42 protein-coding genes, 2 tRNA genes, 1 pseudogene and 4 CRISPR repeat arrays (2 of these 49 cut by a window edge) are annotated in these 57,671 nt (G+C 42.1%); of the genes and pseudogenes, 21 read left to right on the top strand and 24 right to left on the bottom strand.

Going from position 1 to position 57,671, the window contains the following annotated elements; genetic code table 11:
• Positions 1–866 carry the 5' portion of an amidohydrolase family protein gene (locus tag ACSLBF_RS07430; protein ID WP_440055971.1) on the bottom strand. The gene continues 361 nt to the left of window position 1, outside the view, so only the first 866 of its 1,227 coding nucleotides appear in the window; the start codon lies at positions 864–866; the stop codon falls past the left edge of the window.
• A gap of 12 nt (positions 867–878) precedes the next feature.
• Positions 879–2,261: an amidohydrolase gene (locus ACSLBF_RS07425; RefSeq protein WP_440055970.1), complete on the bottom strand. Its 1,383-nt coding sequence runs from the start codon at positions 2,259–2,261 to the stop codon at positions 879–881.
• A 415-nt stretch (positions 2,262–2,676) separates the two neighbouring features.
• Between ACSLBF_RS07425 and ACSLBF_RS07420 the strand changes: the two genes are divergently transcribed.
• Positions 2,677–3,018: a DUF3718 domain-containing protein gene (locus ACSLBF_RS07420; RefSeq protein WP_440055969.1), complete on the top strand. Its 342-nt coding sequence runs from the start codon at positions 2,677–2,679 to the stop codon at positions 3,016–3,018.
• A 40-nt stretch (positions 3,019–3,058) separates the two neighbouring features.
• Here the strand turns inward: ACSLBF_RS07420 and ACSLBF_RS07415 are convergent, their stop codons facing one another.
• Positions 3,059–3,751: a DUF445 family protein gene (locus ACSLBF_RS07415; protein WP_440055968.1), complete on the bottom strand. Its 693-nt coding sequence runs from the start codon at positions 3,749–3,751 to the stop codon at positions 3,059–3,061.
• A gap of 123 nt (positions 3,752–3,874) precedes the next feature.
• Between ACSLBF_RS07415 and ACSLBF_RS07410 the strand changes: the two genes are divergently transcribed.
• Positions 3,875–4,729 (top strand): fructosamine kinase family protein, encoded by an 855-nt coding sequence (locus tag ACSLBF_RS07410; RefSeq protein WP_440055967.1) that lies wholly within the window; start codon positions 3,875–3,877, stop codon positions 4,727–4,729.
• Between the two features lie 69 nt (positions 4,730–4,798).
• Entirely contained in the window at positions 4,799–5,002 is a 204-nt protein-coding gene (locus ACSLBF_RS07405; protein WP_440055966.1) for a CPXCG motif-containing cysteine-rich protein, read from the top strand.
• Positions 5,003–5,025: 23 nt separating this feature from the next.
• Here ACSLBF_RS07405 and ACSLBF_RS07400 read toward each other — a convergent pair whose 3' ends face one another.
• Positions 5,026–5,661 carry a riboflavin synthase subunit alpha gene (locus ACSLBF_RS07400; protein ID WP_440055965.1) on the bottom strand — a complete coding sequence of 212 codons (636 nt, stop codon included), beginning with the start codon at positions 5,659–5,661 and terminating at the stop codon, positions 5,026–5,028.
• Between the two features lie 166 nt (positions 5,662–5,827).
• Here ACSLBF_RS07400 and ACSLBF_RS07395 point away from each other — a divergent pair, with 166 nt between their 5' ends.
• From ACSLBF_RS07395 to cas2, 12 genes are all read left to right on the top strand, one after another.
• Positions 5,828–7,183, top strand: a complete 1,356-nt coding sequence (locus ACSLBF_RS07395) for an MATE family efflux transporter (protein WP_440055964.1) — start codon at positions 5,828–5,830, stop codon at positions 7,181–7,183.
• Positions 7,155–8,144 (top strand): DUF3080 family protein, encoded by a 990-nt coding sequence (locus ACSLBF_RS07390; protein WP_440055963.1) that lies wholly within the window; start codon positions 7,155–7,157, stop codon positions 8,142–8,144. The genes ACSLBF_RS07395 and ACSLBF_RS07390 overlap by 29 nt, the downstream gene beginning before the upstream one ends.
• 107 nt (positions 8,145–8,251) lie before the next feature.
• Positions 8,252–8,328: transfer RNA gene (locus ACSLBF_RS07385), tRNA-Val, on the top strand.
• A gap of 19 nt (positions 8,329–8,347) precedes the next feature.
• A tRNA-Val gene (locus tag ACSLBF_RS07380) sits at positions 8,348–8,424 on the top strand.
• 539 nt (positions 8,425–8,963) lie between these two features.
• Positions 8,964–10,628 (top strand): Cas10/Cmr2 second palm domain-containing protein, encoded by a 1,665-nt coding sequence (locus tag ACSLBF_RS07375; protein ID WP_440055962.1) that lies wholly within the window; start codon positions 8,964–8,966, stop codon positions 10,626–10,628.
• Positions 10,625–12,643, top strand: a complete 2,019-nt coding sequence (locus tag ACSLBF_RS07370; protein ID WP_440055961.1) for an RAMP superfamily CRISPR-associated protein — start codon at positions 10,625–10,627, stop codon at positions 12,641–12,643. The genes ACSLBF_RS07375 and ACSLBF_RS07370 overlap by 4 nt, the downstream gene beginning before the upstream one ends.
• The gene (locus ACSLBF_RS07365) at positions 12,633–14,027 is read left to right on the top strand and encodes an RAMP superfamily CRISPR-associated protein (protein ID WP_440055960.1); all 1,395 of its coding nucleotides are present in this window, start codon (positions 12,633–12,635) and stop codon (positions 14,025–14,027) included. Before ACSLBF_RS07370 ends, ACSLBF_RS07365 begins: the two co-directional genes overlap by 11 nt.
• Positions 14,020–14,529 (top strand): hypothetical protein, encoded by a 510-nt coding sequence (locus ACSLBF_RS07360; RefSeq protein WP_440055959.1) that lies wholly within the window; start codon positions 14,020–14,022, stop codon positions 14,527–14,529. The genes ACSLBF_RS07365 and ACSLBF_RS07360 overlap by 8 nt, the downstream gene beginning before the upstream one ends.
• A complete protein-coding gene (locus ACSLBF_RS07355; protein WP_440055958.1) occupies positions 14,519–16,708 on the top strand; it encodes a TIGR03986 family type III CRISPR-associated RAMP protein in 2,190 nt (729 codons plus the stop codon). Before ACSLBF_RS07360 ends, ACSLBF_RS07355 begins: the two co-directional genes overlap by 11 nt.
• A gap of 2 nt (positions 16,709–16,710) precedes the next feature.
• Complete coding sequence (locus ACSLBF_RS07350; RefSeq protein WP_440055957.1) at positions 16,711–18,558, top strand: hypothetical protein; 1,848 nt, start codon at positions 16,711–16,713, stop codon at positions 18,556–18,558.
• 3 nt (positions 18,559–18,561) lie between these two features.
• Entirely contained in the window at positions 18,562–21,285 is a 2,724-nt protein-coding gene (gene cas1 / locus ACSLBF_RS07345; RefSeq protein WP_440055956.1) for a CRISPR-associated endonuclease Cas1, read from the top strand.
• Positions 21,282–21,572 carry a CRISPR-associated endonuclease Cas2 gene (gene cas2 / locus ACSLBF_RS07340; RefSeq protein ID WP_440055955.1) on the top strand — a complete coding sequence of 97 codons (291 nt, stop codon included), beginning with the start codon at positions 21,282–21,284 and terminating at the stop codon, positions 21,570–21,572. Before cas1 ends, cas2 begins: the two co-directional genes overlap by 4 nt.
• A gap of 338 nt (positions 21,573–21,910) precedes the next feature.
• Positions 21,911–22,222: direct repeats of the CRISPR family, unit length 35 nt; unit sequence GTTGCACTAACCCCCGCCGTTTAGGCAGTAGAAAC.
• Between the two features lie 454 nt (positions 22,223–22,676).
• Positions 22,677–23,055: a CRISPR direct-repeat array (repeat unit 35 nt).
• Positions 23,056–23,512: 457 nt separating this feature from the next.
• Positions 23,513–23,963: direct repeats of the CRISPR family, unit length 35 nt; unit sequence GTTGCACTAACCCCCGCCGTTTAGGCAGTAGAAAC.
• A 1,715-nt stretch (positions 23,964–25,678) separates the two neighbouring features.
• Positions 25,679–26,129: a CRISPR direct-repeat array (repeat unit 35 nt).
• 785 nt (positions 26,130–26,914) lie between these two features.
• Here cas2 and ACSLBF_RS07335 read toward each other — a convergent pair.
• The 3 genes from ACSLBF_RS07335 to ACSLBF_RS07325 form a co-directional block, all read right to left on the bottom strand.
• The gene (locus tag ACSLBF_RS07335) at positions 26,915–28,939 is read right to left on the bottom strand and encodes a hypothetical protein (RefSeq protein WP_440055954.1); all 2,025 of its coding nucleotides are present in this window, start codon (positions 28,937–28,939) and stop codon (positions 26,915–26,917) included.
• Positions 28,940–29,119: 180 nt separating this feature from the next.
• Positions 29,120–30,115 carry an NAD(P)H-quinone oxidoreductase gene (locus ACSLBF_RS07330; RefSeq protein WP_440055953.1) on the bottom strand — a complete coding sequence of 332 codons (996 nt, stop codon included), beginning with the start codon at positions 30,113–30,115 and terminating at the stop codon, positions 29,120–29,122.
• Positions 30,097–30,489, bottom strand: a complete 393-nt coding sequence (locus ACSLBF_RS07325; RefSeq protein WP_440055952.1) for a hypothetical protein — start codon at positions 30,487–30,489, stop codon at positions 30,097–30,099. The genes ACSLBF_RS07330 and ACSLBF_RS07325 overlap by 19 nt, the downstream gene beginning before the upstream one ends.
• A gap of 207 nt (positions 30,490–30,696) precedes the next feature.
• Here ACSLBF_RS07325 and tsaA point away from each other — a divergent pair, with 207 nt between their 5' ends.
• The 3 genes from tsaA (at position 30,697) to ACSLBF_RS07310 (ending at position 34,147) form a co-directional block, all read left to right on the top strand.
• On the top strand, positions 30,697–31,401 hold the full coding sequence (gene tsaA, locus ACSLBF_RS07320) for a tRNA (N6-threonylcarbamoyladenosine(37)-N6)-methyltransferase TrmO (RefSeq protein WP_440055951.1): 705 nt from the start codon (positions 30,697–30,699) through the stop codon (positions 31,399–31,401).
• A 96-nt stretch (positions 31,402–31,497) separates the two neighbouring features.
• Positions 31,498–33,222, top strand: a complete 1,725-nt coding sequence (locus ACSLBF_RS07315; protein WP_440055950.1) for a proline--tRNA ligase — start codon at positions 31,498–31,500, stop codon at positions 33,220–33,222.
• Positions 33,223–33,346: 124 nt separating this feature from the next.
• The gene (locus ACSLBF_RS07310; protein ID WP_440055949.1) at positions 33,347–34,147 is read left to right on the top strand and encodes a UDP-2,3-diacylglucosamine diphosphatase; all 801 of its coding nucleotides are present in this window, start codon (positions 33,347–33,349) and stop codon (positions 34,145–34,147) included.
• Between the two features lie 58 nt (positions 34,148–34,205).
• Here the strand turns inward: ACSLBF_RS07310 and ACSLBF_RS07305 are convergent, their stop codons facing one another.
• From ACSLBF_RS07305 to ACSLBF_RS07290, 4 genes are all read right to left on the bottom strand, one after another.
• Positions 34,206–34,562, bottom strand: a complete 357-nt coding sequence (locus ACSLBF_RS07305) for a hypothetical protein (protein ID WP_440055948.1) — start codon at positions 34,560–34,562, stop codon at positions 34,206–34,208.
• Between the two features lie 573 nt (positions 34,563–35,135).
• Complete coding sequence (locus tag ACSLBF_RS07300) at positions 35,136–36,344, bottom strand: ABC transporter permease (protein WP_440055947.1); 1,209 nt, start codon at positions 36,342–36,344, stop codon at positions 35,136–35,138.
• A complete protein-coding gene (locus ACSLBF_RS07295) occupies positions 36,337–37,122 on the bottom strand; it encodes an ABC transporter ATP-binding protein (protein WP_440055946.1) in 786 nt (261 codons plus the stop codon). The genes ACSLBF_RS07300 and ACSLBF_RS07295 overlap by 8 nt, the downstream gene beginning before the upstream one ends.
• A gap of 1 nt (position 37,123) precedes the next feature.
• Positions 37,124–37,924: a DUF3025 domain-containing protein gene (locus ACSLBF_RS07290; RefSeq protein ID WP_440055945.1), complete on the bottom strand. Its 801-nt coding sequence runs from the start codon at positions 37,922–37,924 to the stop codon at positions 37,124–37,126.
• 261 nt (positions 37,925–38,185) lie between these two features.
• Between ACSLBF_RS07290 and ACSLBF_RS07285 the strand changes: the two genes are divergently transcribed.
• Positions 38,186–39,811 carry a M28 family metallopeptidase gene (locus ACSLBF_RS07285; protein WP_440055944.1) on the top strand — a complete coding sequence of 542 codons (1,626 nt, stop codon included), beginning with the start codon at positions 38,186–38,188 and terminating at the stop codon, positions 39,809–39,811.
• Between the two features lie 63 nt (positions 39,812–39,874).
• Here the strand turns inward: ACSLBF_RS07285 and ACSLBF_RS07280 are convergent, their stop codons facing one another.
• The 5 genes from ACSLBF_RS07280 to ACSLBF_RS07260 all read right to left on the bottom strand — a co-directional run bounded on the left by ACSLBF_RS07280 (position 39,875) and on the right by ACSLBF_RS07260 (position 46,606).
• Entirely contained in the window at positions 39,875–40,138 is a 264-nt protein-coding gene (locus ACSLBF_RS07280) for a hypothetical protein (protein ID WP_440055943.1), read from the bottom strand.
• Entirely contained in the window at positions 40,119–41,063 is a 945-nt protein-coding gene (locus ACSLBF_RS07275) for an ornithine cyclodeaminase family protein (RefSeq protein WP_440055942.1), read from the bottom strand. The genes ACSLBF_RS07280 and ACSLBF_RS07275 overlap by 20 nt, the downstream gene beginning before the upstream one ends.
• A gap of 11 nt (positions 41,064–41,074) precedes the next feature.
• Positions 41,075–42,169, bottom strand: coding sequence for a M24 family metallopeptidase (locus ACSLBF_RS07270; RefSeq protein WP_440055941.1), 1,095 nt, complete (start codon positions 42,167–42,169; stop codon positions 41,075–41,077).
• 117 nt (positions 42,170–42,286) lie between these two features.
• A complete protein-coding gene (locus tag ACSLBF_RS07265) occupies positions 42,287–45,283 on the bottom strand; it encodes a TonB-dependent receptor (RefSeq protein WP_440055940.1) in 2,997 nt (998 codons plus the stop codon).
• 243 nt (positions 45,284–45,526) lie between these two features.
• Positions 45,527–46,606, bottom strand: coding sequence for an HD-GYP domain-containing protein (locus ACSLBF_RS07260; RefSeq protein WP_440055939.1), 1,080 nt, complete (start codon positions 46,604–46,606; stop codon positions 45,527–45,529).
• Positions 46,607–46,688: 82 nt separating this feature from the next.
• On the opposite strand from ACSLBF_RS07260, the gene ACSLBF_RS07255 reads away from it, so the two are divergent.
• Together ACSLBF_RS07255 and ACSLBF_RS07250 are read left to right on the top strand one after the other, a co-directional pair.
• The gene (locus ACSLBF_RS07255) at positions 46,689–50,663 is read left to right on the top strand and encodes a response regulator (protein ID WP_440055938.1); all 3,975 of its coding nucleotides are present in this window, start codon (positions 46,689–46,691) and stop codon (positions 50,661–50,663) included.
• Positions 50,664–50,930: 267 nt separating this feature from the next.
• The gene (locus ACSLBF_RS07250) at positions 50,931–51,731 is read left to right on the top strand and encodes a response regulator (RefSeq protein WP_440055937.1); all 801 of its coding nucleotides are present in this window, start codon (positions 50,931–50,933) and stop codon (positions 51,729–51,731) included.
• 511 nt (positions 51,732–52,242) lie between these two features.
• On the opposite strand, the pseudogene ACSLBF_RS07245 reads toward ACSLBF_RS07250, so the two are convergent.
• The 8 genes and pseudogenes from ACSLBF_RS07245 to ACSLBF_RS07210 all read right to left on the bottom strand — a co-directional run.
• A pseudogene (locus ACSLBF_RS07245) lies at positions 52,243–52,368 on the bottom strand (transposase); the annotation flags it as partial.
• Between the two features lie 313 nt (positions 52,369–52,681).
• Positions 52,682–53,194, bottom strand: a complete 513-nt coding sequence (locus ACSLBF_RS07240; protein ID WP_440055936.1) for a hypothetical protein — start codon at positions 53,192–53,194, stop codon at positions 52,682–52,684.
• The gene (locus tag ACSLBF_RS07235; RefSeq protein ID WP_440055935.1) at positions 53,191–53,703 is read right to left on the bottom strand and encodes an RHS repeat-associated core domain-containing protein; all 513 of its coding nucleotides are present in this window, start codon (positions 53,701–53,703) and stop codon (positions 53,191–53,193) included. The genes ACSLBF_RS07240 and ACSLBF_RS07235 overlap by 4 nt, the downstream gene beginning before the upstream one ends.
• Before the next feature lie 189 nt (positions 53,704–53,892).
• Positions 53,893–54,345 (bottom strand): hypothetical protein, encoded by a 453-nt coding sequence (locus tag ACSLBF_RS07230; RefSeq protein WP_440055934.1) that lies wholly within the window; start codon positions 54,343–54,345, stop codon positions 53,893–53,895.
• Positions 54,346–54,400: 55 nt separating this feature from the next.
• Positions 54,401–55,276, bottom strand: a complete 876-nt coding sequence (locus tag ACSLBF_RS07225; protein WP_440055933.1) for an RHS repeat-associated core domain-containing protein — start codon at positions 55,274–55,276, stop codon at positions 54,401–54,403.
• A 235-nt stretch (positions 55,277–55,511) separates the two neighbouring features.
• Positions 55,512–55,979: an N-acetyltransferase family protein gene (locus ACSLBF_RS07220; protein WP_440055932.1), complete on the bottom strand. Its 468-nt coding sequence runs from the start codon at positions 55,977–55,979 to the stop codon at positions 55,512–55,514.
• Between the two features lies 1 nt (position 55,980).
• Positions 55,981–56,661: an alpha/beta hydrolase gene (locus ACSLBF_RS07215; RefSeq protein ID WP_440055931.1), complete on the bottom strand. Its 681-nt coding sequence runs from the start codon at positions 56,659–56,661 to the stop codon at positions 55,981–55,983.
• Position 56,662: 1 nt separating this feature from the next.
• On the bottom strand, positions 56,663–57,671 hold the 3' portion of the coding sequence (locus tag ACSLBF_RS07210) for an alanine/glycine:cation symporter family protein (protein ID WP_440055930.1). Its footprint extends 425 nt past the window's final position; 1,009 of the gene's 1,434 nt are visible here — the last part of the coding sequence; its start codon lies off the right edge, out of view — the gene reads right to left on this strand; its stop codon occupies positions 56,663–56,665.

Raw genomic sequence — 57,671 nt, 5'->3', positions numbered from 1 at the left:
AAACTCGCGTGCAAAGAATCAAAGTTACTCGGTAAGTTTGAAACCGCATTCAAGATTACTGAAACTTTTGCCTTAGCAAGCTCCTCAGCGACAAGCACTGCATCTTCAGCGCCCTTGATGAGTAGGTTTAAACCAAACTGTTCCTTTAACTTGATAGCTTGTAAAATATCAGAGGCACGTGAACTAGATACAACCACTGGCATATCACCAGCGAGTACTTTTGTTAATACTAGCTCTTCAGCACTGGGTTCAGCTTTGTCGTCTTTCTTGTCCGCTTTTTTCGTTTTAGCTAAGTGAGCTTCAAACTTATCTTTTACTTTTTTCAAAGACATCGCTCTTGAACCCTTGCTGTTACCACCTAAATGAATAACAAGTGCAGTTTGCTCATCTGTAACACTATCAAATTTACCTGATAAATCAGCCACAAAGCCAAGCCCAGCAAATTCACTTTTACCACCCCATGGCGTGACAACAGTCTGAGTGATACCGCCCTTTCTTGCATAAGGGATTAATGAACTGCGAGGATTAAATGCCGAACTTACCGCAAAGTCGAGCCCAGCATCATCGTCACCAGCATCTCGAGAATTTGCCACGGCACTTACTTCAACCAGTCCAAGCGCGGTGCCCGTTCCTATAAAACCTGGGGTAAGAACACGTCCTTCTGCATCAATTGTAATATCAGCTTCGAACGATGGTGGGTTAACTGCCTTAATATTACCATTTTCAATGACGACTGTGGCATTTTGCAATGTCCCCTGCTCTGAGGCTGTGTGAACCGTTGCATTAGTGATTACTGTGACATCAGCAAATGCTAACGAATGTGCCAGTATTGCCCCTGTGATCATAGTTAGTTTAATCGTTTTCATCACATACCTTCCTTACTTCTGGCCCAACATAAAGTCACTAATAGCCTGATATTTCTCATCATTACGATCAAATACCTTACCACCGTCGATAAATACCTGCTCTGCTTTTGCGTACACGCTGAACGGATTACCATTCCAAATAACTAAATCTGCTTGTTTACCTTGCTCGATAGAGCCCGTCTTATCGTGTACACCTAAAGACTTAGCGGCGTTATAAGTAATCCACTTTATGGCATCTTGTTCTTTAATTTCGAAGCCAGCACGATTTGCGTTATACATTACTTTAGCTGCCTCTTGGTTCAGACGTTGAATTGTTGTGTCTGAATCTGAGTGAACCACTGCACAAGAGTTTTTAACCGCATCAACAATCGCGACATTTTCTTGTACCATGTCATATGCTTCCATCTTGAAACCCCACCAGTCTGGCCACAGCGCTGCACAGTTGCCATTATCAGCTAATAAGTCTGCAACTTTGTAGGCTTCAATACCGTGGTGGAACGTACCTGCGTGATAGCCAAACTCTTTCGAGAGGTCTATCATCATCGCCATTTCCTCTGCTTTATAACAATGATTGTGAATAAGGATTTCACCATCCAACACGCCTCGCAAAGTATCAAACTTAATATCTCTTTGCGGAGCATCGGGATTCAAGCCAGCTTTGTAAGCTTCTTCATATTCTTCCCACGCACGCTTGTATTCTGTTGCCTCTGCCCAAGCTTCACGATATCCAGCCATATTCCCCATGCGTGTGTATGGCGCCACGCCCTTTTGCCCATATACACGTTTCGGGTTTTCACCACACGCCATTTTGAGTCCATAAGGAGCTTCGGGAAATTTCATACCTTGCATAGTGTGTGCAGGCACGTTCTTCAATGTCACGCCTCGACCACCGAATAGATTCGCAGAACCTGGAAGTATTTGTAACGTAGTGATCCCACCTTCACGAGCTCGATTAAAACCCGGGTCCTGAGGCCATACTGAATGCTCTACCCAAACCTGCGAGGTGTTAGGGTTAATCATTTCGTTACCGTCTTGGTGAGACTCAACACCCGGACTTGGATACGCACCTAAGTGAGAGTGAACATCAATAATCCCTGGCGTGATCCATTTTCCTTCTGCATCAACGGTCACATCAGCTTTAACAGCCAAGTCTTTACCAACTTGCTGCACTTTTCCATCAACGATAAATACATCAGCCTGGTCAATTCTTTCACCAGTTCCAGTAAGAACGGTCGCGTTTGTAATCAACGTTGCTTTTGACGGCGTTGGTTTATAAGTACTTGGGTAAGGATTTTTATTAATCTCGACAAATTCTTTTTTGGGGCCGTTATCCTGACAGCCTGCTAGTGCCGCGCCTACCGCAAGCACTACTATTGCTGGAGCAAATTTTTGCATATATGTCATCTCTATTGTTTTTTTATGACTGTAACTGAATCTCATAAAAAATATTGAATTATGAGACTTAAGTCCACGAAAATACGATAAATGTAGGTAAGTATAAACCTAACGATGCAAAAAAACGAAAACTGATACAATTGTGTATTTTTAGACACATTTAAAACGTTGAGCTTTATCAATAGGTAAATGAATGAACGATAATGTTAACTCCATATTGAATAAAAAAAATGTGCAAATTAATTATCTAAAACATTTCATAGAAAAATCTTTATTTTCTTTTTAAGTCAGAAACTTAAACCGTTCTTTTTACATTGTAATACCTGCTTACACTCTGATTTATTTGGTTTACAGCAATATGAGATTATCCAAGCGATACTATAGATGTGTCCACGACAAAACAGAGGAACTAATCATGAAATTATTACTTACAGCTGGTGCTATCGCACTTATGACAATCGGTACCGCATCTGCTAATGAATTTGTTGCTGCTGACAACTCAATTGCTACTAAAATCTGTGTTGCAGTAACGAAAGACCAAAAGCTGACCATTGCAAGTACGTTAAGAGATCATCGTATGCCAAGAAATCATATTACGAGAAAATTGCACTGCAACGATATGCCTGTAGGTAAGTTTGCACAGGTTTATGGATTCAACAAGTCTGCAGAGTTTTTCGGTGTTGAACCAAAAACAGAGACTAGAATTAGAGACATCGCTAAATCTGACCAACCAGTGGTTATCTATGGTTCTAAATAGTCGCTAATGAGTGCTGCTTATCCTCGCAGCACTCTAGTTTTTAAAGCAATGAGGAAAGAAGACCAAATAAGCCACCAAACACACCGCCCCACACGACCAACCAACCCAAATGAGTTTTGATCATATTCTGAATGATTTCTTTAACCATCTGCGGTGTTAACTCATCTAGGCGCTCGTCAACGGCACGCTCAATGGTCTGATGAATTTCATCGCTAGCCAATTTTGTTTTAATTGCGCCTTCTACCGCCTTTTCAAATTCAGGCTGCTGACCGATTTCGATTAGCGCTTCTTTCATCTTCTCAATAAATGGCTCTCGTAGTGGCTGAACTGCTTCGGTGCCACCAAACATAGCGAGCATTGCTCCAAACTGAGAGGCTTCGATCACGCTGAGAAGCTTGTCAAAGGCTGGGTTTAAATCGATTTTTTCAGCCAGCGGTGCTAGCTCAAATTTAGGGTGCTCCTCTTCAACAAACGCTGCAATCCGCTGTTGGTCAAAAAACTCTTGTAAAATCAGCTCTCTGATCGAAGCTTTAAATTCTTTAAACTTGAGCGCAATTATTCCCGAACCATAAAGAAATGGCACTCGCTCAAACAGCATGTGAACAGCGAGCCAGTTTGTAACTGCACCGGACAGTGCAAATAAACCGATGGTGAGCAGCATTGAAACATTGCAAATATAACCTGTTAAAGCTATCCCAAACGCAACACCGTTAGTTACCAAATTTTTGTTCACTTCTACTCCATTATTTTTCGCGACGATTGCGCATTTTATTTTTTTTGTAAATGTTGCTCAAGTATTTGTGATTCTGCAATTTTCAACCATATTTTAGGGTGTCTGCGTAGAGGGGGTGTAATTATGTGGAATCGAGTCAATCAGCAAATATCTGAATCGTTAAATATGCCATTCGAGTTATCAAGCAAACAAGCTTTAAGTAGTTATGGCTCGAAAAAACTATATAAAATTTCTGATAGTAGCCACTCCTTTTTGGTCAAAGTAGCCCCTCTCTCGGCCCTAGAACGCTTTGAATGTGAAGCAGAAAACCGCAGTAAACTTATTCGCGACTCTGACTTTTTGATCGCCGACACTGTAACCGTTGGCACGAGTACGGAGTTCTGCTTCATTGTTTTAGAATGGCTGTGTTTGGAGTCTGGTAACGAGGATTGGAAAACGTGTGGCGAGTTACTCGCTAAACTTCATTTAAGGCACGAGCAACAAATGTTTGGCTTAGATGAAGACAATTATATACATGAATTACCTCAGCCAAATCAATGGCACAAAAAGTGGGAGACATTTTTTGCCGAAGAACGAGTTGGTTGGCAATTACAGCTGCTGGCCGAAAAAGGCGTGCACTTGGTAGATATCGACAATTTTATTGAGCAGTTAAAATCTATGCTACCCCATCACACTTCGCCTTCACTGGTACATGGTAATTTTTGGCGAGGCAATGTTGCCTTCAGTCAGGGCAAGCCAGTGTTGTTTTCACCAGCTTGCTATTACGGTGATAGAGAAATTGACATTGCCACCGCCCAGGCATTCACCGAGCTTCCTAAAGATTTTCTTGAAGGTTATGAATCTGTCTATCCGCTGGCAGAAAACTATCAGGACCGATTTGAAGTGTATCAATTATACCCAGTATTAGTTCAAGCAAACCTATTCGCTGGTAAGTATCTCACTGAAGCAGCAGAGAAAATCAGATCACTATTGAAATAAGTGCAACACCTACAGTTTTATGAACTATATTTAGTGTGTGTTCGGCTTAGCCATTCTATGGGAGGCCCAATGAAACAACTCTATAACCAACGTATCGCCTGTCCTCACTGTGGACATCATATTTATGTCGATCTAGACACCACCTCTGGTGACCAAGATTACTATGAAGATTGTGCAGCATGTTGTAACCCAATACACCTTAGAACACATTTGGATGAACTACGTAACCGAGTAGAATTACACGTGGATAGTGACGATGAGCAGGTCTTCTAGTCCATACACTTCGCCACATTGACTTAACGTTCGATGGCTGTTTTACGCATGTAGTTGTCAACAGTATTGATAATGGTGAACGTTTGCTGGTCTATTTCGATATTAAGTGTTGCACCTTCTCTAATTAGTCCCAAGTTAGTCAGGTTGAGGGTTTCAGGAATAAGGTGAAGCCAAAAACCCGCTTCGTCAATTTCGCCGACTGTCAAACTTGCTCCGTTAACCGCAATAAATCCTTTATACATTACGTACCTCATCCAACCCCGCGGTATCGCTAAGTACATTTTACAGTTATCTTGATAGTGCTCAATTTTTTGAACCATAGCCATTGTTTGAATATGGCCAGAAACAATATGGCCCCCTAACTCGGTACCAAATGTCATTGACCGTTCAAAATTAACCTGCTGACCAGTCTGTAATTCACCTAGATTGGTGAGCCGTAAAGTTTCATCAATTACATCAAAACTCACCTGCCCGACTACATCGTTGGCTGGGGTTTCAAAACTAACAACAGTCAAACAACAGCCGTTTATTGCGATGCTTGCACCAATATTTAAGCGCTGCAAATATTGTTGTTCAACCGAAACAACCAGTTTTAAAATACCATTAATCTTGCCTGTTGAGATCACCGATGCTTTAGTCTGCACTATGCCTGTAAACATAAATTTTTTGCTCTTATAAATACATTCAATATAAAAAGGCACACAACATAGACAGTTGATAATCTTGTTGGTGCAGAGTGAGTTTATCACTAAGATCATCGCAAAGCTTTGCTAAGATGTCATTGCTCTAATAGAATATCATTTTTGTATAAGATGTAGTTTCCTAATGAAGTTTTCCACTTGGGAAGCCCGCAGGTTGTTTCACCTTGCGGTTCCCGTTTTTCTGGCTCAAGTTACCCTCGTTTTAATGACCGTCGTAGATACGATGATGGCGGGCCAAGTTAGCCCCGACGATTTAGCTGCACTTTCTATCGCAACTGGTGTTTGGAACCCGCTAGTATTTACTTTACAAGGAATACTCCTTGCCTTAACTGGCCTTGTTGCCCACTGTTATGGCGCCAACGATACCGCTGGTATGAAGCGTTTTTTTCAGCAAAGCCTTTATCTGTCCGTCCTACTTTTTTTGGTAGGCTTATTTATCGCTCATTTTGCTTCTTATGTGTTTACCAGCCTGAATGTCAGAGCAAAGATTGAATCACTTGCATTGGGTTACGTGAATTATGTCAAATGGGGAATGTTCGGGTTCCTCGTATTCACCGTTTACCGAAACGTGATTGAGGGTATAGGCCAAACTAAACCTGCGTTTTACATTAGCTTGTTCGGTCTTTTCATTAACGTAATTGCCAACTACATCTTTATTTATGGAAAATTTGGAGCTCCAGCTCTTGGTAGTGCAGGATGTGGTTTAGCCACCAGCCTAGTGCTTTGCTGTATGGCCATTGCACAGTTTTCATACAGCTTTATGAGCAAACATATTGATGGAAAAGAACTGCTTACTAAGTTTGAATTGCCCAGTCTTTCAATCATGTTAACTGTTATAAAATTGGGCTTTCCTATTGCGCTGGCTACCTTATTTGAAGTCACTTTATTCGCTTGTATTCCCCTGTTTATAGCAGAGCTAGGTGCAATCGCGGTGTCTGGGCATCAAATCGCAGCAAGCGTTACAACGCTGCTATTTATGATGCCACTTAGCCTTTCTATGGCGATTGCAATTAGAATCGGAAACCTAAATGGTCAAGGTGCACACCAACAGCTTAAAGCTGCGATCAATACCGCTTTTATACTTGCTGTCGCAGTCGCTGCATTGGTTGCGTTTGTCACCTTTATAAGTCGTGATGCTATTGTTTGGTTATATACCAAAGATCCCGCAGTTGCAGCACTGGCATCTAGTATTATTGTCTTAGCCTGTTTTTATCAATTACCGGACGCACTTCAAGTATCCGCAAATGGCGTACTCAGAGGATTGAAATACACTCAGCCTATTTCTTGGATCACATTTGTTTCATATTGGTTGGTCGGGTTTATGCTTGGTTTCGTATTGGCAAAAACAGACTGGATTATAGAACCGATGGGACCAAGAGGCTTTTGGATTGGCATTATTGTTGGGTTAAGCGTCGCCGCGATTCTGTTGGTACAATGTGTGAGGCAAAGACTTGAGAAAATTACTACTGCTAGTGTTTAGTTTGTTCGGGGGAGCTGCATGCTCTCCGGTGCCCAGTGATACTTATTACGATTACAGAAGCCGATTGGCAAATACTTTAGACACAGAAGTAAGTGCGCTAGCACCACTTTCCAATAAAATGCTTCCTCGATTAGATAAACCGACAGCAACGCAAAATATCTCCATTCTCGAATTAGCAAGTTTAAGTCATTGCAAGATAAATCTATTAATAGCTAATCACAACAACCAGTTAGGAAAAACGAGTCCACCAAGTGGAAAATTGGCGTACAGCATACGCTTCATCCAACAAGCCGGAGATTGCATAAATCACCCAGACACCCCTAAGGAGCTTGCGTATAAGTTGCGACTTGCCGCATCGGAGAAACTCCAACAACTTCCTTTGTGGTTTACATATATGCTCTACAATGAGCCAGAACTTGCGATGCTAGGTAAGGCCAGTTTCAAAGAATTACCAGTAGAAAATACCAAGTTAGCACAAGACACCACTGAGGCCATTTCAGCTCTCTCTCAGTTAGCAGTCTCACTAGCTCACCCAGAAAAAATAGACGCCGGAGAAATTAATACAATACTTGAAGGACTGCGTGGTCAATATGTACAAGCGTTATTATCCAGTGCTCAAAAACAGACCAACTTAAACCTTGCCACAACCGAATTATTATCAAATTTTGATATCGAACAGCAACTTTGTCCGCCTAAACAAAATAAAACCAAGGCTCAAATTCTGAGCAATATTTTTAGTAAGTTTTATTTGCAGCAGATTCAACCCTATCAAGCACTACTTAATGGGCAGCTAGAAACATTAATTACACAGTGGCAACCCATATCCGATTTACTCGCACAACAAGGTATTGAACAGCCCATTTCACCCCAGCAGACCTTAACCGCCCTTAAACAATCAGCAAAACATCACGTTCAATGGTGGCAAAAGTTTTATAAAACGTGCAATTTAAGCCCACTATGAGCAAAAAAAAGGCAAACAATCAAAAAATTACATTAAGCGGCTTGATTCAGTGCCACAGTCACTATATATTACAACGCGTTGACAGGGCCTAGCTCTGAAAACTTAGTACGACCGTAGCTCAGTTGGTTAGAGCACTACCTTGACATGGTAGGGGTCGGTGGTTCGAATCCACTCGGTCGTACCAATTTCAAATGCATTTCAATACAACCGTAGCTCAGTTGGTTAGAGCACTACCTTGACATGGTAGGGGTCGGTGGTTCGAATCCACTCGGTTGTACCATTTCTTACTTCTTTATTGTATTATCACGTCAAAACTACTCGCTTTAGGCCCATATTCTAGAGTTTTCACACCATGTTCTAAGTATTTTTCAACCAGTCAAAGTACTAGCTATAGCAATTGAACTCACGAAACTACCTACATTGGATCCACTGCCAATGATCTAAGGCTAATTACACTGTTCACATAATACCCTTTTGTACCAATCCGCTTAACTAAGTGGTCTATTTTGAAGCAAGAAAACCTTGTCGATAGTTCCGCTCTCGCGTCCTGCTACCGCTAAGGTAGCTACATCCGTAGGCAAGGCAAAAATTTCGTTATTTAGTTGTTCTAAATGAGAAACTTTTAACGCAGCTATCGTTAGGTTTAATCTTTCAAAATGATTAAGTGTTATTGCGGATTGGTATTATACCCTATTGATATTTAAATAATCGTTTCCTGTAGTTACGCTCTATTGTTTTCACTCAAAGTAATTGTAAAGCAACATCAATCATGTTAATTATTTGTTTAGGAACAGTGCTAAACAATAAGGAACATACTCCATGTATATCGCACAGCTTGAGTTCAAACGTATCCAAACCTTTCTTTTTTCTTCTTCCCGAATGCGCGATATGGTGGCCGCCAATGCCCTGTTCGGCCACACCATTCGGGTAGAACTCGTAAATTTAGCAATCAACTATGGTGCTTCACAACCTCCCGAAATAGATGTAAGTGATACTGACAATGACGCCGATGTTGCTGTTGAATGCATGACCTCCCAAATGCTGATGGCAAAAGGCATATTAGGAAGAGACGGCGGACATTTTTTTGCTCACTTTGTCGACGATGAAGACAAAGAGCTAAATACCGACGATAAGAAAGAAAAACTCACTGCTCAAGAAAAAGCCAAACAATTCATAACGGCTGCAGTTAAAGTCATTTCGCAAAAACTCCCCGGCATTACCGTACAACATAGAGCCTTTGACAGCAGCACGACAAAACAAGCACTTCAAAAACTACCTTTTAAACATGCTGTTCATACTCAACTGCCTGAACTACCAATATTCGAAAAGTGCCAACAGTCCAATTCAGGGGTTGCCGAACAACTGTCAAACCGTAAAAAAGAAGAGTTGATTAGCGCAAGTACGGCGCTCAAGAACGAGCATTACAACCGAGTTTTTAATGATAAGTCGTTACCCCCGGGTGACTTTGCAAGTGAGATTATGCAAGCGCTTACGCAAGATCAGAAAAACTATTGGACTGACTTTGATACCTTGGTTGGCAGCGACTACCTCGCGGTAATAAGCGCTGACGGAAACAATATGGGTCAGCGATTCAAGCAATACCTAGACCAAAACAAGCAAAACTATAGCTCGTTTGTAGCTGAGCAAATATTAGCAGAGTCGTTTTTTGAAAGCGCTCGAAATACCCTTAAAGAGGCGACTAAAACCGCACTAGTAAATACCTTTAAAAATAAATCTGGCAACCTGCCCTACCAATTACTAATGCTTGGCGGTGACGACCTTTTAATCGTTTGCCAAGCAAAATATGCCTTTAAGTTGATCATCGAGTTAAACCAACAATTAGAATCAAGTGAACTAATAGATAATGCACCTTTAACCCTCGCCTTTGGCGTCGCTATTGCCTCTCATAACCTACCGTTTTATCGACTGCACCAAGCGGCAGAGAAACTCAATGCCAGTGCAAAAATTCTCAGTCGTAGTTGCGCCGACAAAAACTCACCAATACAGCCCAGCACAATTGATTGGCATATCGTGACGCAGGCGTGGTTAGACAACCCCATCGACGCAAGAAAACAGCAAAAAATAAGGCACTATGAAATTAATAATGAAGAGCACACACTGATTTTAAGCGAAAAGCCTTACCTATTAAATGCAACAGAAGGAACAGCCGGTTTTCAGGCAATCAATACATTGGCTGAAAAGCTGGTACGAAATAAGCAGCCGGGACAACCGCAAGAAGATGAAGAAATTATATCCCGCAGTGCACTGTTCAAATTACAGCACACTCTCACTGAAGGTGTTGCGCAAACCGAACTATTTTTGAGCACACTAACTGAAAACTTTAAAAAAGAACTCAAAAAAAATGGTATAGCCAAAAGTGGTTTCAGCGAAACCACAAACAACACATTTACTACCAAGCTTTCTGATGTGATAGAACTCATCGAATTACAGTACTTATCGCGCGACAAGGAAGAAGCAAAATGAGCAAAATTTTAGTCACTTATCATTTAAAGATTACTTTGTTAGACGATATACACACGGGTTCAGGCTTGGGTACTGAATTGATTAACAGTTTACAAGCCCGTGATGGTAAAGGTTACCCCGTGCTCTGGCGGCAACACCTAAAAGGCTTGTTGAAACAAAAACGTCTTGAGCTAGAGGAGTTAGCGCCTAACAACAAGTACACGACGCACTTTCAAAAACTACTTGCTGACAACGGGCAAGACGACTGCATACTGATACCCGGCTCTTGTTTTATGGACCCACAGCAAAAAGAGGTAACCATGTTGTGGTCAAACACAGCCCGAGAGTCAAGTCGCTCTATAAGCCTTGATGAAGTCAGCCTAAACCGCGCCCCTAAAGCCAAAAGCTTACGGACACAAGAATATATAAAAGCTGGCACGACGTTTAACTCAACATGGTACTTATGTGTCAACGAAGACAAGTATCAAGAATATCAAGAAGCTTTTGAAATACTCTTACAAAGGGTTTCTCATCTCGGCGCTAATAAAAACCGCGGTTCAGGTCAAATCCTGCTGAATAAAGACGTCACGATAACTAAGTTAGAAAATACCTCTCAAGACAACGCTGACATTGACACTTTGGATATCACTCTTACCAACTTAGAACCGCTACGCTTGCCCAATACGGATATCCCGGGCAATATCATTCCGACAAACACCCACTTAAGTGGAAGCCAGCTTGCCGCAGCCTTTGCTAACTGGTGCCGTTTACAAAACAATCGTGATTTATTTGAAGCATTTATCACTAAGAAGTTTACTGTCTCGTATGCCTATCCGATGCACCCAGAAAAATGTGAACCTAGTGTGCCCGCGCCTTTGAATTTACAAACTGAAAAGGCTAGTTGTAACAAGGTCGAATTACCTTGGTGGAGTCAAAATCTCGCCCAGAAACAATACATCGACGGCTACAGTAATGATCCAAATAAAAAGGCAAAACGTCTAAAAGGCAGCAATTACATCACCATTGATGAACAAGCGCATACATTATTTAGCCAACCCGTTGCTATTCATATGCGTAATAGCGTTAGAACGAACTTTGACGATGGTAGTGTTGATGACTCCAAGCTTTTTAGTGAAGAGATCATTCCTGAACATACCCAATTTCACTTCACTATCACCGCTGAGGACAATAAGCAACTACAGGCGCTACATAAGCTGTTAGAACAAAGCCCACTGCCACTGTTACTTGGTAGAGGTAAAGCGCCATGTGAGATTAATCCCAATGCCTACAGCAAACAAGCTAATAGAGCACTGACATTTGATAGCGAAAAAACGTTAACTCTGGTGCTTGCCAGTCCACTTCTTTGTTACAACCCACAAACGGTTGAAGCCTACACGCAGCTTAATCATGATGTTTTGAATACGCTTTTTGAGGGGTTGGCCCTGAGCTCTGAGGATTGCCACAGCTTTAGTGAGCCAACCAAGCTAACTGGCTTTAGCCACGAAACAGGTTTGCCTAAACAGCCTATTCCGTGTATTGCAGCAGGTAGCAGTATTCATATTCGCCATCCTGAAAAAGCCACAGAACTGGTGAAAAAGCTCAGTCAGTGCCTCGCACTGGGTGAAAAACAGCATGATGGACTGGGTCAGTATTGGTGGTATCAAGGTGAGCTTGAAATTACTAATCTGCAAGCAAAAAGCCCAGCATTTAAACCAAACAAACAAGAAACCTTGCTCAAGCAGCTCTGTGCACTTATTACGCATACCAATAACTACCCCAGTGTCACACAGTGGCAGCGTTTAAAACACCAATTTAAGCACGCAAAGCTGACCGCTACACAAACCGTTGAAGACATTTTTATCTACCCAACAACACAACAGCGACTGCAAAAGATTGGCTGGAAGGAAGGCACCATCCCAATCGAAAAGCTAATTGAATTTTCACAAAACGACCCAGATCGTGCAATTTTATGTTGCGATTTCATCATCAGTAAGCTTCGTAATGCATCGCAAGGAGGGGATCAAAATGAGCAATAATGCACCATACTGTAACCTATTCTACGTCACGTTAACGCAACTCACTGAGTTTAATACTGCGGGCAATGACACCGATGACATCGACATCACCTTAGCTAAAAATGGTCAAGGTGAGTACATTATTCGCGGCTCAACACTGGCGGGCGCGATTGTACATCAAGCTAAAAAACTTGGCTTTAGCATCCCCAGCAACCTTGCTGGAGATACTTGGGTTGATGATGCCGACGGCAAACAACAACGCATTTCCCAGCCATCCTGTATGCGTGTTTTTAACGCACGGTTAGTTGACCAAGCACAAACGTCCCAGTTCAAACAACATGTGGCAATTAACCCAAAAACAGGCGCTGCATTTGATAACGCCTTATTTGACGTTGAAGTATTGCCTAGAGGTAACGAGTGGCATGTGTTTATCGAAGTGAACGAGTCAAAAACCCAAGAGCAAAGTGATAGTGCCAGTCAAATTATTGCCCATGTTTTAAATTACTGGCAGCAAAACCCGCTCTTTTTAGGTCATCGCCCAGTAGCAGGTTACGGCTGGTTTAACGTAGCCAATGCAGAAGTGGTACAACTTAGCACCACTCACTTGTTTGATTACCCAAATAACAGCAAAAACTATCCACGCGACAAACAAGCACTACTTGATGACTTAAGCATTCAGCCCTATCCAATTAGCGATTTTATTTGTACCAAAAAGCCCACACCCAAAGTCAGTCAGATTGTGTATGACATCACACTGAGCGCAGGCGTTAATGAAGATGAGCACGGTGAACAATGGGGGTTGGATAGCTTTTTTATCGGCGGGCACGAAATCGAAGCGCCGCTGAGCTTCAACAAAGTAGATGAAAATATCCAAAAGAACTTAAAGTCAGGCTCTGCGTACAAATACACCGAGCAAGATATGCCCGACAACTTCTTTGTGGTTGACCATACCAACACGCCTTATATTCCAAGCGCTTCTATTCGAGGGCCACTGCGCCATCAACTTATTCGACAAGGGCATGAAAAGTTGGCTGAACAGCTATTTGGCACTACAGAGCACAGCTCTAACTGCTACATACAACAAGCCTATTTAAGCAGTGAGTCATGGCAAGGCATGATTTTACATAACCACGCAGAGGACGAATTTACTGCGGGCGTTTATGGTTCATCAAAGTTTGTGCGCATGTGCGTAACACAAGGCACATTCTCTACTCGGCTCATTATCGAATACCTAAATGACGAAAATGGCAACATGCCAAAGCACATCCAGCAACAAATTAACGCCCTCGAAGAGGTATTTGAATTAGCCAAGCAAAAGCAACTGGCTATAGGTGCTAAACAATGGGTTGACTCGGGGTGGTTAAAATGGGAAGCCAAAAAAGTACAAGGAGAAAGTCATGAGTAAAGCTCAATTAACTTGCAGCATTATTACCAATAAAACAGTATCTCAGCTACTTAATGAGTTTGTAAACAAAAGCGCAATTGGAGAAATTTCGTTAAACAACCAGCAGCCATTTTTATGTGTTTTAGCGCCCAAAAGTACAGTGACTGAAGAAGTTTGCCCTGTACTTGTTACCACCAATTTCGAACTTAACACATTGCTTGAAAAAGGCATTTTTGAATTTGAATCAGTACAGATTTATTTCTTACACTTGAGTGTCAGTATCCTTTCAACCGAACAAGGCAACCTGATTAAGCAAGTCGATGCAACACAACTCTCTGAGTTCGATTTCACCTTACAACATACACCGTTTGTTAAAGACCTATTCAAAACTAATAGATTTGATGAAAACGTAACAAAGCAAGTTGGACAATGGCTCGATGGTTCTCAACACCATTTTTATCTTGTACCAACACAAGAAAGTACCACCGAATTAGTTTGGGGAGGTAAAAGCAATGAATTATAAGCCCAATAAAAACAACCAAAACTTTAATAAGCGAAGACACAATAGTGACAATGTTGATACAAGCGACACTAAACCAAAAAACCCTAAAACAATCGAAGATTTTACAGGTACAACCAACCAGCCCCCCTATCACTTTGTGCACAATAACGTTAAAAAGAGCAAAGCGGTTGAGCGAGTAGATCACAACACCTATCACCCTGAGCGCTCTGGCGCGCTTAAAATTGAAATGACCACATTGACCGACGCTATTTTTGGTTGTTATCAAAAAACGGTAAAAGAAAAAAGTGATGAACTATTCCCTGCTTTTTTTAATGAGCGCGGCATCATTCAGGGCAGCTCAATACTTGGCATGCTCAGGCATATTGTCGGGGCGCTCTCACAATCTCCTATGCGCCATGTGCAAGAGCAGACCTTTTCGTATCGGCCCAGTGTCGCGAATGCTCCAAAAAAACCACACTTAACCACCTTACCCGCTGAAGTTATTAAGCTAAACCCGTTAACTGTAAGAGTTATCAATGAACGACATGCATGTTTATTCGTCAGTGAGAAAGCTAAACGGCTTATCGACTCAAACTGCGATACAAACTCACCCGCACCTTTTTCAATCCAGCATATTAAAGACCTGAGAATAAAAGAGAAAATCATCAAAAACAGGAACACACAAAGGAAAACAACCATCTCTCGTAGTCTTTATAAATCTGATGAATTAAAGTCATCTGAAAATGTGCGTTGCTTAGCAAAAAGTCAAACAGGCTATCGAAACGCATCGGGTAAATTTTATTTGAGAAAGTATAAAGGCGCCATCGATGAACAGGGTTTGCTTAGTAAAGAGTTTGGTAAAAACGACAACGCTCCCTACTGTGCACTTTTAATTCACCAAAATGCGCTCAAAAACGCAAAGCGCGAAGAAATTCAACACCTAGTTGATCACTACCAACTGACGACCGAGCACCTTCAGGACCAGCGACAAGGACATATATCTAGCCGCCATCCCTTACTACCCGATGGTAAGAATCTTCCACAATTGATAGAAAACAACAGAAAGTATGAGCTTAACCAAATGGTGTTTGTAGAAGCGCTGATAAGTGATGATAATAAAATACAAGAAATCGTCAGCTTTGGTAATAACTACTTATACCGCTGGCGCTATCAAAATAGTATTCACAAACGCCTTGAACTTGATCAGAAACAGGAAAAACTGATACAACGTCAGCAAATTAACCTACATAGCAACTATCAGTCGCTCAACTTGGTCGATAGGCTGTTTGGCTATGTTAATGAAGCATGCGAAGACGAGAATAAAAATGAAAACAACAAACTCGCCGGTTCGCTCAGCATTAACCACGCGCTTGAAGTACCCGACAAACAAGGTCGATTTTATAAACAGCGCCACAATACAGAAAAACTCAAAGTTGCATTGATCCCGCTTGGGCAGCCTAAACCTAGCGCGGGGGAATTCTATTTAAAGCCATTGAAAAACAACAAGCTAGTGCCAAACTATGGTTATTCTAAAAGTGAGAATTTACACTACGAGTTAAATGGGCGTAAGTTTTACTTACACCAAAAGCCTTACACTCCCAAAGATGAAGAAAATAACAACGAAACGAAGCAAAACGCTGACAATAAACTCGCCACGACAGCACAGTATGTAACCCCAGAAAATACCCGTTACCGCATGACGTTGCGCTATAAAAACTTAGCGCCTGAAGAACTAGGCCTAGTGGTACTGGCACTGCAACCCGAAATAATTAAGTCCTGTGACATCCCTCCACAACACCGACAGGCACTCGCACCGTTTAAAAAGTCTCCTTTGCTGTTGGCAAATAAGCTGGGTTACGCCCGCCCGTTAGGCTACGGCAGTGTTGCGTTTGATATTAAAGATACAAATCAACAAATGCTTACTAATGCAGTAACCGCCTTTTTACACACACAAAACAGTGTTGAACACATTAAGCAATGGCTCACAATTTGTTTGTATAGCCTTGATACAAACTACTCTTACCCGGGTCAAACTAACTTTAGGGGAGATAAGATTTACAAGTTCCACTCATGGATTAGAAATACAGAGCTAAGGCGACGTCGTGCGCACTACACGCTGGGGACTAAAGGTGATAGTCCTGAAGAAAACCAAGAGAAATTAGGTGAACAAATATTAAAGCCTCTAAAAGGAATTGAATAACAATGCGTGAAAATACCGTACTCATAATCACGATCGGTAGAACCGATCTAAAAAAAGCCATTATTGACGAGCAAGGTAAGTTTATCGAATTACCTGATACTTTTAGCAGACATTACCTAAGCGGAGAAGGCAACGAAAAAGCCCAATACGCGCCTAAAACGGTAACGTTAGAACACGCCTTAGAATTACAAAAAGCAGCACAAGAGGCAGCGGTATTAGCCAGGAAGAAAAGAGATCCAGCAGCCCTTTGTGAACCAAATGGAGCTAGTAACAAACAGAGTGCTCAATTGCAAAGTGAATACGCCGATAAAGTCATTCCAGTAAAACTTATTGCTCTGCTACAAGAACTAAAGCACCCAGATTATAAGGGCCCTAAGCCCAATACCATCATCATACTCAACACGGATCGAAATGAGTTAGACGAAGAAGATAGAGACAGGAAAAGAGAACCCTATGCTTATGGCCCCATTATTGCTCAATGGTTTGCCGATGAACTAAAGCTACCATATAAAGGCATAATAGACGCAACGATCTCACTTGGCGAGGGAAGCTATGTGCTTAACTACATTAATGGAAAAATGAATTTCTACGGAAGCGGAAAAGATGACCCAGTAAATCGAAAAGCACTTGAGAATATCTGTTGTGTTATTCAACGTTTGGTAGATACCAAACCGAATACTCCGCTTTCCATACTCTATTCACCAGGTGGCGGTGCTGGTAACTACAAGCCACAAATTGAAGCTTTGTGTGATCTGTATGCTGATCATCTTATGACTTGGACAGAGCCAGAAAAACGTGGAGAAAGAACAGGAAAAGGCTCTGCATTTGAACAAGCCAGTCGATACCCTAGCCCCGATACCTCCTTTAGAGCACGCAAACAGATCATTGGCTTGCTTAAAAAAGGCAATTTACAAGGGGCGGCGGCAATCGCCGAAGCGTTCACGCCAGAGTCTGGCAATCGTAACCAGTGTGACCATGCATGGGCAAGGGCCATTCAAGCTGCTAATTTTTGGCTGCAAGGGCAATACACCATTGAGCAACTTAATGAGGCCTTAGCCTGCCCGCTGCCGTTAAAAGATGAAAGAAGTTTACCTAATAGTTTGTGGTGTGCATTTCGCCTAGAAGCCGCATTAAAAATGGGCAATTACCAAGACGCCATTCGTTTAACCTGTGACATTAGCGAAATTATGCTGCAAGACTACTTCGCCAATTGCCTAAGCGAAGTGAATTATGATTTTGCTAACGAGGCATACGCTGATTTGGTAATAAAACTGGGTGATAAACCTCAGTTAATAGACTTGTTTTCAACCGCATACAACGGCATTGCCACAACCAAAAACGGCCAGTTGCAAAAGCCTTTCAGCGATACCCTTGCACATTTAAGCAACAAAAAAGTATCAACGGTGAAAACTTATTTGTTTGAAAACCAAGATGAGCAAAGACGTATAGCTGCGCTAGATATTATTTGCAGCTTACACATTGCCACAACCAGCGGCAAACCGCTGGCATATCAGCCCAATCATCTGTTGAAAAATTACGAGTCAACACTGCGTGGCAACGGCGACCCAACCGACTTAAGTAACCCAAAGGCAATACGCAATACCATTACCCATGGCTACTTAAGTCAGTCAAAACTGCAAGCGGCAATACAAAGTTTTGTTAATGCCGACTTGTGGCATAAAAGTGATACGGGTGAATATAGTTTTCTCGCCCACAAAACCTTCGCCGATCTCTATTCGCAATTAGATGTAAAAGTTAAAGACTCGCCATATCGGCTTTTCACTCAACTCATTGGCGGCCTAATCACCCAGCTTAAACATGCGCCTGTTGATTTTGAGGAACATGCCTAACTTATGAGTTTTTATCCTATTCGAGTGTACAAAGTGACCTTGTGTTTTAACGCGCACGTGTCACTGCCCTTTTTTCACCAACCTTTGGTAAGTAGTTTTTTACGCACCTTGCTCAACATCTCTGAAGCACAGCAAAATCGCATACTCATTCACACACCACAAAGCGGCCAATGTGATTACGAGGCTGGGCAGCATTTTTGTTTTTACTTCATCACGCTGAATCTTGATGAACATTTATTAGCCCACATTGTGGATCAATTCGTTCAGCTCCCCCTTTCAGCAACAGCGGCAAAGTGCCACGGATTACTTGCAGACAACTTACACTTAGTAAATATTGAAGACGGCCTAACTGACGCACCACTTGCCAACCCAATGCACGCGGCCACGCTCGACCACGGTGCGATTTTGTCGGAGGCAGAGCAATGGCAACAGTATGCAGCAGAGCAACAGGAAATAAGCCTGACGTTTTTAAGCCCGGTGCGTTTGTCAAAACCACAGAGCAAAACTCTGTATAACAACGGGAGTGAACTGACCGGCGAGCTAATACTCAACCGTTGTTTTGACGCCTTTGCGTCTTTATGTAGCACCCTAGGTTTAGCACGCCCGACTCGGGTTGACCTACCTGCAACGCCTATTAAAACACACCTGTCTTGGGTTGATTGCAGTTACACCAACCCACATGGCAAACAAAAGCAATTGGGTGGCTTGGTTGGCACCGTAACCCTTAATTGTGGCGCATTAAACTACGACTTATGGGTGTATTTGGTCTTGGGTCAATATATTGGGCTGGGACAAAACCGCAATTTTGGTATGGGCCGTTACAAATTAGTAGGCACACAAGGGCAATCGAGCTTACCACAGATCAAGCGGCCCACGCCCCTGTTGCAAACGGTTTTAAGCTACCAAAACTTGTCATCCGCTTGGCAACATGAGTACAAAAAGCTCAGCAAAGTACAGCAAGCGCAATATGGCCCCGATCAGTTAGAGGCACTGCATCACAGCATTCACACTAGTACCTATCAGCCGGGTTATTTAACCCCGCGCTTGTTACAAAAGCCCGGACAAAAAGAACGCCTGCTTCTGCTCCCTAACTTTATTGATAAAGTAACCCACAAAGCGATAAGCCTATGGCTATCCAATACCCTAGACAAGTTATACAACAAAGCCAGTTATGGGTATCGCACAGGGCATTCACGGCTCAACGCAAAATACCGTATTCAACACCTACTGCACCAAGGATATACCACGGTACTCGATGCCGACATTAAGTCTTTTTTTGCCAGTATTTGTACCCAGCAAGTGATCGATAAGCTGGTGGCTTTATATGGCGACGATCCACTTTGGCCGCTAGTCGCACAAATGCTCAATGCCGAGATTGACCCAAATACCGAACTACAAATAAACACCCCACCCACTGGGCTGAACTTAGGCAGCGCTCTTAGCCCAGTGCTCGCCAACCTGATGCTGGACCAATTTGATGATGTGATCAGCCATGAAAACTTAGAACTAGTACGCTACGCCGATGACTTTTTAATTTTGTGCAAAAGCCAACAACAGGCCGAGCACGCCAAAACGCTCGTTCAGGCGGTATTGCAACAACAAGGCTTAAGCCTAAACCCACAAAAAACCCGTATTACCACCATTCAACAAGGGTTTAACTTTTTAGGGTATTACTTTATCAATGAGTTAGTTATTCCGATTAAGCCGCAGCACAACGAAAGCGAGCCCGTTGAAGCCGTTCCCGCACCTAAGAATAACGCCTTGTTTTTTGACAATGCCCCGCAAGTGGTATGTATTACCGGGCAAGTTGCGGTACTTTCCTGCCAAGGAAGACGCCTTAAAATTGCACAACAAGATAACGTCATGTATTTGCCCTTAGCACACATCGATACCCTAATACTATTTGGTAGCCACCATATCACCACGCCGGCACTCATACGACTGATGAAAAAGCACATTCATGTGTACTTTGCCGACGGCTTTGGTAACTTTATTGGCCAAGCCAATGGTGCGCATAAGTTGTACCAACAGCAGTTAATTCAGGCGTCGGTATTAAGTCAAGCAGAACAACGCCTCTGTTTTAGCCAACAGTTGATCAGCGCCAAAATAGCCAACCAAATGGAGGTGTTAAGGCAGCGCCAACTCAATACTGCGCCTCTTAAACACACGCTTGAAAAACTACAGCAAGCCAACAGCACACAACAAGTTTTGGGGTTAGAAGGCAGCGCCAGCAAACATTATTTTAGAGAAATAGCCAGCACCTTACCCGAAGGCTTTGAATTTACACACCGCCAAAAGCAACAACCTAACGACCCAGTAAACAGCTTACTCTCGTATGGCTACAGCATGCTCTATGCTCATGTTGACAGCCTAGTTCGCGCACAAGGCTTAAACCCCACCTTAGGTGGTTTGCACAAAACCCGGGGCCAACATAGCGCGTTAGCCAGTGACTTAATGGAGCCATTTCGCTTTATTGTTGAGCGTACCATGCTCACCAGTATTAAGCTTGGGCAAATCAAGCCCACCGACTTTAGCCAACAAGGTAAATTTTGCCAAATCAATCATGACGCCCGCAAACGCTGGAGCCAGTACTTAATTGAGGCGCTGCAATCCCCCAAGTTTAACCAGCAATACAGTGTGCTTGATGCCATCACCTGCCAAAATAGTCATTTAATTAATTGGCTAAATGGCAACGCCGAACACTTCACCCCGTGGAGGCTAAAATGAGCCTGTTGTACACCGTATGCTTTGATATTGAAAATGACACACTACGGCGAAAAGTAGGCAATATTTTGCTTGAATACGGCGAGCGCGTGCAATACTCGGTATTTGAAATAAAACTCGACAATGACAGCCAATTTATGGCGTTAAAAACCCAGCTACAAGCCTTAGTTACACAATTTGACGGTGACTGGGATATCCGCTTTTATCACCTAAACACCAGTACATTAAAACGCTCAATGAACCTGCAAGGAGAAGCCATCGCGCAATTTCCCAGCGCCTATATTTTTTAGCGATTTTTACGTTCTAACACGCAGTTAACCATTTAATTTAGTTGCTTTATTTGCTAGTGTAGTTTTTGCTCTTTAACAATTTGACGAAAGCCGTAAGCGAATTTGTGCGCACCCTATTTCCCGTATTCGGTAAATTTTGAAAAGTGATTGTTTTACAATGACTTAACTCAAAAACAGCCGATTAGGTTCACACCCCAATAAAATCAATGGGTTAAGTAGAGTTGTTGTGAGAAAGGAGTGAAAATATGGGGTAAATACGACTTTTTAGCAACTTGCCCAAGGAGGTTCATCAAAACCACGCTGGCAGGCCACGCCACACAAGGGCTAGAATTTCTGGGGTTGCATTAACCCTCGCCGTTTAGGCAGTAGAAACTAAAGTCACTCTCGGATACTTCGAATTTGTAAGGGTTGCATTAACCCTCGCCGTTTAGGCAGTAGAAACTCCTTCAGATTGCCCTTTGAAGAACTTCTCAAAGGGTTGCACTAACCCCCGCCGTTTAGGCAGTAGAAACCTCTAGCTTGCTTTTACGTAGGATGCTGGAAAACGTTGCACTAACCCCCGCCGTTTAGGCAGTAGAAACTACTAATTCTCTGTCCTTTAACATCACGGTGTAAGTTGCACTAACCCCCGCCGTTTAGGCAGTAGAAACATACGTATGTACATTTCTTCGCGGTGAATACTAACGTAACATTCCCCCAAGCTGTTTAGACTAAAAATGGGGCTATATGTGGTGTTAGAAAACGTGACTGCACAGCTTAATCGAGAAAAAATGATCAGTTAGCAAAGCCGATGATTCAGCTTGATTATTTACCCATGGCTGATAGGTTAAGTGTGGTTCTTTAACAATTTGAATAACGCCATCAGCGAATTTGTGCGCACCCTATTTTCCGTATTCGGTAAAATTGGGAAAGTATTTGCTTATCAATAATTTAAATGAAAAAGAGGCAATTAGGTTCACACCTCAATAAAATCAATGGGTTAAGTAGAGTTGTTGTGAAAAAGGAGTGAAAATATGGGTAAATACGACTTTTTGGCAACTTGCTCAAGGAGGTTCAGCAAAACCACGCTGGCAGGCCACGCCACACAAGGGCTAGAATTTCTGGGGTTGCATTACCCCCCGCCGTTTAGGCAGTGGAAACTTATTGACTCAATTGTAATTCCCACTATCTTTTGTTGCATTACCCCCCGCCGTTTAGGCAGTAGAAACTAAAACAGCTAGGTTAAAATCCTCGTCGCAGTTGTTGCATTACCCCCCGCCGTTTAGGCAGTAGAAACTAAATTAACCCTATCATCCTCTTTATTTGTCTTGAGTTGCATTACCCCCCGCCGCTTAGGCAGTAGAAACTTCACATTCTGGCAGCCAATTGATTGGTTTTGAAGTTGCATTACCCCTCGCCGTTTAGGCAGTAGAAACTCATGCTGTTTCCTCTGTGATTGGCATGGTTAAGTTGCACTAGCCCCAGCCGTTTAGGCAGTAGAAACAACTATTGATGCTATCCAAAATACAAAATATGCCAGTTGCCTTAATCCCCGCTGTTTAGGCTTAAGATAAAACTATAAGTTGTGTTAGAAAACGTGATAGCACTGCTTAGGCGTGAAAGAGATTGCTCAGTTGGCAAAGCCGATGTTTCGGCTTGATTATTTACCCATGGCTGGTAGGTTAGGTGTGGTTCTTTAACAATTTGAATAACGCCATCAGCGAATTTGTGCGCACCCTATTTCCCGTATTCGGTAAATTTTGAAAAGTGCTTGTTTTACAATAGCTTCAGTTAAAGCCAGCCGATTAGGTTCACACCCCAATAAAATCAATGGGTTAAGTAGAGTTGTTGTGAGAAAGGAGTGAAAATATGGGGTAAAAACGACGTTTTGGCAACTTGCCCAAGGAGGTTCAGCAAAACTACGCTGGCAGGCCACGCTATACAAGGGCTAGAATTTCTGGGGTTGCACTAACCCCCGCCGTTTAGGCAGTAGAAACACTTATTTCGTAGAGCAAATTTACTAGCTCTTGTGTTGCACTAACCCCCGCCGTTTAGGCAGTAGAAACAAAAGTTCAAATGGTTTTTCTAATCTGGTAGCTAGTTGCACTAACCCCCGCCGTTTAGGCAGTAGAAACTCATCTCCATTAGAAATATCGCAGCGTTCGATTAGTTGCACTAACCCCCGCCGTTTAGACAGTAGAAACATCTTCTTTATTTTCAGTCTCGGTCAACACATTTAGTTGCACTAACCCCCGCCGTTTAGGCAGTAGAAACTCATTAGCAAATGGCATATCATCAGCTAGGTATGGTTGCATTACCCCTCGCCGTTTAGGCAGTAGAAACAACGAGTTTTGGCTTCCTGATTGATGTACAGCTTGTTGCATTACCCCCAGCCGTTTAGGCAGTAGAAACAACTATTGATGCTATCCAAAATACAAAATATGCCAGTTGCCTTAATCCCCGCTGTTTAGGCTTAAGATAAAACTATAAGTTGTGTTAGAAAACGTGATAGCACTGCTTAGTCGTGAAAGAGATTGATCAGTTGGCAAAGCCGATGTTTCGGCTTGATTATTTACCCATGGCTGGTAGGTTAGGTGTGGTTATTTAACAATTTTAATAACGCCATCTGCGAATTTGTGCGCACCCTATTTCCCGTATTCGGTAAATTTAAAAAGTGCTTGTTTTACAATAGCTTCAGTTAAAGCCAGCCGATTAGGTTCACACCCCAATAAAATCAATGAGTTAAGTGGAGTTGTTGTGAGAAAGGAGCGAGAATATGGGGTATAAACGACTTTTTGGCAACTTGCCCAAGGAGGTTCAGCAAAACCACGCTGGCAGGCCACGTCACACAAGGGCTAGAATTTCTGGGGTTGCACTAACCCCCGCCGTTTAGGCAGTAGAAACTTAAATATGCTGGAAATAGAAAAATCATTATTTGTTGCACTAACCCCCGCCGTTTAGGCAGTAGAAACAGATAATGTTCGAAATTATGACCAATATCTATTGGTTGCACTAACCCCCGCCGTTTAGGCAGTAGAAACAACTATTGATGCTATCCAAAATACAAAATATGCCAGTTGCCTTATTCCCCGCTGTTTATGCTTAAGATAAAACTATAAGTTGTGTTAGAAAACGTGACAGCACTACTTAGTCGTGAAAGAGATTGATCAGTTGGCAAAGCCGATGTTTCGGCTTGATTATTTACCCATGGCTGGTAGGTTAGGTGTGGTTATTTAACAATTTTAATAACGCCATCTGCGAATTTGTGCGCACCCTATTTCCCGTATTCGGTAAATTTAAAAAGTGCTTGTTTTACAATAGCTTCAGTTAAAGCCAGCCGATTAGGTTCACACCCCAATAAAATCAATGAGTTAAGTGGAGTTGTTGTGAGAAAGGAGCGAGAATATGGGGTATAAACGACTTTTTGGCAACTTGCCCAAGGAGGTTCAGCAAAACCACGCTGGCAGGCCACGTCACACAAGGGCTAGAATTTCTGGGGTTGCACTAACCCCCGCCGTTTAGGCAGTAGAAACTTAAATATGCTGGAAATAGAAAAATCATTATTTGTTGCACTAACCCCCGCCGTTTAGGCAGTAGAAACAGATAATGTTCGAAATTATGACCAATATCTATTGGTTGCACTAACCCCCGCCGTTTAGGCAGTAGAAACAACTATTGATGCTATCCAAAATACAAAATATGCCAGTTGCCTTATTCCCCGCTGTTTATGCTTAAGATAAAACTATAAGTTGTGTTAGAAAACGTGACAGCACTACTTAGTCGTGAAAGAGATTGATCGGTTGGCAAAGCCGATGATTCAGCTTGATTATTTACCCATGGCTGATAGGTTAAGTGTGGTTCTTTAACAATTTGAATAACGCCATAAGCGAATTTGTGCGCACCCTATTTCCCGTATTCGGTAAATCTTGAAAAGTGCTTGCTTTACAATGGCTTAAGTGAAAAACAGCCGATTAGGTTCACACCTCAATAAAATCAATGGGTTAAGTGTGATTGTTGAGAGAAAGGAGTGAAAATGTGGGGTAAAAGTGACTTTTTGGCAACTTGCTCAAGGAGGTTCAGCAAAACCACGCTGGCAGGCCACGCTATACAAGGGCTAGAATTTCTGGGGTTGCATCAACCCCCGCCGTTTAGGCAGTAGAAACAAACTACTATTGTTGTTGCGTTTTCCATTTTTTTTGTTGCATCAACCCCCGCCGTTTAGGCAGTAGAAACAATTATTGCCACAAAAAATTTTAGATAATCCACAGTTGCATCAACCCCCGCCGTTTAGGCAGTAGAAACAAAGGCCCCTTCAAATATTCTCTGATAGGATACTGTTGCATCAACCCCCGCCGTTTAGGCAGTAGAAACTGGAGAACTCGTAAATGGCAAGCTGTTGTTTAGAGTTGCATCAACCCCCGCCGTTTAGGCAGTAGAAACTGTAAACTTCAGTAATAAAGTGAGAACTTTGATGTTGCATCAACCCCCGCCGTTTAGGCAGTAGAAACATATTATCAAAGTCTACCAAAGCTATTGGATGTTGGTTGCATCAACCCCCGCCGTTTAGGCAGTAGAAACATACGTATGTACATTTCTTCGCGGTGAATACTAACGTAACATTCCCCCAAGCTGTTTAGACTAAAAATGGGGCTATATGTGGTGTTAGAAAACGTGACTGCACAGCTTAATCGAGAAAAAATGATCAGTTAGCAAAGCCGATGATTCAGCTTGATTATTTACCCATGACTGATAGGTTAAGTGTGGTTCTTTAACAATTTGAATAACGCCATCAGCGAATTTGTGCGCACCCTATTTCCCGCATTCGGTAAATTTTAAAAAATGACTGTTTACAATAACTTAAGTGAAAATCAGGCAATTTGGTTCACACCCCAATAAAATCAATAGGTTAAGTGTGATTGTTGAGAGATAGGAGCGAAAATATGGGGTATAAACGACTTTTTGGCAACTTGCCCAAGGAGGTTCAGCAAAACCACGCTGGCAGGCCACGCTATACAAGGGCTAGAATTTCTGGGGTTGCATCAACCCCCGCCGTTTAGGCAGTAGAAACATGAGGTAGTCTGGTAAATTGAACGTTTGCCCATGTTGCATCAACCCCCGCCATTTAGGCAGTAGAAACAAAGGCCGTTTACGACTGTAAATAACATACTTTCGGTTGCACTAACCCCCGCCGTTTAGGCGTGTGGTTTGGATATAGTGCAAATAAACACTGTGGAAATTGATGGGTTGAGGAAAAAGAATCGAACACATGTTCAGGTGACTTCAAGAAATTGTGAAGGTTACCCCTAGTAACAAGCCCTTTGCTTATTGCAGAGGGCTTTTTTGTAAGGCTTCACTGTGGAAATTTACGATATTTTGGACAGGATAAAACCAAACAGGTGTAGGCAAAATTGATAACCCCAACCAAAAATACAAATCAAGCCTAACCCGATAGCCGCGTATTTTGTTGCATTAGGGTAGTTATCCAACAATTGCTTAAAACTTTGAGTAGCAGCTCGACGTTTATGGCTATTCAAGGTAACAAACCAAGTCGTCGCCAAAATAACCAGCCCTATCAACACGGCGTGCCAATCGCTGGAAAAAAACACCACAGGGCCGCCGTTGTGCATTGAGGTCATTTCATAAAAATTGGTGCCAAAAACCCCAGCCAAAAAGATCAATGCGGTGCCCATGGTTGCGATACGTTTAATTTTTTTATCATGGCGCTTTTCTTGTTCTGCGCGCTGACGTGCAATTTCTTGCATTTGTTGTTCATGTTCAGCGGTTTGTTGACGATGGTAAAGCTCAATAACATTGCGGTAATCTTGAATGTCCTCACCCAAGTATTTATGCAACCGAGAAATGGTCAATACTTTATCCCAACACTCATACGCACGGTTATGTGTGTCAATGCGGCTTACTTCCGCAAAGCGGTAATTGATCCTATGACTGGTTAACAGCTTATATTGTTGGGTCAGCCTGTCTAACACCTCGGCGCAAGGCGACTCTGTTGCTGGCATAGCTAAGCGGTTTTGCATGGTGATTAAAAAGTAGTACTCGGCATACGCCAGCAAAGCAATAGCTGTATAGCGATTACCATTGTTAGCAATGTAATTTTGAAAAAAGAGTTCTTTATGTTCAAGTAAGCGATTGGGGTTAAGCAATGTACATCCGCCTTGCCTAGAAAACTGATGGCGTATATCGCTGTCACCTAATGTAACCAGTTGACTTTTGTCCCGTCTGAAATAGTTTAGGTCTTCTTGAAATGCCAGCTTACTCTGTAAGCTATGTAAATAATCAAGCTTCAATTCGTCATGCAGTCGATTGACTGTTTTTCGTTGCTCTTTGCCAATATGTACAATGGTATAGGTAAATGGCCTTGGAATATCCCAGTGTCTGCGTATTGATTCACAGTCAATTGGCTGCTCAGCCGACTCATCAAGCCCCAGCAAGGCTGTTAATAGCTGCAACCAAAATACACCTTGGCCTTGTTGTGGTTCTGCATACAACACTTGAGCTTGGTTTTTGTTCAAATAGGTGTTGCTGAGTACTTCATTAAGCGTGGCTATGTCTTCAAGTTTTAACGCTGCTCTAGTGAGCTTTTCACCTTGCTTTATCACTAAATTTTGGTAGCTCACAGACATACATAGCATTTTTACGCCCGTTGCAAAGCAATGAATACTGATATCTGTAATAAAAAGGGAGGCGTACAGCTGTTCCCCCTCAAAATGCTGGTGCGGAAAAAACGCTTCTGGCTTATTGAGTTTCATCAGTAACTCACCACACTTGGGCGCGTCGTTATCGCCCCTTTGGTGGAGCGCATTAATTAGGTCGTTTGATACTTTTAGGGTATGAGCGTTGTCGCTTTGAGTACTTTGATGACCTTTCGCAGACTTTTTTGTTAGGTTGAGATGCTCTTTAACCTCTTGATGAAACTCTTCGATATAACTAATGGGATTGTCATTCACCCAAACAGGACTGCTACCAGCATGTTTAGAAAAATTAATTATTTTGCTTGCTTTGTAGTGAGTTAATTCACTTAGTTTGAGAGCGATAAGTTTATCATGCTGCGCTTTTTTGGCGTCAACATCTTGCTGATTGCATACTCGCTCAGTTGCTTCACTAGACAAGACTTCAGGGATAAACAATTTAACTGAATTGGATTTTTCTTTATTGTCAGGTTGATGCATGGGAATTTGTAATTCCCTTGGCTTCTTTATACCTATTAGACGGCGGAGAAATAAATCATTGTTATTGAGTTCGCTGGTATAGACCCAAGCATAAATATCGCGACTATCTAGACAATGCTTTAAACACGCCTGCTTGTGAACAGGATCAATATCGATTCCAGCATAGAGCGTATCTATATAGTTTTGAATGGCCGATGACATGCTAATAATCCATTGTTATTCCTTTTAGACAGCCAAACCTTAGCACTTGGTGTTTGTTTTGTATACGCTATATTCCTTTGATATAACTAACTTTAATAGTTTGATTATCAAGCTAATAGTGACCGCTGAAAGTGCATATTACGGTTGGGCTGAGCGGTTTTATACCACAATAAGCTTTGCTTAATCGCTGATCCTTACCACTACCTTGCCAAGATTTTTATTCTCTTGCAGTATCTCGTGTGCTTGTTCGATATCGTGCCAATCTAGTGCTTTGTAGATTGGAATCGCCATTTCAGGCAGGTGTAGATCCGCTAAAACGTCTTGACTAAAGGCAGCGACCAACTCGCGCTTGTATGCAATACTGCGATTTCTTAAGGTACTACCGTGTAGGTTAAACCGTTTGGCCAGTAACTTGGCAAAGTCAATTTCGCTATACCTACCACCGAGCATTGCTAACACAATACAGTGACAATCCAGGGCGGCACAACGTAAGTTGCTTCTTAAATAGTCACCGGCGACAGGATCAAGAATAACGTTGGCTTGTAGGCCCAGCGATTTCATCGCTTCTGAAAAGTCTTCTTGGCGATAATTAATGGTGTGATCCGCCCCCAACTGACGGGCATAGTTTGATTTTTCGTCGCTGCTTTGTGTGGTGACTACGACAGCGCGGTATTTTTTGGCAAGCCGAATTGCAGCACTGCCAACGCCTGACGCACCACCATGAACCAATAGGACTTGCCCCGCGGATAATTGTGCTGTCCTAACAATAGCATCAAAGGCCGTCAAGTAGACTTCAGCAAGACCAGCAGCTTGGGTAAAAGACAGACCTTTTGGAATTTCCATTAACTGCTTGGCATCGACTTTGGCATATTCAGCATAGCCTCCGCCGGCGGTTAAGCAAAACACCGATTTGCCCAGCCAACTTTGCGATACTGCATCACCAACCTTGACGACTATACCCGCAACTTCTAGACCTAAAATCGGGCTATCTCCAGCGGGAGCCGGATACTTTCCCTGGCGCTGTAATAAGTCGGCTCGATTAACACCAAATGCAACAACTTGAATGAGCACTTCTTCAGCGCCGATACATGGTGTCTCTCCTTTGGCAATACTTAAGGTTGAATGATCAAAGGAGATATAACGCATTGTTTTTGGAATTATTTGACCTTTCGCCATATTTCTTTCTCTACAAACTTTCCGTTTTCATAGAGCTCATGATGCCACAAATTTCCCTCTACTTTATAGGTAAATGCCATCGTTCTACCTAATAAAGAATCGACATTGCCATATTCATAAGTTTCCACAAACTTATTGCCATCAAGATGATAACTGCCGCCACCAGCATATTTGAATTTTCCTGCGGCTTGAGTGATATAGCTATGATGGGTTTTGGTGATTAGCTTTATCGACGTCACTTGTGGCGCTTTGGCGCTGACCACGCCACCTTCTGTGGCATATTCACCACTCACAAACTCCCAGCTGCCAAGTAATGGGTTTGCCAACACCAATGGCGAGAACATAATGATTAAGATACTAACGAGCGTTTTCATCACTTTCCTTTCTTAAGTTATTAATTTAAATACCTATTGTCGCTATTGTATGCTGAAACTGCTAGTGAGAAAGTTTCAACTGGGTTTAGGTGTACATCGCCTGCTTTAAACGCGCTTTATTGATGGCGCGCTTTACCTCAGCGTAGCGTTGGAATTGTGTGCTGGTAAGTAGTAAACTGCGCGATATTTTCTTTCCTCGGTAGCGCTATGGACAACTACACTCTTTCCCCCATTGGGCATATTCACTCGCCCTACAAACAGAAATTCGCCATACCTAGGCAACCAAGACTAGTATCAGAGGCCAAGGCTGAGCTGAGGTTTTGTGACGAATTTAACCGTGAAGAATTTGTCCGAGGCATCGAAGCGTTTTCTCATTTATGGATTATTTTTCGCTTTCACGAAACCGCAGAAAAAGGCTATTCAGCGTTAGTGCGTCCACCTAGATTAGGTGGCAACGAGCGAAAAGGCGTGTTTGCAACTCGGGCCACGTTTCGTCCCAATGGCATTGGCATGAGTGCGGTTAAGCTAGAAGGGGTGGAATATAAAAATGGTCAACTTCGTTTGTTACTCAGCGGTATCGACTTGTTAGATGGTACGCCTGTGCTTGATATCAAACCCTACTTGCCCTATTCGGACGCTCTAACCGACGCTTCTGCTGGTTTTGCAGATACACGACCAGAAACAGAAATGACAGTGACATTCGATGAGCAGGCTGAATTATTTATCAGCGATCAAAAAGACTATCCAGAGCTTAAAACCTTTATTAGCAACGTGCTAAAACAAGATCCCAGACCAGCGTACAAAAAGAAACGTGATGACCAACAAAGCTACGGTATGACCTTATACGATTTTAATATTCGCTGGGTAGTAGACAACACCCATAATCACGTTGTAGAAATAACCAAGAATTAGCGGCTATTGCCTGTATTAAAAGCTTTTTAAGCTCGCCGAGCACTGCTAGAATAGCCCCCAATAACATTAAATAATGCAACTTTGAACGGAATAAGTATGCGTACTAGTCAATATTTACTCGCGACTCTGAAAGAGACGCCTTCAGATGCCGAAGTTATTAGCCACCAGCTGATGCTTCGTGCCGGTATGATCCGCAAATTAGCCTCAGGTCTTTACACTTGGTTACCATCAGGTTTAAAAGTACTTCGTAAAGTTGAGCGTATTGTTCGCGAAGAAATGGACAAAGCAGGCGCGATTGAAATGCTAATGCCGATCATCCAGCCTGCTGAGCTGTGGCAAGAGTCTGGTCGTTGGGAGCAATTTGGCCCAGAACTACTACGCATTAAAGACCGTCATGACCGACCTTTTGCTTTAGGTCCAACCCATGAAGAAGTTATCACGGATATGATCCGTAAAGAGATCAGCAGTTATAAACAATTGCCAATCACGCTTTACCAAGTCAATACCAAAGTTCGTGACGAAGTGAGACCACGTTTTGGTGTGATGCGTGCGCGTGAATTTACCATGAAAGACGCCTATTCATTCCATCTTACTGATGCCTGTTTAGAAGAGACATACCAAAGAATTTTCCAAGCTTACTGTAATATCTTTGACCGCCTAGGTGTAGATTATCGCCCAGTGTTAGCTGACACAGGTTCTATTGGTGGTAGCTTGTCACATGAGTTCCACGTGCTTGCCGAGTCAGGTGAGGATGCGATTGCTTTCAGTGATGAGAGTGACTACGCGGCAAACATCGAAAAAGCCGAAGCTGTTGCGCCAACAGAAGCACGTCCAGAACCAAGCAAAGCGCTAAACACGTTTGACACGCCTGAAGCCAACACCATTGCGGAATTAAAAGAAAAGCATGGCGTTAAGCCTCATCGCGGTGTAAAAACGCTGATTGTTTACGGTGCCCCAGACGAAGAAGGCAATCGTGGTTTAGTTGCATTAATCCTACGTGGCGACCACGAACTGAACGAGCTCAAAGCAGAAAAGCTAGCGCTTGTCGATTCGCCTCTAGAAATGGCGACTGAAGAAGACATCGTCAACGCCATTGGTGCAAAACCGGGATCACTCGGCCCTGTTGGTCTTAAAATGCCGATTATCGTCGACAGAAGTGCTGATGTTATGGCTGATTTTGTTGCTGGTGCAAACAAAAATGGCGTTCACTATAGCGGCATTAATTGGGACCGTGATGTTACAGACTACCAAGTTGAAGACCTACGTAATATCGTTGAAGGTGACCCTAGCCCTTGTGGTAAAGGCAAGCTACAAATCAAACGCGGTATCGAAGTTGGTCACGTGTTCCAGTTAGGCAGTAAGTATTCAGAAGCGATGAAAGCTGGCGTGTTGGGCGAAGATGGTAAAAACCAAACCTTGACCATGGGTTGTTACGGTATTGGTGTTTCACGTATTGTTGCTGCGGCTATTGAGCAAAACAACGATGAGTATGGTATCAAATGGCCAGTTGCTATCGCACCATTTGAAATCGCCATTGTGCCAATGAACATGCATAAATCTCATCGTATACCAGAAATCGCTGAAAAGTTTTATCGCGATTTACAAGACGCAGGTGTCGATGTACTGTTCGATGACCGCAAAGAGCGTCCAGGTGTGATGTTCAATGATATGGAACTGTTGGGCGTACCATTTACTTTGGTGATCGGTGAGCGCAACTTGGACAACAACCAAGTTGAGTTGAAAAACCGCCGCACCGGTGAAAAGCTCATGTTAGATATTGACGCTGCAATTAATCATATTGTCGCTGCAATTAAAGGCTAATTAACCCGCCTTTTCGACAAGCGTGTGTCGATACGCACGCTTGTCACAATTCCTTCTTGCTACTGCCCCGTTGTTGTCATTTTTGCTCACTAATATCCTTTTTATTACACAAAAGAGCACAGCCATGAAAACAACCCACTACCCTAGTATTTGGATCTCTGATGTGCACCTTGGCTATAAGGACTGCAAAGCCGAATATCTGTTGGATTTTCTCAACAGCACCCAATGCGACGTGCTTTATTTGGTCGGTGATATTGTAGATCTTTGGTCAATGAAGCGTCAGTTTTATTGGAACCCTTCTCACTATCAGGTTCTCGAATGTATTCAGAAGAAAGCCGAGAATGGTACTCGCGTGATTTATATTCCCGGTAACCATGATGAGACTTTCCGAAACTATGTAGGTAAAACCCTATTTAACGTCGAAGTGCATAAAAGTTATATTCACACCACGTCTTTGGGTAAACAATTTTTGCTGATCCACGGTGACGATTTTGACTCTGCCACACGTTACAACAAATTGATCAGCGTGATTGGTGATGTTGCCTATGACTTTTTGTTATTTTTAAATCGCTGGACCAATCGGTTTAGAAAGCTATACGGCGGTCACTACTGGTCTTTAGCTTCATATATTAAAAACCGTGTACATAAAGCACGTGAAGCCATCTTAGCGTTTGAAAACGCGGCAATTCATGAAGCAAAGAGACGTGGAGTTGACGGCATTATTTGTGGTCATATCCACCAGCCAGAAATCAAAGTACAAGATAGCATCGTTTATTGTAACGATGGTGACTGGATTGAAAACTGCACGGCATTGGTTGAAAACCAAGAAGGTCGAATCGAATTATTACATTGGTCTGATATCAAAAAAGTACTAAATATGGTTGAGACCAATGAAATAAAAGCAGCCAAGGTAAAGGCTGCTTAATTTAGCGATGTATCATTGCTAAAAGTGCCTTTTTTGTGTTTAAAGGCGCTTTTATCATTTAATACATACGGCAGTAACCCGGTGCATTGTCATGCGGGATCCATCTTCTGCGTACTTCCCACACACACTGGTTTGGATCTTCAACTGTTTTGGTTCTGGTTGTGTGCTCAGTTCTGTCTAGGTCCCACCAAAGATAGCTTGAAGGACAAGATACATGACCTTCAAGTGTATTTGTTACGCTATTTGGCGCACCTTGGTTTGGATAATCCGAGTAATAATGACAAACCGTAACTGGGTAGCTTTGTTGAACAGAGCAATTCTTAACATAGTAGTTTTCCCAACGGCCACATTCGTCATTTGCGAATGCTGAACCCGATAATACAACCATAGCGATTGCCAATAGAGGCTTTTTCATAACTTATTCCTTTTATTCCTTGTTTGTATAATTATCCCTATACAGGTACCGCAAAACCCTAAATAGGAACATCAGAATAACAAGAATGACACCGCTGTCAAAAGATTCATTACAAATCACTTACAAGACTTTAGTCGTATAAGATCAGAATCAAAGTGATGAAGCTAAGTGGGAATGAGTGCACTTTTAAGTCAGATGTCTGTCTAGTGAAGTCACTTTCTCATACTAGTCAGCAAAGAAGTGATTTAAGAAGGATAAGCTATTAGATTTTCTTTTATTGTCACGTCAAAGTACCCGCTATCACAGAGACGCTTGTTAATATTGTGAGCAAAGTCATCCCCATGTCCAGAATTACAACATCCGACGGTGAATCCCTGATATTCAGTAAGTGAGTCTTGTGCAACCGGTTTACTTAAGCGTGGACAAAATTTATTGATTGCAATATTTAGCAGAGTTTCCTGTATCTGTGATAAAGCAATTAATCTCACAGACGTAGATTATTCAGAGTGCCATATTCACTGTAAAAATCAGAATGTGGCACTCCTTAAAACAGCTTAGATACCGAAAACTGAATTATCTAAACAACACTTCTTCTTTGTTAAACCATTTCACGCAAAACGCCAATAGTAACCCAGCTAACACAGCTGACGCTGCGAAGATAAGCGACACAAAGCTATAGTCGACAGTCCCCTTAATAATTTCCTTAATCGCCAACGCGACGTTGGTAATAGGAATTAGCGCAGTTTTGGCAGTCAGTTCCATATTCGGCATCAAAGAGATGATGATTGGAATAAATACGCCCATTTGTAACGGAGCGAAATAGTTTTGCGCTTCTTTAAAGGTTCTTGCATAAATCGAAATTGCCAGCAACAGCGCTGATAACATCACTGCAATCGGCAGTAATAGGGCAAATATTAGAGAAAAGTCCCATATTGTAACTGTAGAGAAGGCATTTTTCACGACATCAAGTGCTGCAAAACCACTGGCGATACTTATCCACACAGCCATACTAAACACCGTAATTAATGAACATGCGATAGAACTGGCAAGTATGGTTAAGAACTTACCTAACACCAGCTGGGTGCGTGTAATTGGCGTTAATAATAAGGTTTCCAGTGTACCACGCTCTTTCTCTCCCGCACCTAAGTCAATCGCTGGATAAATAGCGCCCATGAGCACCAACGGGATCAACAGATAAGGAATAAATGCACCGACTTTTTCCCCGATATTTTCACGTTTATCTGCGGTATCTACCTTGGAAACCACTATCGGTTTTAATATCGCCTTTTGTTGTTCTTCGTCTAAGCCCAGTTCAGTCAGTTTTATCGCTCTTAGCTCATCGGCATATTCCATTGCCATTTTTTCAATTCTATCGAAAATAAAATTGATCGACTGAGCATCGTTGAATACCACTTGCCAGTCACTGGTTTTACCCGCGTAAAGATTGGCTTTAGGATCGGCTGGGATCACAATACCCACGTCTATTTTTTCTGCTTTAACGGCTTGTTCAAGTTCTTCAACCGTATTGAAAACCTCATTACCTTCATATTTTTTAAAGCTTTTGTGATAAAAAACTTGTTCAGAAAACTTCGGGGCTAAGCTTTCATTTACCATATAATAGGTGTGAACTTCCTGCTCTGCCTCTAGTGCAGCCTGAGAAGCCAAGAAAGCAACCAGTGCCATGATCACTGGAAAAATTATAATTGGCAGTGCGATAACAAAAAACAGGGTTTTTCTATCACGAAGTAGCTCTTTTATTTCCTTTAAAAATACCTCAAACACGATGCTCTCCTGTCAATAAATTAAGAAACGCCTGATTTAATTCTTCACTTTGGCCTTGCTGTTTAAAGCCCTCAACCGTGCCATCAAAACACGTATAGCCCTTGTCAATCACAGAAACTCGGTCACAAAGCAATGCGACTTCGTCCAAATGATGGGTAGAAAAGATAACGGGTGTCCCCTGCTCTTTTAGCCTACGAATAAAGCTAATAACAGTTTGAGTGGTCATAATATCCAGTCCCGTGGTCGGCTCATCAAGGACTACCACATCAGGCTCATGCACCACTGCGCGCGCAATATTGGTTTTTTGCTTCATACCCGTTGAAAGGTTTTCGGCACGTTTATCTAAAAACGTTTCCATCTCTAGCGTTTGAAATAGCTCATCACAACGTGCTTGCAGCGCTCGGCCTTTTAAACCATGTAGTTTTGCAAAATACTCGACATTTTCCTTTGCCGTTAGTCGTCCGTACAGCCCCGTTGAACCAGATAGAAAACCGATAGCCTTGCGGCCTAATAAAGGCTTTTTGACAATATCTTTACCCGCGATCGTAATGGTGCCCTCGTCCGGCACCAAAGCCGTGGATAACATACGTAAAGTTGTGGTTTTGCCTGCTCCATTAGGTCCCAACAAGCCCAATACTTCGCCTTCACCACAGCGTAAGTTGACATCTTCAACGCTATGAAAATAGCCGTCTCGCTCTCGAGGGTCAGTGTGACTTTTCTTTTTGTTGTATTCACTACTGAGCTTAAATTTCTTTTTCAGCCCGCTTATTTCAATCATGTTATTTCCTTCTCTTCGGCCTAAAATAGTCCGTGTTGCTGTAGAATGAATCGTCTTGAACACCCTCATACCAACCCGGTATGCCCAATAGCGGCAACGGTGACATTTGAGTATTGTCGTCCAACAAACCATTTTTTATTAGTGTTACTAATTTACTGTCCAGTTCCTGATATTGCTTCTCTAGCGAGTTTTGCATAAATGCATCACCCACAACAACACAGACCACCTTGGCGGTTAATCCAATAAATGGTCTGGTCAGCATTTCATAGTTGGCATGGCCGAATATGAAAGGCTTTAATTGGTCTTGCCAACAATCAGCATGTTGATAAAACACTGCTTTCCATTGGTGATTTCGCAGTGCACTTTGCCACTGTTTATCTGTGATAGCTAATACCAATCCACACTCGTCAAACAACGTCAGTGCATTACGCATCTTGGTGCGCTCTAGCAAACCATGCTGATTGATTTCTTGCATGTGTAATGCATTCAGTAACGCTTTAGTTTTTGGAAATAGGCACCAAATCATGGCTCCAAAGAAGTCATGCCAGTTCTGTTCACGCGTGGGGATATTGTGTGTTTCAAAAATAATTTGTTCGTAATATCGACCGTCTTCACACGCCCCGTCTGGGATAAAATGCGTTAAGTACGTTTGCGTTGAGAACTTATTCGCTTGATCATTCAGCCAGCTAAATGAAGGCCATTGACTAAACTGGCAAATATTAAATAACTCAGATAAATGGGAAAAAGGCGCAGTGGTAAGTAAACTAGGGTCCCACTGTTCTGGTGCATTAAATTTTTTCATTAATTTTTATACTTTTGAGATGCTAAGTTATAAAAAACATCGTCACTTTTATTGCATCTTAGTTTACTCAACAGGAACGACTCACGCAAAACACTTTTGTAAACAAGTATAATCACAACAGATATAACCCATTACCTGTGTTCATTTGTATATTTGCCGACACGTTCTGGAGAATTTTTTTACAAAGAACCTGTCTAGCTCGAAATAACCCTGTATTTATGTTAATACTTATGCACTCTAACAAGTAAAAGAAAGGCAACTATGAAACTCAAACTGACGCTCAGCGCGTTGTCAATGGCTGTACTCGCAGGCTGTATGACAACCAGTAATTCCCCTCAAGATGTGAATACAGCTTACAACAGCATTAATGACGCACAACTCAGAGAGCATATTAAAACACTAGCATCGGATGAGTTTGGCGGGCGTGCACCATCTTCTAAAGGCGAAGAATTAACGTTGGCTTACCTCACTAAGCACTTTAAAGCGTTGGGCTACCAACCTGGAAATGGCAACAGCTTTTTACAAGAAGTGCCGTTGGTTTCTATTGAAGCAAGCCCAGATATGACCTTAGATATTGGCGGTAAATCCTACCAATACAAAAAAGACATGGTAATGGGAACTAGCCGTATCAGCGAACTACAATCGATCAAAGACTCTGAATTGGTGTTTGTCGGCTATGGCGTTAACGCACCTGAATACAATTGGAATGACTATGAAGGGTTAGACGTTAAAGGTAAAACCGTAGTGATGTTAGTAAACGACCCTGGCTTTGCTAACCCAAGTTCGGGATTATTTACGGGCGAAGCGATGACCTATTACGGCCGCTGGACTTATAAATATGAAGAAGCAAGTCGTCAAGGCGCAGCAGGTGCCATTATAGTCCATGAAACAGCACCAGCTTCGTATCCTTGGAGCGTTGTTGAAAACTCTTGGTCTGGTCCACAGTTTGGTTTTCAAAAAGAAAACAATAATATGGACCGTGTTGCTGTAGAAGGTTGGATAACGGTTGATGTAGCAAAGGAACTGTTTGAAAAAGCAGGCTTAAGCTTCGACGATGCCAAGAAAAAGGCAGCTGCCGGCGCTTATCATGTTGATATGGGCGACTTAACTGCTTCAGTTACAGTAAACAGTACTATCAAAAAATCGACTTCTTATAACTTTATCGCCACACTCCCTGGCAGCAAAAAGGCGGATGAACACGTCGTTTACTCTGCGCATTGGGATCATCTAGGGACCGATCCAAACCGTAAAGGTGATCAAATCTATAATGGTGCTCATGACAATGCCACCGGTACTGGCGGTATGATTGAAGTTGCGGAAGCTTTCACTAAATTACCAGCTCGCCCAGAACGTTCAATTACTTTCTTAGCGGTTACAGCTGAAGAACAAGGCTTACTTGGTTCAAAATATTACGCAGCAAACCCGGTTATTGCAGCAGACAAAACCGTAGCAAACATTAATATGGATAGCTTAAACCTGCTAGGTAAAGTCAAAGACATTAGTGTGGTTGGTATCGGTAAGTCAGAACTAGACGATATGCTAACAGCTGCTGCAAAAGAGCAAGACAGAGTAGTGTCAGGCGATCCTCGCCCTGCTGCAGGAGGCTATTACCGCTCAGATCACTTTGCATTTGCCAATATGGGTGTACCAGCAATGTATGCAGGGGGCGGTACAGAAGCACGTGACGCCGAGACAGAGGAGTATCGTAAGCGAATGGGACTAGTGCTTCGTGGTTGCTATCACCAACCTTGTGATCGTTACCGTGAAGAATGGGACCTAAGTGGTGCGGTGCAAGACCTACAGTTGTTCTTCCAAGTTGGCTATGACGTTTCACAACAACAAGCTTGGCCAAAATGGAAAGCCACTTCTGAGTTCCAACGAAAATAACTCACCGAGCGTATTTAGCAGGATAATTGATACTTCAATTACCCTGCTCTCGGCATCTTCTTTCTAGCTGTGCTGAGAATTGGGGTGGTAATGTAACACCCCACTGTCATCGATCATCACCTGACAAACTGAGCCTTTTTTAAACGCGTAATAAAACAATTCGTCAAACAGCAGCTTTTCACAATTTGTACCGTCCTTAGTGGCATAGCTGACAAACATATGGCTTTGATGACAGACTAACGGATTGATCAAGCGCTTATCGTTAACCCGTGTGACATTAACCACATCATATACTTTTCCGTGTGCTTTATTTTTTGTCCAAATCATAAACTAGCTTAGCTCCAATCAGATCGCTCAATGCGGTACCGACCGATTTAAATAAGGTGATATCGCGTTCACTTTGTCGCATTGTTTCATGGCTGACCATTTCACTTAGCTCGGCAATAACATCGGATCCTTTAAATACACCTTCGTCAATTGGAATGAGCAACTCACCAGCTTCACCGAGCACGTTCACTCGGCTATCTACGAATACGCGACTTTTTATTACTGTTTGCGTATCACATTCTCTGGCATTTTTATGGTGGTTGCCAATAAGGTCAATGTGCGTTCCTTCAGTTAACCAGTTACCATCAAATAATGGCTCATGGCTACCCGTCGCACAACTCATCACATCTGCAGACTCAATGATCGTTTTGTCGGCTTTTGTTGCAATACTAAATGCTACCTCAGGGTATTCCAGCCGTAGACTGGATACTAAACGCTTCGCCTTTCCAAGGCTTCTTGCAATCACCGTGACTCGTTGATAATTCCGTACAGACAAGTGTGCCTTAATCATAAAAGGCGCTAATTTTCCTGTCCCAAAAAAAACCAAATTGCTAGCTTCTGTTCTCGCCAAAATATCCGCGGCCAACGCCGAGACGCAGGCTGTTCTCCATAAAGTCACTTCGGTTCCATCTATTAGTGCAAGCGGTTCTCCAAATTCACGGTTAAACAGCATGATTTTTGAATATAAGCTGTCTTTTCCTTTGTTTGGGTTTTGTGGAAAGTAGCTGAAAGCCTTTACGGCTAGCACTTCTTCATTCCACGATGGTAACACGGCAAAGGCATCATGGTTATCTTCACTCTCATCGAGCGAATACACATTGCGTTTCGGCATGTTCGCAGGCTTTGCAAAGCCCGTTCGTAGTGCTTGGATCAGCTGATTGAAGGTTAATAACTCTGCGACTCTTTGTCTGTCAATGACTTGCACAATTCCTCCAGTTAGTTAAGGATTTCGAATTGATGAGGGAAGTTGGTCAAACATTCATACCCAGATTCGGTTACCAAAATATCTTCTTCCAACCGCACCCCACCAAACTGCGGAATATAAATTCCCGGTTCAATGGTAATGACATTACCAGCTTGTAATTGATATTCGACACCTGGCTTGATAAACGGTTGTTCATGCAAAAACAATCCAACACCATGACCAAGCCCTTCTCCTGCATATTGTGCAAAAGGACTTGTGGCTAATACGTGATGAGCGGCTGTATTAATCATTAAGCAGTCGGCCCCAGCGCAGACTTTTGATAAAGCATTTTGCTGTGCGGCTTTCACCGTGTCGAAAATAGATTGTTGTTTTTCATTTGCAGTCCCAAGCACAAATGTGCGTGTCATATCTGATCGGTAACCATTTACGACAGCGCCGAAGTCCAATAGGATCAAGTCCCCTTGTTTGAGTTTTTTATTGGTTGGGTTGCCATGGGGTAAAGACGACCGTTCACCAAAAAGCAAAATCGTGTCAAACGATATCCCTTCAGAACCCAACTTCTGCATTCTGTACTCAAGTTCTATTGCAACGTCACGCTCACTAATGCCTTCTTTGATATAAGGCATGGTCTGTGATAAAGCTTCGTCTGCAATTGTAGCAGCATGTTTAATCTGGCTGATTTCGTATTGGTCTTTCACCATTCTTAGCTGCTCAGTCCAACCATAAACGGGTAATAACTTCGTCTGATGATTGCTTTCATAGAGCGCTGCAAATTCTCGATAAGAAACTTTTTCACTCTCAAACGCGATCGCTTGTTTGTTGCCAAGTAAACGGAAGATACAATCGGGCAAGCTTTCCGAATCTCTTGCCCGCAAGACAACTTCTACGCCTTGAGATTCCTCTGTTGCACGTTCAAAATAGCGATAATCCGTAATTAACGAATGCGAGCCATTGGCTGTAATCAGTAACGTTGCTGCGTGTCCAGTAAAACCAGTGAGATACACAATATTTTCGTAACCACTAATAATGATGGCATCTAAATTCTGCGCTAAGAGCTTGGCGGTAATTTTCGCTTGTCTAGCGGTATAATTGACTTGAGTTAGCATGACAACCTTGATTGTTATTGGTTTAAAGTGAGTTCAGTTCAATGTGGTAGTGAGTGTATCAAACGTTGAAAATAAAATAAGTCGGGCCTAAACGACCCGACTTAAACCAGGGAAATATTAGAAGTTAAATCTTGCCACTAACGACAAGTAACGCTCTGTTTGGCGTCTTGTAACTAGTCCATAATCAGGATTGACTTCCAGACCGTTATCACCGTTGATAGAACGCTGCTCATTAATATCCAGCGCCGCATCACCATTTAACAAGTTGTAGATGGTACCTTTTAGCAACAGATCATGGCCTGCTATATCTGTTTTATAACTCAGCGACATATCAATGGTTGTCGCCCAAGGTAAGTTACCAACACTACCACGAGGCGTTGGCTTGCCATTCTCATCGTAGTGAGAAACATGTCCGTAATATTTACTGACACAGGCATCCCAAGGACTGCCTTCAGCACAGCTATCTACACCAACTGGGTGAACCGAGAAATAGTTCTTGGGACGGCCAGAGGTACTGCGTGCCACCACACCTAAAGTCAACTCGTCAGTAATATCGTAAGAACCAGACAACTTAATTGAGTGACGGTGATCATTTGGCAACTTACCATAGCCATGGTCCATCAAATCTGCATAGTCATAGGACGTTGTCCAACCCGGATCTGCCTGATCGTTATCGGTTTTAACTAGACCTTCGGTGTTACCATAGTTGTGTGACCAAGTATAAGAAGCGTTTATGCGTATTCTATCTGTGATGTTACCTTCAAGAGTAAACTCTAACGCCAAATATTTTCTTACCGCGTCTTGTAGTGCCAGCTCTTCTGGACTTAGCGTAATATCATCAACTTGTCCGTCACCGTCAAAGTCAAAGCTCATCGTCACCGCTTCACCCGGGTTATTCAGCACATAATACGATCCCTGACCGACCTTATCTTCAATGCCCAGCTCTACCAGTTTTTTCGCAAGTACAGGACCCACATCGGTATCTTCAACACTCCGGCCCAAATCACGATAAATCGCCCTTACACCGAATGCCATATCATCAAATATTGAGGTTTGATAACCGATGGTGAATTCGTCTGAATACATTGGTTTTAATGATGATGATGCGATAAGTCCCGGTTCAGTAATTCCGCGTTGACGCCAATACTTATCAGTGAGCATATTGCCTCTGCTTGGCGAGCCATCAGAAAGCAACACCGGGTTCCCATTACCATCAACTTGGTCTAATTCAAAATATTCAAACCACTCTACCGACGCTGAGCCCTGAGTAATGTTCATATTTGCTGACACTGGCTGGAAATAGCGACCATAGGTAAAAAATAGTTTAGATTCGCCATCGCCATTTAAGTCATATATTGCCTGTAGGCGCGGTGCGAATTGATCGTCCATTTTCGCGTAAGCTCGTCCGTCAGAGATGGTGTTTTCAAATTCGCTATAACGAAATCCAAGGTTAAGTACCAACTCATCGGTTACCTGCCAAGAATCATTAACATAAAACGCTAACGATTTAACGGCTGATTTGTCACCGACGTTACGTGTTCTCACCCGTCGTTCAATGTAGTCTTGACCGATGGCTGCTCCCGTTAGCTCTTGATCTCCTTCACCGGCAGTTTTAATGGTCCACCAGCCTTCAGCATCACCTAGACCATTTTGACCTTCAAAATAGTCGACGCTAACTTTGGTGTAATCAACGCCAAAGAGTAATGAGTGGTTTTCCAAATCTAAATTAAAATCTATTCTACCTTGTTCGCGCTCGTATTCTTCTTCAGTAACTGATGACGCGGTATGAGTTGATAACGTAACTTCACCATCACGCTCATCCCAAACCCCCGGAACGGTCGATGCAACAACATTCTCGACGTTTTCGGTTACTTTACCGTACACCGCTGAAACACTGAAAAAGTCGTTGATATAACCGTTATAACTTAAGCTAAAAACCTTACCACCGTCTTCTCCGGGCGCTGCAACACCTTCGGCGCCACCCACTTTATCTTCTTTCCAAGCATACGCGTAGTTCTGAGTTTGCCATTCACGCTTGTTGTTCATAGCGGAGAAACCAATCGAATGATCTTCGTTGATATACCAATCTAGCTTGGCAAACCAACGGTCTTCTTCACGTTCTCTGTCGTGGAACGTTGTTTGTCCCGCCCAACGATTCACTTCCTTGCGGGGAGCGTACAGCCCGTAATAGAACAAGCTGTCTTCAATAATGGCGCCACTAGCCCAAATTTGGAACTCTCTGAAGGAGTCATAATCTTGCTTTGTATTACTGTCGATAGTGCCATTGGCTTGATAAATCGAATCGTGGTAATCATGACTCCATGATGGATCGATTCTCGCTTCAGCACCGAACGTAAATTCATTGTCACCGGATTTCGAAACCGCATTGACGATACCACCAATAGCACCGCCAAACTCAGGGCTAATTCCACCTGTTTTAATTTGTGTTTGCGCTATCGCTTCCCAAGGTAAACGGATGGACCCCAGACCAGTTCGAATACTAGTTACATTTAAGCCATTAAAAAAGTAGGCATTTTCCGCCGAAGACGAACCACCAAAGCTAGATGCTCTTTTGAAGTTTGAGCCACCCGGTTCAGCCGTACCAGGAGCAAGTAAAGCAATACTTTCAAAACCCGTATTTACCGGCATCACTTTTAATTCTGCATCGGTAAAGGTCGCTCCTGCCGTAGAGGAACTCATGTCGACACGTCTGATAGCGGTACCTGTGACCGCAATTCGCTCAACGTTTTCGCCCTGTTTAAGAAGCTGTGCGTCGAAAATCAACGCCTGACCGATATTAACTGCTACATTCTCTTCAATTACAGTTTCAAAACCTGCTTTATTAATTGAAACGGTATATTCCCCAACAGGCAGGTTTCTGAGTATATATTCGCCTTTTGCATTAGTACTGACGCGAAATTTCAAGCCTTTAGCTATGTGAGTGAATATCAGCTCAGCTTGTGATAGCTCTATACCTTGACCATTAACGATACTACCTTTAACCGTGCTTCCCCCATCGGCGGCATATACCGTTGAGCTCCCCAAAACGATTGCAACCGCAGTTGCAGCAAGCGTTCGACGAAGTTGATACGCTGTGTTTTTATTATTACGCATTGTGTTGTCCTTTGTTGTTCCCATTAGTGAGTATGTTTGGTAACCACTTAACAATACACAATTGATATATTGTATACAATATTATTTATACATAAATATATAACAAAAAGCTTAGCGATATGTTTTATAAGGATTTTCTTTTATACATGAGAAAAATATGAGATTTGAAATTAAGAAAACACGGATGGGTAGATAGAAAAATCACTAATGAGTGTGGATTGTAGGCTAAAGAGACTGTTTGTCTCAATCCGAGTATTTACGAGCGATTTCTTGAAATTCGCCTTCGATAGCAAAAAATGTATCGAGAATACTTGGGTCAAAATGACTTCCCTTTCCTTCTGAGAGGATTTGCAATGCTTCATCGTGTGTCATGGCTTCTTTATAGACTCGCTTACTAATCAACGCATCGTAAACATCTGCAATGGCCATCAGCCTCGCAGCTAAAGGTATATCCTCACCTTTCAATCCCTTCGGGTAACCGGAGCCATCCCATTTTTCATGGTGATATCGCGCAATGTCTTTAGCAATCTTAAGGAATTTGACTTCATCTGACACCTCGTCTTCTGCATGCTTGATAGCTCGGTAGCCAAGTTCAGTATGAGTTTTCATGATTTCAAATTCTTGCTCTGTAAGCTTACCTGGCTTTAATAAGATTGCGTCAGGGATCCCGACTTTACCGATATCGTGCAAAGGCGCAGATTTGAAAAATAAATCAATGACCTCATCGGTTAACTGTGGACGATACTTATCTTGTTTGGATAGTGCTGTTGCTAACGCTCTGACATAAAACTGAGTGCGCTTTATATGATTGCCGGTTTCTTGATCGCGAGTCTCGGCTAAACTGGCAAGTGCCGCAATTGTGGCATCCTGCGCTTGAGAAAGTTCCTTTGTGCGTTTGGTCACTTCCATTTCTAAATAGGCGTTTTTATCCTTTAAAAAATCTTTGTGGCGTTTATTTTGAATATGCGTCCTAACCCGAGCAAGAATTATGGGCGGGCTAATTGGTTTATTTATGTAGTCACTTGCACCCAAAGCAAACCCAGTTTCTTCATCTTGAATGCTATTTTTTGCTGTTAAGAAAATAACAGGAATATCAGCATGATCCGGTGATGACTTGATTTTAGAGATGACCTCATAACCATCCATCCCAGGCATAATTACGTCGAGAAGCACAATATCTACTTGCTTTGATTCCATAAGCTTGAGTGCATCAAATCCACTTTTTGCGGCGAGAATGCGATACTCAGACTTTAGTATTTCAGACATCAGAGCCAAATTCTCTGCCTGATCGTCGACTAACAATACTGTATGCTTCTCAAACATTCGAGGTTTACCAATGATGTAGTTAACACTCCCCAAATTTTAGGTCTATCTTTCTAATAGTGCCAAACTACAGAGGTTAAATATGGTTCAACTTCGTACTTTATTCTTAGCTTTATTTGCTTTGATGTTCACTATTAGTCTGGTGCTATTCTTTGTGACACGGTATGCCAATGTTGAGCAACAGTCAGAATCAAGATTACAAGAGCAACTGATTAAACTTAGCGAACTGACACGCGAGTTGAAACTAATCTCCGATAAAAGAAGTTTATATGCCAGAGCTTACATTGTTACTGGTGAAAGTCGCTGGCTGACTTTATTTGAATATGCACTTGCCGCCAGCGAGGGCCGCGCAGCTTTGCCTGACCAATTACAGCTAGACTACTGGGACAAACTTGCCCTGAACAACGCTGCTATTCCACCCATCAGCAATGAAAAAATCAGTAGGTCGCTTATTCAACGCTTTGAGGACTTAAATGTCACTAGTTTCGAATACAGTGAAATGCAACAAGCGTTATTGATGTCTAAAGACTTGGTGGAGATTGAGCGAGAGGCAATAAAGCATAAGCAACAATTTTTGAATAACCAAACGCAGGCCAGCCACTTATTCAACCAGTCTGTGCTATTTAGTGAAGCGTATTTACAAGCTAAACAGCGGATCATGACCTCGTTATCTGAAACTCAAACACAGATATATCAACGAATAGCCCAGAATGAGAAACAGACGAAGGCAAATGTAAATTATGCAACCACCATTCAAAATATCATTATTGCTACGCTGCTATTAAGCATATGTGTTTCATTTTATTTGCTTTGGCAATTTTATATTCGCCCACTATCCAAAATACAAAAAGCATTAGTTGCCAAAGTCGATGAAAAGCAATTCGATTTTCAGCTTGAAACCACCTATCACGGTGAACTCGCGCAGTTTTCAAAAGCGCTAAACTCACTATTAAGTAATATTTCTGAGCAACTGAAATTTAGCGCAATCTTAAAAGATTTTGGCAGTGTTCTTAGAGGCAAACACGATATACTTGAACTGTCAGAAGAAACCATTTCCTTCATTGGTAATAAGTTAGCAATTCCTCTTATTGGCTTATACGTACTTGAAGAACATGAATTGCGCCGGATTTCAGGTATTGGATTTAACGCCAATGCCACTTCGTCATACCGTGATACTAACTCCATTTACTTTCATACTTTACGTTCAAAAGAAAGGTATTCAATAAATAGCGGTGAGATGATCGCCATTGATCACCACGGAACTAAGTTACAGGTCAAGGAACTTCACTACTTTCCATTATTAGTAGCAGATGAAGCAATTGGACTGTTAGAGCTAGGGACTTTTACTCACCTCAGTCCCAGAGAATTTCAGTGGCTTAGTTTTATCATCCGAGATTTGGCGGTGAGCTTACACTTAACGCAAAATTTGGAGCTGCAGCGCAACACCGAGCGTATGGTGCTGGAACAACTGGAGCTAAATAAAAAAATTATCGACGCTATCCCCAATCCCATGTACTACCGAAGTCGCGATGGTATTTATTTAGGCGTCAATAGGAGCTTTAACGAGTTTATCGGCACATTTGATGCAGATGTGATCGGTGCTTCACCAAGTGATATTTTCACTTTCGACATTGCCACTAGGTTCAATGAATCTGAACACAAGTTGCTCAATAATCCAGGCAGTCATGATTATGAAATGAAAATTCAAAACCTCCACGGAGAATTACGAGACGTAGTAGTTTATGAAGCGACATTTAGCGACGCCGATAATGAGGCCGCTGGTATTGTTGGACTCTTGCTTGACGTTACCGAACGAAAAGAAATGGAAAAACAGTTGCGTGATGCTAAGCAGCACGCCGATTCGACCAGTAAAGCCAAAGGTGAGTTCTTGGCCAATATGAGCCACGAAATTCGTACTCCCATGAACGCCATTATTGGTATGAGTCATTTGGTGTTAAAAACTAATCTCAATAAAAAACAACAAAACTACGTTAAAAAAATAGACGTCGCGGCAAATAACTTGCTTGGTATCATCAACGACATCTTAGATTTTTCAAAGATTGAATCTGGCAAACTGGAAATATCACAAGACCCCTTTGAACTCGACGAGGTAATGACCAATGTGTCTGTGGTAAATGCCATCAAAGCTGAGGAAAAAGGTCTAGAACTGCTGCTGGATATCGCACCAACCGTGCCAAGAAAGCTTATCGGCGATCCATTACGTTTAAGTCAAGTGTTAATCAACCTGTGTGGGAATGCGATTAAGTTCACGGAACACGGTGAAATCATATTAACTGCAAAATTAATAGAGCAAAACAGTCAAGGTGTGACGATTCAGTTCTCTGTCAAAGACTCGGGGATTGGCCTAACCCCTGAACAGCAGGCCAAATTATTCCACGCATTTTCACAAGCCGATGGTTCTATTACAAGAAAGTATGGCGGAACCGGGCTTGGACTCAGTATTTCAAAGCAGTTGGTTGAGTTGATGGGGGGTGAAATCGGCGTACACAGTGAGCTAGGAAGCGGCTCCGAATTCTACTTTACCATCCAATGTGATGTGCAATCTGGCGCGTTAACTCCTGACGTGCACAATCGCTCATTCTTGCTCAACAAAAAAGCACTGGTTGTTGATGATAATGAAGCTGCGAGAAGCATCTTAAGTAATTTACTCATTAATTTGGGGTTAGAAGTTGTATCCGTACACAATGGCCGTGAAGCGATCGCGGAAGCTGAGATAGTCAACTACGACTTAATATTTATGGATTGGAATATGCCAGGACTAAATGGCGGAGATACCACCAAAAAAATTAGAAACCAACACTCTACACACCGTCCCTTTATCATACTCGTCACCGCGTATAGTAAAGAATTAGAAATTGATGATGAACTCGCTCCAATGCTCGATGGGATTGTGACCAAACCAATGAATGCCTCCTTACTCCTTGATTGTATTATGGATTGCTACAACGTGGAAAATATTGAGCAGAACACCGTCAAAAAACAACCCAACAACCTTACAACCTTCAATGGTGAATCTGTCTTATTGGTAGAGGATAACATTACAAATCAGGAGGTTGCGACCGAAATGCTCAGTTCAGTAAATTTAGCGGTCGATATTGCCAATAATGGTGAAGAAGCTTTGCAATTGATAGCTACAAACGACTATCAACTAGTTTTAATGGATATGCAAATGCCCGTTATGGATGGTATTACTGCCACCAAGAACATTCGAGCGCAAAGTCAGTTTGACGCAATCCCGATCATCGCCATGACGGCAAATGCACTTCAAGAGGATAAAGAAGTATGTATTCAAGCTGGGATGAACGACCATTTAAGCAAACCCATCTGTTTTGAACGCATGATAGCGACGATCACAAAGTATTTGTACCAAGACGAAGAGCAAACACCAAAACCGCAAACAAAACCTAAGCCTCGAGTTGAAGAAGATGAAAATTCAGAGTTTATTGAGATTGAAGGCATTGATATTAATGATGGGATTGATCGTATAGGGGGTAACGAGTCGGCATATTGGAAAATTCTAAGTAAATTTTTAACAACCCAAATCGAAGAAGTGATCAACCTAGAACAAGCCCTCATCGTCGGCGACCTAGAGCATGCACATCGAATTGCGCATACTCTGAAAGGCTCCGCTTCCAATCTATCTGCACATTATTTGGCAGAGCAAGCACAAAGATTTGAAGCACAGTTAAAAGCATCGCAATCGGTAGATATTGATGAGCTACATCAATTAGCCAACTACTTACGAACCACGGCGCAGCAACTGAATTTGAAATTAACCCAACAACAAAACAAACAAACAGCAAAACAAGACGATAACAGCATCATGTTCGACATCAATATAGATGAAAAGCTAAATCACCTAATATCTTTAGTCGACAACAATGATGCTGAGGCTATGGAGGTTTTAGACTATCTAGCCGAGCACAGTAAACTGCCACAATCTCGATTAAATGAAGTGAAAGACAAATTACAAGACTTTGAATTTCTGCAAGCTAAAGAGCTATTGATCAAAGTTAAGGAGCAATTGAACATCTAGAAATAAAACCAGAAAACTCATACTGAATTCGTCTAGCCCAGTTAAAGTGATTTCGGTATGATGAGTTATGTTTGACTTAATTTGTAAAGTTGAGCAGCTATTTTGACGAGCTAAATAATCAACTAACTTATTAGAACTTTTATGGACGTTGATTACATTAGTTTCCTGCGGTTGTTAAGAATCAAAACGCGTTACCCCACGCATTTAAGCTATTATCTCTGGCAGCAGGCAGAAGTAGTCACAGTATTGATTTTTTTAGGAATTTCTATGAACGAATTGTTGTCGTCAGATTTAAGTATTTTGCTAGTAGAGCCTTCGGTCACTCAACGTAAAATCATTGCAAAGGAGTTACAAGAGGAAGGCATCGAGCAGATCGACTTCGCTGAAGATTTCCATTCTGCCAAGCAACACTTGAGCAAAAATATCCCCGATTTACTTATCTCATCTATGCATTTTAAAGACGGTGATGCCTATCAGTTACAAAAATATCTTAATACTGAGCTGAGTGACTATTCCATTCCGTTTATGTTAATTTCCAGCGAAACGCGCAGGCAGCAATTAGAATCATTTAAGCAATCGGGTGTGATAGCTATTCTTCCTAAACCATTCTCAAAGCTACATTTGGGAAAAGCCATCAACGCCACACTAGACATTCTAGCGCCACAAGAATTAGAGCTAGATTTATACGATGTCCATGATTTACGTGTGTTAGTTGTTGATGATTCAGCTTTAGCGAGAAAGCATATCATCAGAATACTAAATAATTTGGGAGCCCAGCGCTTCGTTGAAGCCGAGGATGGCGCACAAGCCTTAGCGATCCTTGAAAACGAAATGTTTGACTTAATCGTAACCGACTACAACATGCCTGAAGTGAACGGACAAGAACTCACTGAGCAAATTCGTAATAGCGATAAACATTCGCATATTCCCGTGCTGATGGTAACGTCCGAAGCAAACGACACGCATCTAGCCAACATCGCACAGTGCGGCGTTAATGCATTATGTGACAAGCCTTTTGAACCAGATACGGTAAAAAAACTGATTTATCAATTGCTAGAGCAAAGCTAATTAACCTGAGACCAGTATTATAGACGAGAGCCGAGTAACCTATATACTCGGCTTATTTGTACTAGCTCAGACTTGATCTGACAGTTACCCGTTTTTCAATCGGTGGCTGTCAGTTTAGATTTGCTCAAAGTTTCAAGTTTGAGTGACTGTCCAGCTTAATTTCTTGTCAACTTCACCATAAATGAAATACAGTTAGGGTACCTTGAGTGCCTGTGTTTTAAATTTCTTTTATCTTCAAGTAATACGACCTACCCGTTAACTTATCTTCGCCACACAAAAACGCCCGCCTCACACAACGAGAAACACAGTGATAATACCGAGTATCTGATAAACTGATTTGACACTTCCTTGCTAATCCCATCGTTCACTCCTTGAACTGAGAATTTTGAAATAATCATGAAGAACTAAAAGCTTAGACAAGTCACTCGGGGTTTCAAGTTTGAGTGCCTGTCCACGTTAGTTATTTGACTCAAAGTTTCAAGTTTGAGTGCCTGTCCAGCTTTAATTCCGGATGTTCATACGACCTACCTGTTAACTTATCTTCGCCACACAAAAATGCCCGCCTCACACAACGAGAAACACAGTGATAATACCGAGTATCTGATAAACTAATTTGACACTTCCTTGCTAATCCCATCGTTCACTGCTCTTTCATGTTTAACGGCTTTTAGCTCTAGTATAACAAAGCCTCGTAAAAACGAGGCTAAATAAAGAATTAGTTATAATCCTTTAATGAGTTTGCACAGTGCAAGACTTGACCCTCTCATTCCTTCAATTACTAACCTTCATTAAGCCTGTTTTTCGGAAACTGCCTTGTATTTATTGTCTGTTGTACAATGTTGTTGCCTTTGATTACAGTCGGACTTTGGGCTAATTAACAGTTAGTTAGAAAAACAAAGCCCCGCAAGTGCGAGGCGATGAGGTTTGATTCAAACAATTTCTAGTCGGTTCTAAATAGCTCTTGATGTACAGTGTTCTATCAACACCTCAGGTTTATACTCATCAATACTAAAAGGTGCCATTACTGATACGGCACCGGGTGATGGAGCAGTAGAAATAATAATCTCTTTTCCTTCAGAAGACCGAATTACAATGCCGCATTCTGCTTCAATATCTTCCTCTACATTGATTAATAAAGAGATACTTTCAATAGCTATATTCTCAATCAAAACTTTTTTGAATATATCTTCAGAATCATTCCTTTCCGTCTCGGGTATTAATTCACATTTCAAATATCCAAACTCTTCCCACCCTCCAGCACTTTCTACGTCAGAGCTAAATACCAAATAGGAAGTTTTACCTTCGAAGTAAAAACGTAATTCCCAAGTACAACCAAGATTTTGTTTATTTGGAATCTCATAGCCACAAAGAATTGAGCCAACTAGAAACTCTCTGAGCTTCGCAATTGAACCGTTCGTAACTTTAATTTGTATATTAGTCAACTCCATTCCCTCTTGCGTCAATTTTTTTCTTTTTCATAGTGTAAGGTTTCATGTGGTTTATCGCCATTTGCTGGAATATCGATACTAGCTCCACCACTACTATTTTCAGGCCTACCAAAAACCCCATTCTCTCCAATCAAGCTACCCGGTGGAGCACTATCTCCGGGGCCAGAGGTATGGCGGTTACCACTCTTATTTGGTCCTGCTCTAGAGTCACCTTGGTCTCCAACTAAGTCAGTAGGTAAATCAGGCGCAGCAGACTCATTATATGCCCCCATCATTTCCTGCGTGCTGTCAGCACTTTGTGCTAAATAACCTAAAACACCTACTGTTACGACAGTGACTGTAGCAACAGCTTCAGGAATCAATGGTGCAGCTATCAGTAGTGGAATTTTTCCATCTGGGTCAACATATTTATAAGGATTATTATTCGCATACGCATATCGGTTAAAACTATGCACATCACGGAAACCTAACGGATCATTTGAATAAAAACGACCGATAACTGGATCATAGTATCGTGCCTGCATATACAGTTATCGTAATTACAATCCACTGAAATTAATTAAAAGTTCAATATATACAGTAAGTTAAATTATAGTAGTTTTTGTTGCAGTCACAAAAAAACACCCAGCGAATTAATGATGGGTGTCTTTTTTACTTTCTTTTTTACTTTATTAGCCGGTAGTACAAGTTAGAATGACTGTCCACGTTAATTTTCAGCTAATTTCATTTTTCACAACTGCCTCAACTAGTCTTTTTAGACACTCTGACTTGTAAAGTGGTCCATGCAATATCCTTTCTCCGCTTTCTCGTGAGACCTCTGTAACTTTGTGAGTTGGATTAAGAATTGCACTTCCATCGCTAAAAAATGTGACCACTGTAAAATAACCTACAGCTCTACCATACATCTTAACATTTTTACCACCCACTATTTCACTGTGTCTATAAGTTGAAACTTTTTTCATTTTCTTGATACAGGCAGTAAATGCATTCATTAGATCAGCATTGGTAGATTTGGAGTAGCTTTTATACATTTCTAGTCCTATCTCCTCTCCAACTTCTACTGCAACAACTTCGATATCAAATAATGCACTTGATAATTCTTGCCCACTTCGAGTAGTGTAAAAGTGAAAAGATGCAACACAGGCAACAAAAACAAATATTATCAATGATTTACACCTCACCCTAAACATAATAAATACTCATCAATATCATCATCAGAACCTAGTGTCCAAATGGGTCAGAACATAATGGAAAGCAGTGTTCCTTACGCTCAATTGTCATAAAGTCAGCTGAACCAACATCTTGAAAAGGGCTATTTTGTCCAAAAACACTGCGTATATTGTCCAACGAATACTGGATAGTATCATTTATTGATTTTATACCTTTGCTGACATCATCTCCTGTAATAGAGTATTGTTTTTCGGCACTTCCCCCACCCGTATGTTGAAAGCCATTCAATTTTGGACTGCCCATCAAAAGACTTAGTTGCATCCCTAGTTCTGGAGAACCCGATAAGGTGGTTACAGTACTAATAGAGCCACCCAAGACTGCTTTACCTTCAACCCCCGCAAGTGTATAAGGTCCAATCATCGCGTCTTTCCAGTTACCTGACATAAAGCCAAATTCAATCCCTCCACCAACTCCAGGTACACCTGTACTTGAACCTCCTTCACCAGAGTAATAACTTCCAATAACTAAACCATTTGTAGAAATGTCGAAAAACAAGCCTCCTGCGTAAACTACAAACATACCTGTTGGGTCAATGTACTTATACGGATTGTTATTCGCATAAGCATAGCGGTTAAAACTATGTACATCTCTGACCCCTAAAAGATCATTCGAGTAGAAACGAACTATGACTGGATCATAGTATCGTGCCTGCATATAACTTAAACCAAGTTCTTTATCGAACTTATGTCCGGTATAGCCGATATCGTCCTTCGCGCCTTCTATCGACTCACCATAAGGGCGATAGTGTTGACGGCTTTCTGCTGTTGAAGTCGGTGTCACGTCACCATATTTGGCGATTAACTTTTTACCTAGGTAAATATAGTTAGTACCTTCGCCCGTGAGGTTTTCGCCTTTTTCACAGTACAAAAGCGTGCCATCTTGGCTATAAAAACTATAATTGGTGCCTTTGGCTTCAACTTGTTTACGCGGCGATTATGCCCGTCGTACAAATAATCAGGTTTTAGTGGCTGTCTTTTAAAAATTCTCAGTCTTTTAAAAATTCACTTCCAATTCTCCATTGAAAGAAAAGCTGTACTCTGAAACTTATAACAAGGTGGTCAACAAGTATTGACCACTACAAACCGGCTTGCGACGGCTAACCTCAAGAGACGTCCAATTTCATTTTATGCAGTGTCGTACGAAAGCCTAACTTTTCGTATGCTCTTATTGCTGAGGTATTTTCTGAAAACACATCAAGTTGGTAGTGTGTAAGGTCTTTACTTTTTCCCCATTGAACCAAGCGTTCTATGATCTGCTGACACAAACCGTGACCGCGATATTCTTCATCCACATAGATAAAACCGACGTAACCGTATTGTTGATGAATATAGGCTTCTCTGGCGGTGCGAATTTGCACGTAACCTGTTGCTATAACCTTCGAATCAACAACCGCAACAAGTAACTCGGTATCGTTATCAGTGATGAGTTCATCTAGGTCGTAGTAGTATGTCGGTTCACGTTTAATGGTATGGTCAAACGGTCTTTCCGCTTCGATCATTTTTTGTTCCAGAGATTGAAGCTGATCGTAGTCTTCTGGCACTGCTGCTCTAATTATTATTTTATGTTCCATATTATTTCCCTTTATTTTGTTTTTTTATCCACTGTTTAACCGGATTTATCCACTCTTTCCTGGGGTGATAAAAGGCACCATGTGACAAACCTGTGTTTATCTTTATCTCTTCAAATGACACTAGACTCGCACTTTTATCTTTCAATGCAGCACAGCTCTGTCCAAAATTATCTGAGTGCTCATACACCGAGAGAACTTTTCCGTATACTTTGATATCAGTATGGTATTTTGAAATTAGATTACCGCACCCTGCCAATAGCACGATATTAACGGCTAAGTCAGATAGTTTGTCTGAAGCAATTCCAGTAATAAAAGCGCCGCGAGAAAACCCAACTAAGGTTATGTTATTGGGATTAACGCCAGCTTTTACAAGCTGACGAACCTGCGAACTCAATTCATACGCATACTTTCTAGGATCAGTATCTTTTTCTCTGTGAGTGGCAATTAATTGGTAATTAGGATCAGACAGGGCCTGTTTAATCGCTGGGAAATCATACTTCCCCCAGCCATGCTTGGTCTCTACCGGCGTCGGGTCGCTACCTTCGACAATGAATCCATGAGAATAAAAGACGTACGCCGTGTTTATATCTATCTCACTGGGTAACTTGTTGTGGATGTTACTGCTGGCCGCTTCAGATGAACAAGCTGCCAAAGCCAAGCTTACTAATGTTCTTGTAATCATACTACTTTTCTATGTTTGTGGTTGAATCCCAAATACCCAGCTCGCACTGCCCTTGCACTTTCACATTCTGAGTACTGAAACTAGGTTTCAAGCCTTTTTTGAGCTGATTTTGATAGTCGACATTAACCCGATTTATAGTCGGGGTAAGTTGAATAATGGCGAAAATATTGACCAAGGTCATCAGCCCTAACGCTAAATCAGCTAGGCTCCATACTTCCTTTAAACTTGCCGTTGAGCCCCAAATCATCATAAGGAAATATAACGAAGTGTAAATTCCCCGCCCAACGTTATTGTCGGCATTAAATAAGTGCAGGTTACTCTCAGCATAGGCGTAATTTGCTACCACCGACGTAAACGCAAATAAAGTGATAGCTGCAGCGACAAAATACACCCCACCTTCACTAAAGTGTGAAGTCATGGCATTCTGAGTCAGTCTTATACCTTCCATTTCACCACTGATATTGATATCAGCGAGTAAAATAATGGCTGCTGTGCAGCTACATAGCACAATGGTATCGAAGAATACGCCTAGCATTTGAATATAGCCTTGTGCTACAGGATGATTAGGGTTAGGGGTCGCGGCCCCCGCTGCATGTGGCACACTTCCCGCTCCGGCTTCATTAGAATAGAGTCCTCGTTGTATACCATTTTTAATCGCAGCCCCGAGCGCCCCAGCTCCAGCTTCTGTCAGTCCAAATGCTGAAAGAAAAATATCAGTTACCATATCACCGAGCATCTGAATATTCATCACTGCAATGACAATGGCACTAGCAACAAATAAAATCCCCATCACAGGCACAATGCGCTCAGCAAAATGTGCTATCGATTTAAAACCACCAAGAATAATACTGCCCGCTAGTAACGTGATAACCAGCCCTGTGTAAAGCCGGTCAAAGCCAAACGCAAAGTGCATTGCATCGGTGATGGTATTGGTTTGCATAGCGCTAAACGTGAAGCCATAACCAAGGAATAAACACAGCGCAAATAACACCGCTAACCACCGACTACCC

Source organism: Pseudoalteromonas sp. T1lg65 (assembly GCF_051930985.1).
Taxonomy (GTDB): domain Bacteria; phylum Pseudomonadota; class Gammaproteobacteria; order Enterobacterales; family Alteromonadaceae; genus Pseudoalteromonas.
Note: the sequence above shows the minus strand (reverse complement) of the source record. Positions and strands in the feature narration are given on the sequence as shown.

Bases quoted from the DNA above. Each gene is read 5' to 3' on its own strand.
- ACSLBF_RS07260 (WP_440055939.1), bottom strand. From the start codon at position 46,606: ATGTTTGAGAAGCATACAGTATTGTTAGTCGACGATCAGGCAGAGAAT.
- ACSLBF_RS07265 (WP_440055940.1), bottom strand. From the start codon at position 45,283: ATGCGTAATAATAAAAACACAGCGTATCAACTTCGTCGAACGCTTGCT.
- ACSLBF_RS07400 (WP_440055965.1), bottom strand. From the start codon at position 5,661: ATGTTTACAGGCATAGTGCAGACTAAAGCATCGGTGATCTCAACAGGC.
- ACSLBF_RS07395 (WP_440055964.1), top strand. From the start codon at position 5,828: ATGAAGTTTTCCACTTGGGAAGCCCGCAGGTTGTTTCACCTTGCGGTT.
- ACSLBF_RS07310 (WP_440055949.1), top strand. From the start codon at position 33,347: ATGAAAACAACCCACTACCCTAGTATTTGGATCTCTGATGTGCACCTT.
- ACSLBF_RS07365 (WP_440055960.1), top strand. From the start codon at position 12,633: ATGAGCAATAATGCACCATACTGTAACCTATTCTACGTCACGTTAACG.
- ACSLBF_RS07305 (WP_440055948.1), bottom strand. From the start codon at position 34,562: ATGAAAAAGCCTCTATTGGCAATCGCTATGGTTGTATTATCGGGTTCA.
- cas1 (WP_440055956.1), top strand. From the start codon at position 18,562: ATGAGTTTTTATCCTATTCGAGTGTACAAAGTGACCTTGTGTTTTAAC.
- ACSLBF_RS07375 (WP_440055962.1), top strand. From the start codon at position 8,964: ATGTATATCGCACAGCTTGAGTTCAAACGTATCCAAACCTTTCTTTTT.
- ACSLBF_RS07405 (WP_440055966.1), top strand. From the start codon at position 4,799: ATGAAACAACTCTATAACCAACGTATCGCCTGTCCTCACTGTGGACAT.
- ACSLBF_RS07360 (WP_440055959.1), top strand. From the start codon at position 14,020: ATGAGTAAAGCTCAATTAACTTGCAGCATTATTACCAATAAAACAGTA.
- ACSLBF_RS07215 (WP_440055931.1), bottom strand. From the start codon at position 56,661: ATGATTACAAGAACATTAGTAAGCTTGGCTTTGGCAGCTTGTTCATCT.
- ACSLBF_RS07280 (WP_440055943.1), bottom strand. From the start codon at position 40,138: ATGATTTGGACAAAAAATAAAGCACACGGAAAAGTATATGATGTGGTT.
- ACSLBF_RS07325 (WP_440055952.1), bottom strand. From the start codon at position 30,489: ATGAAAACGCTCGTTAGTATCTTAATCATTATGTTCTCGCCATTGGTG.
- ACSLBF_RS07420 (WP_440055969.1), top strand. From the start codon at position 2,677: ATGAAATTATTACTTACAGCTGGTGCTATCGCACTTATGACAATCGGT.
- ACSLBF_RS07255 (WP_440055938.1), top strand. From the start codon at position 46,689: ATGGTTCAACTTCGTACTTTATTCTTAGCTTTATTTGCTTTGATGTTC.
- ACSLBF_RS07410 (WP_440055967.1), top strand. From the start codon at position 3,875: ATGTGGAATCGAGTCAATCAGCAAATATCTGAATCGTTAAATATGCCA.
- ACSLBF_RS07250 (WP_440055937.1), top strand. From the start codon at position 50,931: ATGAACGAATTGTTGTCGTCAGATTTAAGTATTTTGCTAGTAGAGCCT.
- ACSLBF_RS07220 (WP_440055932.1), bottom strand. From the start codon at position 55,979: ATGGAACATAAAATAATAATTAGAGCAGCAGTGCCAGAAGACTACGAT.
- ACSLBF_RS07290 (WP_440055945.1), bottom strand. From the start codon at position 37,924: ATGAAAAAATTTAATGCACCAGAACAGTGGGACCCTAGTTTACTTACC.
- ACSLBF_RS07285 (WP_440055944.1), top strand. From the start codon at position 38,186: ATGAAACTCAAACTGACGCTCAGCGCGTTGTCAATGGCTGTACTCGCA.
- ACSLBF_RS07335 (WP_440055954.1), bottom strand. From the start codon at position 28,939: ATGTCATCGGCCATTCAAAACTATATAGATACGCTCTATGCTGGAATC.
- ACSLBF_RS07295 (WP_440055946.1), bottom strand. From the start codon at position 37,122: ATGATTGAAATAAGCGGGCTGAAAAAGAAATTTAAGCTCAGTAGTGAA.
- ACSLBF_RS07370 (WP_440055961.1), top strand. From the start codon at position 10,625: ATGAGCAAAATTTTAGTCACTTATCATTTAAAGATTACTTTGTTAGAC.
- ACSLBF_RS07330 (WP_440055953.1), bottom strand. From the start codon at position 30,115: ATGGCGAAAGGTCAAATAATTCCAAAAACAATGCGTTATATCTCCTTT.
- cas2 (WP_440055955.1), top strand. From the start codon at position 21,282: ATGAGCCTGTTGTACACCGTATGCTTTGATATTGAAAATGACACACTA.
- tsaA (WP_440055951.1), top strand. From the start codon at position 30,697: ATGGACAACTACACTCTTTCCCCCATTGGGCATATTCACTCGCCCTAC.
- ACSLBF_RS07350 (WP_440055957.1), top strand. From the start codon at position 16,711: ATGCGTGAAAATACCGTACTCATAATCACGATCGGTAGAACCGATCTA.
- ACSLBF_RS07355 (WP_440055958.1), top strand. From the start codon at position 14,519: ATGAATTATAAGCCCAATAAAAACAACCAAAACTTTAATAAGCGAAGA.
- ACSLBF_RS07425 (WP_440055970.1), bottom strand. From the start codon at position 2,261: ATGCAAAAATTTGCTCCAGCAATAGTAGTGCTTGCGGTAGGCGCGGCA.
- ACSLBF_RS07270 (WP_440055941.1), bottom strand. From the start codon at position 42,169: ATGCTAACTCAAGTCAATTATACCGCTAGACAAGCGAAAATTACCGCC.
- ACSLBF_RS07315 (WP_440055950.1), top strand. From the start codon at position 31,498: ATGCGTACTAGTCAATATTTACTCGCGACTCTGAAAGAGACGCCTTCA.
- ACSLBF_RS07235 (WP_440055935.1), bottom strand. From the start codon at position 53,703: ATGCAGGCACGATACTATGATCCAGTTATCGGTCGTTTTTATTCAAAT.